Source organism: Streptomyces sp. NPDC058231 (genome assembly GCF_042882275.1).
GTDB lineage: Bacteria > Actinomycetota > Actinomycetes > Streptomycetales > Streptomycetaceae > Streptomyces.
Genome location: NZ_JBHVWN010000003.1, coordinates 1 through 55134, shown reverse-complemented (window position 1 = coordinate 55134; position 55134 = coordinate 1). Strand labels below are relative to the sequence as shown.

Sequence of the window (55134 nt, the reverse complement as noted above, 5' to 3'; positions counted from 1 at the left end):
ACGACCGCACCGCCCAGCTCGAGTGGATGTGCAGGCTCTGGCTGGCCGCGAGCTCCGTACCCGGACTGACCCCGTCGCTGCTCTCCCCGGCCCAGCTGCGCGACGTGCAGGACGCCCTGAAGGGGTACGGACAGCCCGGCTGACCGGAACGCGGTGCCCGGCGGGCCACCGGACGGCCCCGCCCACTGGCAGGGCGCACCGGGCGCCCCGACACTGGAGCAGTGCGCCCGGCAACAGCGACGGCGATAGCCGTCACCACCATCCTCGGCGTCGGTGCGGCAGCGGTCGCGGCCGGCCGGTACGCCAGCGACGCCGCCCTCAGGACGCCGTCCGGACAGCCGCTCCCCGCCGACCGCAAACTCACCGTGCACGCCACGGCGGCCGGACAGGTCACGCTGACCCGTTCCTTCGCCGCGCTCCGGCCGGGGACGTACGGGCTGGTGGGCGACGGTGTCCACGCCGTCGTCGGTCCGGTGATGGAGCAGGCTCCGCACGCCGCGGACGCCGTCGTGCGCAAGCTGGAACGCGTCGACAGCGGCAGCCTGGAACCCGGCGCCAAGGTCCGGATCACCCCCGCGCTGTACAGCGGTGATCCCCGCAGCGCCCTCGGCCTCGACCACCGGGACGTCGAGATCCCCGGTGAGCTCGGTGCCCTGCCCGCCTGGTTCCTGCCCGGCCCCCGGGACACGTGGATCATCACCGTGCACGGCCTCGGGACCACCCGCGAACACCCCATGAACGTCATGGAATTCCTGCACGGCCTGCGGCTGCCGGTGCTCGACCCGGCGTACCGGGGCGACCCAGGCGCCCCGCGCTCCCCGGACGGTCTCGCCCACCTCGGCGAGTCGGAATGGCGCGACCTGGACGCGGCCGTCCGCTTCGCCGTGCGGTACGGGGCGGAGAAGGTCGTCCTGTACGGCTGGTCCACGGGCGCCTCGATGGCCCTGCACGCGGCCGTCAACTCCGCGCTCCGTGACCGGATCTGCGGCCTCGTCCTGGACTCCCCGGTGCTCGACTGGGCCACCACCCTGCGCGCCCTGGCCACCGCCCGCGGCGTCCCGGCACCGCTGCTCCCGCTCGCCCTGCGCGCCGCCCAGGGCCAGACCGGGCTGCACGGAGCGCGGCTCCTGGACACCTCGCTCCCGCAGACCCTGCGCGTCCCGACGCTGATCTTCCACGGCCCCGACGACACCCTGGCCCCCTGGCGGCCGAGCCGGGAGCTCGCCGGCCGCCGCCCGGACCTGGTCGCTCTGCACACCGTGCCGAAGGCTCCGCATGCGGCGATGTGGAATGCCGATCCGGACCGTTACGAAGAGGCCCTGCGACGCTTCCTCACGCCCCTGATGTGACCTGATGCGCGGGATCGGCCGGTTGGTACCGGCGCCGCCCGACGCGCGTTCCCCCGCGAATTCGGGTTCCGTTTGGGCTTTCGGGCCGTCAGAGGCAAGACTGCTCCCCGTGACGTCCCGTACCCCGCGCGACTCCAGGCTGCGACTTGTCCGCCCGCGACCCCTTGCCGCTGCCCGCAAGGCCGTGACCGCCCGGCGCACCAGGCCGGCCCCTCGCCCACCCGAGGGCACCCCGCCCCGCTCGGAACTCGCCCGCCAGGCCAGGGCCGCGCTCGCCGACGCCGTACGGATCGCCCGCTGGGCCGCCGACGGCGCGAGCCCGGGCACCGCCCTCCTCGCGGCCCACGCCCTCGAGCGGGCCGCGACCGCGCTGGAACTGTCCCCGGCCCAGGTGCGCTCCGGCTGGGACCGGGCCCGCCTGGCCGGCCTCGTCGAACTGCACGGCGAGACCGCGCGCCCCGGCTGGCGGCTGCGCGCCTGGGACCGTGACGACTCCGCCGTGCTCCGCGGCTGGGTGGCGCTCTTCGACGCCTGGTCGCTCGTCCACCCGGCGCCCGAGCACATCGAGTCCGCCGCGGTCGCCGAGGCCGTCGAAGCCGTGCCCCAGGTGCTCTCCCTGCTTCAGCTCTCGGCGGGCCCGGTCACCGTGCCCGCTCTCCTCGACCTCCTCGGCCAGCGCGTCGCCGAGCTCCACGAGGAGCGCTGCGAGGTGCCGTACGGGCCGCAGACGCCCACCGAACCTGCGGAACCCGCCCCCACCGCGCACCCCGCCGCCCTGGTCGCACTCCTCCTCGACTGGGCCCTGGAAGGGCTGGCCGCCGTCGGCGCGCTCACCCTCGAAGCGGACCACGCCACGCTCACCCCGCTCGGCAACTGGGCGGTCTGGGTCAAGCTCGAACAGATCTGCGTCGCCGCCCAGAGCCCGGCCGGGAACATCGAGCAGTCCGCCGCCGACATGCTGCTCGGCTGCGCCCGGCTCACCCCGGGACCGGCCCGTGACGAGTACCGCGCCTGGCTCGCCGCCCGTCCCGTCGGCAGCGCCGTCGCCGAGCTGCTCGCCGTGGCCCGCGGCGAGGACGCACTGCTGCGGGGACTCGCCTTCGAGGCGCTCCGGGTCGTCGGCGCCCCCGCCGAGCCCGTGGTGCGCTCCGTCGTCACCGAGCCGCCGCTGCGCCCGTACGCGCTGCTCTGGCTGGCCGAGTACGACGGGACCGACCCCGAGGACGTCCAGGAGATCCTCAGCCGTGAGGAGGCCACCTGGCTCTGGGTGGACACCGCCGCGGCCGTCGCCGACCACGGTGAGACCGCCCTGCTGGTCCGCCACCTCGACTCGGCCGTCCAGGGCACGGTCCCGGCCCTGCTCGACGAGGTCCGGGCCGTCGGCCACCCGCGCACCGTCCAGGTACTGGTGGCGCTCGCGGCGGCGCACCCGGACCCGGCCCTGGCCAAGGCGGTCCGCCGGGCGGCCTTCCAGGTGCACACCGGCGGCGCGTAGGGACGGAAGGGTCGCCGGGGCAGGTCACCCGCCCCGGCGGCCCGGGTGCCCGTCCGGCGCGGACTCAGTCCGCGGATCCCGGGGCGTACGTCCCGAAGCTCCACACATTGCCCTCCCCGTCCCGCGCGATGTAGTCGCGTGCCCCGTAGTCCTGGTCCGTGGGCGGCATCAGGATCTCCACCCCGTGCTCCACGGCCCGGGCGTGGTGCGCGTCGACCTCGTCCACCACGACGTACACCCCGCTCGGCCCCGCGCCCGCCATGGCCTTGGCGAAGACGCCCTCGCGGCCCTTGGACCCCAGCATCACCCTGCCGTTGCCGCAGGAGAGTTCGGCGTGGAGCACCATGCCGTGCTCGCCCTCGTACACCGCTTCCTCGGTGAAGCCGAGCCCCTCGGTCAGCGTCCTGATCGCGGCCCTCGCGTCGTCGTACAGGATCGTCGGGTAGATCGTCGGAACTCCGGCCGGTGCGCCCGCCATGGCGCTCACCCCTCTCTCCACTGTGATCTGTGTCTCGGTTCCCCGGCCGCCGGCGACGGCCGGAGCGGCTCACCGGAAGGTGTTGCAGTCGGCCATGTCGCCGCTGCGGTAGCCGGTGGTGAACCACTGCTGGCGCTGCGCCGCCGAGCCGTGCGTCCAGGACTCGGGCGTGACCCGCCCCTGGAACCTCTCCTGGATCCGGTCGTCGCCCACCGCCGCGGCCGCGTCGAGCCCGTCCCGGATGTCGGCCGATGTCAGGGAGGTGATCAGCGGCCGCCCGGTCGACTCGTCCGGCGTGGTCGTCGCGTGGTGCGCCCAGACCCCGGCGTAGCAGTCCGCCTGCAGCTCCACCTTCACCGCGTTGCTGCCCGAACCGGTACGGCCGTCCTGCGCGCGGCTCAGCGTGCCCATCTGGTCCTGCACATGGTGGCCGTACTCGTGCGCGACGACGTACGCCTGGGCGAACGGTCCGCCGCTCGAACCGAACTTGTCCCGCAGCTCGTCGAAGAACCCCAGGTCCAGATAGACCTGCCGGTCGCCGGGGCAGTAGAACGGCCCGACCGCCGAGGTCGCCGCACCGCACGCGGTCCCGACCCGGTCGGTGAAGAGAACCGTCTTCGCGGGCCCGTACCGCGCGTCACGGCGGGCGAACTCCTGGCGCCAGTAGTCCTGCACGCTGTTGACCACCGCGACGGTCCGGCAGTCCTCCTTGGTGTTCGCGTCCTGGCCGGTCCTGCAGTTCTGCGCCACCTGCGCCGCCGACGAAGCGGTCGCCGTCGTGCCGGAGCCGCCCGACGAAAGGCCCAGCTGGTCCGGGCCGACACCGAAGAACAGCCCGAGGATCAGCGCGATGATGCCCGCGATGCCGCCGCCGATCGTGGCTCTGCCGCCCGGGATCCGGCTGCTGCGCCGGTCCTGGACCTCGGACGTGTCCAGGTCGGCGTCGTCGTCGAACTGCATGGGCCACCACTTCTCCGCTCGGGCCGCGGCTGCCTCACCGCCCTGCGCCGAGTATCGGATAATTCACACCGCTATGCCTGTTCTGGTCACTGGGTGCGGTCGGCCGGCGGCTCCGGGCGAGCGAACGGCAAGTGCCGCGGGAGCACGCGGAAAAGCAGGTGGACACCGCCAGTAGAATGACCCCTATGGCAATTCTCCTTGTGCATTAGACGGCGTCGAGACACCTCCGCCCTCGTCCCGTCCGCCGTCCACAACGCCCTGGAGTTTTTCCGTGATCACCGCTACCGGCATCGAGCTGCGCGCCGGCGCCCGCATCCTCATCGAGTCCGCGAACTTCCGCATCGCCAAGGGCGACCGCATCGGCCTCGTCGGCCGCAACGGCGCCGGCAAGACCACCCTCACCAAGTGCCTGGCGGGCGAGGGCACCCCCGCCGGCGGCACCATCACCCGTTCCGGTGAGGTCGGCTACCTCCCGCAGGACCCGCGCACCGGGGACCTCGACGTCCTCGCCCGCGACCGCATCCTCTCCGCCCGCGGTCTCGACGAGATCCTGCGCAAGATGCGGGAGAACGAGGAGCGGATGGCGAACGGCAAGGGCGCCACCCGTGAGAAGGCGATGAAGAAGTACGAGCGCCTGGAGACGGAGTTCCTGACCAAGGGCGGGTACGCGGCCGAGGCCGAGGCGGCCACCATCGCCGCCGCGCTCAGCCTGCCCGACCGGGTGCTCGGCCAGCCGCTCCATACGCTCTCCGGTGGTCAGCGCCGCCGTGTCGAGCTGGCCCGCATCCTCTTCTCGGACGCGGACACGCTGCTCCTCGACGAGCCGACGAACCACCTCGACGCCGACTCCATCGTCTGGCTGCGCGACTACCTGAAGAGCTACCGCGGCGGCTTCGTCGTGATCTCCCACGACGTCGACCTCGTCGAGACGGTCGTCAACAAGGTCTTCTACCTGGACGCCAACCGCTCGCAGATCGACATCTACAACATGGGCTGGAAGCTCTACCAGCAGCAGCGCGAGGCGGACGAGAAGCGTCGCAAGCGTGAGCGCCAGAACGCCGAGAAGAAGGCCGCGGCCCTCAACACGCAGGCCGACAAGATGCGCGCCAAGGCCACCAAGACCGTCGCCGCGCAGAACATGGCCAAGCGCGCCGAGCGGCTGCTCTCCGGCCTGGAGGCCGTCCGCGTCTCCGACAAGGTGGCCAAGCTCCGCTTCCCCGAGCCCTCCCCGTGCGGGAAGACCCCGCTGATGGCGGAGGGGCTGTCCAAGTCCTACGGCTCGCTCGAAATCTTCACCGATGTGGATCTTGCCATCGACAAGGGCTCCCGCGTCGTCATCCTGGGCCTCAACGGCGCCGGCAAGACCACCCTGCTCCGGCTCCTCGGCGGCGCCGAGAAGCCGGACACCGGCGAGGTCATCGAGGGCCACGGGCTCAAGCTCGGCTACTACGCCCAGGAGCACGAGACGCTCGACCCGGAGCGCACGGTCCTGGAGAACATGCGCTCCGCCGCCCCGGACCTCGACCTCGTCGAGGTCCGCAAGACGCTGGGCTCGTTCCTCTTCTCCGGTGACGACGTCGACAAGCCGGCCGGAGTCCTCTCCGGTGGCGAGAAGACCCGTCTCGCCCTCGCCACCCTGGTGGTCTCCTCCGCCAATGTGCTGCTCCTCGACGAGCCGACGAACAACCTCGACCCGGCCAGCCGCGAGGAGATCCTCGGCGCGCTGCGCACGTACAAGGGCGCGGTCGTCCTCGTCACGCACGACGAGGGCGCGGTCGAGGCGCTCCAGCCGGAGCGGATCATCCTGCTGCCGGACGGCGTCGAGGACCTGTGGGGCGCGGACTACCGTGACCTCGTCGCCCTGGCCTGATCCGCGGTCCGGCCCGCGGCGACGCCGAATGATCCACTCCGACTGGATCATTCGGCCCACACGTGATCCATCATCTGCGTGAGGACGTCTCATACCCCTCCGCGGCACCTGGCAGATATCTGCCAGGTGCACCCATATGGGGTCGCGCCCTGCGTGCGGCCCTGACCTGCTCGTTCGTCTCGAACTGTGGACCGCTCCGCACCGCCGCCCGGCGGAATTCAGGATTCCGATCGTGATGACGCGCGGCCGGGGTGCGAATCCGGTCGCACGGACCTTGCCGAATGGGTGGCCAGGAAGCCGCGTAGGGGTGATCATGAGAATCCAGAGCGCACTTCCCACGAGGAGGCACGGGTGGCCGAGACTCTGAAGAAGGGCAGCCGGGTGACCGGCACCGCGCGCGACAAGCTCGCGGCAGACCTGAAGAAGAAGTACGACTCCGGTGCGAGCATCCGGGCGTTGGCCGAAGAGACCGGCCGCTCCTATGGATTCGTGCACCGGATGCTCAGCGAGTCCGGAGTCACGCTGCGGGGACGCGGCGGTGCGACACGGGGCAAGAAGGCCGCCACGGCCTGACGGCCGCAGGCGGATCGGGACAGGCCGCGGTACGGGCGTGCCCCGAGGGCTCACCGGTTTCGGGTGGTGGCCACCCGGTCGATCGTGCGGTCGGCCGGGTGGTTACTGTTCAGTCACTTAGCTTGAACTGCTGACTGGATCCGAACCGGAGGCCCGCCATGACCTCGCTCGACCCTGTGCTCGACAAGGACGGCGTACGACTCACCGTCGACGACGCGGTTGCCACGGTGACCCTCACCAATCCGGCCAAGCGCAACGCTCAGTCCCCCGCTCTGTGGCGGGCGTTGACGGAGGCCGGACGGGCTCTGCCCGGCAGTGTGCGGGTCGTCGTGCTCCGCGGCGAGGGCAAGTCCTTCTCCGCGGGCCTCGACCGGCAGGCGTTCACCCCCGAAGGATTCGACGGGGAGCCGTCCTTCCTCGACCTGGCACGCGGCCCGGAGGCCGAGCTCTCCGCGACCATCGCCGAGTACCAGGAGGCGTTCACCTGGTGGCGCCGCAACGACATCGTGTCGATCGCGGCGGTCCAGGGGCATGCCATCGGCGCAGGCTTTCAGCTCGCCCTCGCCTGCGATCTGCGGATCGTCGCGGAGGACGTGCAGTTCGCCATGCGCGAGACCAGCCTCGGCCTGGTTCCCGACCTCACCGGCACGCACCCCCTGGTGAACCTGGTGGGGTATGCCCGCGCGCTCGAAATCTGCGCCACCGGCCGTTTCGTGCACGCCGACGAGGCCGAGCGCACCGGCCTCGCCAACCTCGTGGTCCCCGCCGACGAGCTCGACGCGGCGGCCCGGGAGCTGTCCGGCGCGCTTCTGGCGGCCCCGCGCGACGCCGTCATCGAGACCAAGGCGCTGCTCGGCGGCGCGGTCTCGCGTACCTACGAGGACCAGCGCGCCGCCGAACGCGCCGCCCAGGGCCGGCGCCTGCGCGACCTCGCAGGCCTCACGGACTGACGGACGCGACGGCACGGCAGCGGCGACGGACGCACGGACCGTCACCCGGTCGGCGGCCGCCCGGTCACTCCGCGTCCACCACCGCGGTGACCAGCACCGTGACCGGCGGATGTCCGGCCAGGGCCGCTGCCACCACCACGCGCACCGCCAGTGCCACATCGAGCGCCTGGTGGCTCCCGTCCGTCGCCAGTTCCACCCGCACATGGTCCGCATCCGTGTGCACCGCGTTGCCCAGCACCCGGGTCAGCGCTGCGACACCGGGAACTCCGGCCGCCGCCACCCCCGCCGTGCCCTCCGGCTCCGCCCCGCGCACCCCGCTCGCCTCAGGGGCGGGCCGGTCGGGGACCGTGTCCAGCAGCTCCGTCACCCGCAGATCCACTTCGGTGACCACCAGGCCCAGCCGCGCGGCGGCGGCCTCCAGCAGCGCCGAGCGCAGCACGGCCGCGGCGGCGGGAAGCGGCTGGTCGGCCGTCGCCGACATGGCCGCCTCGATCCGCAGCGGCCCCGGCGGCAGTGCGCTCGGCGGTGGCGGCAACGCCGGCGCCGGCGCCGCATCCGGGTCGGCCGGCACGATCCTCATCTCGCCCAGCACCGGACCCGGGCCCGATACGCAGACCCAGCGGCGCAGCACCGAGACGGCGGCCCGCTCCGAGATCCACACGCCGTCCGCCGGACCACCCAGAGGGAGCAATCGGCCCAGGCCGAGCCTCTGCCGTACCGCAGCCGTCCATCCGTCGGCCCTGTGCGGGCTGTCAGCTGTCGTCATTGCTCCAGCCTGCCGCATCCGCGGCGCGAGACGGGGCAAGCGCACTTAATGTGGGCGAGGAAGTCCAACCCCTGCCCCGAAGGGAAGAGTGGCGATGACCGACACCCCACAGCGGAACCGACCCGAGAGCCCCGACAGCGTGACGGGGGACGACGGCAGGAAAAGTCCGCTGACCAAGCGCGGCGGGGGAGATCCAGCCACCCGCGGGCGCACCACCATCGCGGACGGGGTGGTCGAGAAGATCGCCGGCATGGCGGCACGCGACGTGGTCGGCGTCCACGCGATGGGCAGCGGCCTCTCCCGCACCTTCGGTGCGGTGCGCGACCGTGTCCCCGGCGGCGGCAAGTCCGTCACCCGGGGCGTCAAGGCGGAGGTCGGCGAGTCCCAGACCGCCCTGGACCTGGAGATCGTCGTCGACTACGGAGTATCGATCGCCGATGTCGCCCGCGACGTACGGGAGAACGTCATCGCGGCGGTCGAGCGCATGACGGGCCTCGAAGTCGTCGAGGTCAACATCGCGGTCAGCGATGTGAAGCTGCCCGACGATCCCGACGACGACGGCCAGCCCGAGCCACGTCTCCAGTAGGCCTTCCAGCGGAGGCAGTTGAGGAGCACACGATGAACATGGCTGTGGTCGGCATGGTGGCCGGCATGGCACTCGGTTTCGCCGGGTACTTCGGCGGGTTCGGGGCCTTTCTGCTGGTTGCCGCATTGGGGGCGATCGGGTTCGTCGTCGGGCGCTTCGCCGACGGTGACCTGGAACCCGGCGACTTCTTCCGGAGTCGCGAGCGCGGCGACCGACGGCGGTGACGGCATTGTCGGGGATGCTCGGCCGGGTCCCCGCCGCGGAACGCGGGGAGACCCGGATCGCCGACCGGGTGGTTGCGAAGATCGCCGCACAGGCGGCCAAGGAGGCGGTCGACGAGCCGCCGGAGGACGGTGATCCGCCGCGCGCCACTGTCACGGTGCGCCGTGACACCGCCCGCGTGCGGGTCAGCCTGGATCTCGGATATCCCACCGACATCGGCCGCCAGTGCGGCGCGGTGCGTCGGCGTGTCGTCGAACGGGTAAAAGCGTTGGCGGGGATGGAAGTGCCCGAAGTGGCCGTACAGGTCGAGCGTCTGCACCCCGCGGGAGCGAGCGCCGCGGCACAGGGGAGGATCCGATGACCGAGCCCCAGGACCCGGAGAGCAGCACCCGGCGCCTGCCCACCGTCGAACACGGTGGCGCACTGGCGCTGGACCAGTCCGCCTCCGCCGCGTCCTACGATCCGGCGCCGGTGAAGGAGCACGGCGGAGGCGGCGCCGGCCGCTTCTGGTCCGCGCGCCGGATCCCCGCCGGTCTTCTCGCGCTGGTGCTCCTCGGCGGCCTCGGCCTGCTGCTGTACGACGTGGCGGCGGTACGGGCCGACCACCCGGCGATGCGATGGCGCCGCTGGCTCGCCGATGAGCTGGCGCGCCGCCCACTGGACAACGTGTGGGTGCTGGCCGGCGCGGCGGCCGCGGCGGCGATCGGCCTGTGGCTGGTCGTCCTCGCTGCCACCCCAGGGTTGCGTGACGTGCTGCCGATGCGCCGCGACCGCCCCGGGGTGAGGGCCGGGCTCGACCGGACCGCCGCAGCCCTGGCCCTGCGCGACCGGTCCGTCGAGGTGGCCGGCGTGCAGTCGGTGCGGGTCCGGATGGGGCGCGGCAAGGTCACGGTGCGCGCCGTCTCCCACTTCCGTGAACTCGACGACGTACGGGCCGACTTGGACACGGTTCTGGGAACAGGGATCGAGGAGCTCGGCCTGGCGAAGCCGCCGGGTCTGTCGGTGCACGTCCGCCGTCCGACGAGGAAGGGGTGACCGCTGTGCTCAGGACCGTCAACCGGGTACTGCTCGCACTGGCCGGGCTGGTGCTGATCTGTGGTGGTGGCGCGGTGCTCGCCGCCGGGCTCGGTCTTCGCGTACCGTCCTGGTGGCCCTTCCGCGGCAGGAACGACGTACTGCTCAGCAGCGCCGACCGGGACCGCTGGCACGGCGAGAGCTGGTGGTGGCCGACCGTGATCGTGGTCCTCGCGGTGCTGGTCGTCCTCGCCCTGTGGTGGCTGCTCAGCCAATTCCGCCGCGCCCGTCTCGCCGAAGTGCTGGTCGACAGCGGCGACGGCGAGGGGGCGCTGCTGCGCGGCCGGGCCCTGGAGGGCGTCCTCGCCGGTGAGGCGGGAGCGCTGGACGGGGTGGCCCGCGCGCAGGTGATGCTGGTGGGCCGGCGCAGCTCGCCGCAGGCGCGGATCCGGCTGCTGATGGAGCCGCACGCGGCGCCGGACGAGGCGCTCGGCCGACTCACGGACGAGGCGCTGGCCCATGCCCGGGACTCGGCGGGCCTGGCGGAGCTGCCGGCCGAGGTGCGGCTGCGGGCCGTCAAGCACCGGGCGGAACGGGTGAGCTGACGGCTCAGCAGGAGCCGCCCGGAAGGCGCGGGAGCACACCGCCCCCCGCCGGACGGCCGCCGCACACCGACCGTCCGGCGGCCGGGGAGGGCCACCGGACGCCCCGGTCACGCCCCGCCCAGAAGCCGTGCCGCTCAGAAGCCGTGCCGCGAACCGCCGTCCACCGGAACCATGATGCCGGTCAGGTACGACGCCGCAGGCGACAGCAGGAACGCCGCGGTCCGGCCGAACTCCTCCGGAGTGCCGTACCGGCGCAGCGGGATGCGTGCCTCGGCCGCCGCACGCGAGGCCTCCGCATCGCCGGACAGCGCGTCCAGCTCCCGCACCCGGTCCGTGTCGATCCGGGCGGGCAGCACGCCCACCACGCGGATGCCCCGCGGCCCGAGCTCGTCGGCCAGGGACTTGGCGAACCCGGCCAGACCGGGCCGCAGGCCGTTCGAGATGGTCAGCCCGGCGATCGGCTCGTACACCGAGCCGGAGAGCACGAGGCCGATGACCCCGCCCTCGCCGAGCACCGCGGCCGCCGTACGGGCCATCCGCACCGCACCCAGGAAGACCGACTCGAACGCCGACTGCCACTGCTCGTCCGTGTTGTCGGCGAGCATGCCGGGGGCCGGTCCGCCGACGCTGATCAGGACGCCGTCCAGCCGCCCGAATCGCTCATGGGCGGCATCCACCAGACGCTGCGCCGCGGCGGGCTCCGCGTTGTCGGCCACGAGACCGACCGCGTCCGGTCCCAGTTCGGCGGCGGCCGCCTCGACCCGCTTCTCGTCACGGCCGGTGATGATCACCTTCGCGCCGTCCGCCGCCAGCTCCCGCGCGGTGGCGTTCCCGAGCCCCCGCGTCGCGCCGGTGACGATGTACACACGGTCCTTCAGTCCAAGATCCATGGGCCCTATCCTGCCGTCTCGGCCTCCATCATGTCGTCCCCGGCCAGGGCCACGGCCGTGCTCACCAGGCCGATGTGGCTGAACGCCTGCGGGAAATTGCCCAGTTGCCGCTGTCCCGTGGTGTCGTACTCCTCGGCGAGCAGCCCCACATCGTTGCAGAGCGCGAGGAGCTGCTCGAAGAGTTCCGTGGCCTCGTCGGTGCGCCCGGTCAGGCGCAACGCGTCCGCCAGCCAGAACGAGCACGCCAGGAAGGCCCCTTCACCGCCGGGAAGCCCGTCGATCGAGACTCCCTCGGTGCTGTAGCGGCGGACCAGTCCGCCGCTGCCCAGCTCGGCCCGGACCGCGTCGACCGTGCCGACGACCCGTGGATCGTCCGGCGGCAGGAAGCCGGTCCGGGCGATCAGCAGCGTCGCGGCGTCCAGGGCCCGGGAGCCGTACGACTGCGTGAAGGTGTTCCGTACCGGGTCGTAGCCCTTCTCGCACACCTCCCGGTGCACGGCGTCCCGCATCGCCCGCCACCGGTCGGCGTCCCCGGCCAGCGACGGATCCGCCTCCAGGGTCCGCACGGCGCGGTCGGCGGCGACCCAGGCCATCACCTTCGAGTGCACGAAGTGGCGGCGCTGACCGCGGATCTCCCACAGCCCCTCGTCCGGTTCGCGCCAGGTGGACTCCAGGAAGCCGAGCAGGCTCAGCTGCAGACTCCAGGCGTGCGGCTTGTCGTCCAGGCCCGCCTCGCGTGCCAGCCGCAGCGAGTCGATGACCTCTCCGTACACATCGAGCTGCCGCTGCCGGACCGCCGCGTTGCCGATCCGGACCGGGCCGGAGTTCTCGTACCCGCGCAGCCACGGCAGCTCCGACTCGGGCAGCCGCCGTTCGCCCGCCAGGCCGTACATGATCTGGAGATCGGCCGGGTCGCCGGCGACGGCGCGCAGCAGCCAGTCCCGCCAGGCCGCGGCCTCCTCCAGGTAGCCGGCCGAGATCATCGCGTTGAGCGCCAGGGTGGAGTCGCGCAGCCAGCAGAAGCGGTAGTCCCAGTTCCGTACGCCGCCGATCTCCTCCGGGAGCGAGGTGGTGGGGGCCGCCACGATCCCGCCGGTCGGGGCGAAGGTGAGGGCCTTCAGGGTGATCAGCGAGCGGATCACGGCCTCCCGGTACGGGCCCCGGTACTTGCAGCGGGCCGACCATTCGGCCCAGTCGGCGAGGGTGTTCTTCAGCGCCTCGTGCGGGTCGACGAGATCGGGGCGCGGCGAGTGCGAGGGGTGCCAGGTCAGCACGAACGCGACCTGTTCGCCCGCGGCGACGGTGAACGACGAGCAGGTGGAGAACTGCTGGCCCCAGGTCTTGACCGGCGGCTCGCTGCGCAGCCAGGCGGAGTCCGGTCCGGCGACCGCCACCCGGTGGCCCTGCGAGCGGCGCACCCACGGCACGACGGAGCCGAAGTCGAAACGCAGCCGGATCACCGAGGTCATGTCGACGGTCCCGCTGATCCCCTCGACGATCCGCATCACATCGGGTTCCTGGTCCCGCTGCGGCATGAAGTCGATGACCTTCACCGTGCCGGTACGGGTCTCCCAGAACGTCTCCAGGACGAGGGAGTCACCCGCATAGCTGCGCCGGGTGCAGGTGTCCGCGCCCTTCGGAGCGATGCGCCAGTGGCCGTTGTCCTCGTCGCCGAGCAGCGCGGCGAAGCAGGCACCCGAATCGAACCGGGGCAGACAGAGCCAGTCGACGGAACCGTCCCTGCCGATCAGGGCGGCTGTCTGCAGATCGCCGATGAGGGCGTAGTCCTCGATGAGTGGGGTCACGTTCTGCCGTGTTCCCGAACCGCGGCCCCGCTAAGCAGCCGGTGTCCCACGGGCGGCCGCAAGCACGACGTCACCGCGCCGCCCCGCCGGCCGGTGCCGGGGGCGGCGGCCACCGGCCGGCCCGGCCGGTGGCGGATCCGGCCCGCTCAGGCCGTTGCCGGCTCGGGCTTCCCGGGCTGCTCCGACTCCTGGTCCGCGGCAGCCGCCGCCTTCGCCGCCTCCACCCGGTCGCGCTTCTCGCGCCGGGCCAGCACCACGTAGCCGACCGGGACACCGGAGGCGAACAGCCACCACTGGACCGCGTACGCCATGTGCGGACCGATCGAGCTGTCGTCCGGCGCCGCGATCAGCTCCGGTACGTCGCCGGCCGGTTCGGGGCCGGTCTGCTCGATGTAGCCGCCGAGGACCGGCCGGGAGAGGGCTCTGGCCTGCTGCGCGCTGTTGATCAGCATCACCTGGCGGTCCGGCAGGTCCGACAGGTCCTTGATGCCGCTGGTGCCCGTCGTCTCGTCGGCCTTGAGCCGGCCGGTGACGGTCACTTCGCCCTTGGGCACGGCAGGGATGTCCGGGAAGGCGCGCTGGTCGTCGGCGGTGGGAACCCATCCGCGGTTGACCAGGACCGTGCCGCCGCCCTTGAGGTCGAGCGGGATCAGCACGTGGAAGCCGATGGCGCCGTCGGTGGAGGTCCTGCGGCGCACGACGACCTCGTGCTCGGTGTCGTACGTTCCCGTGGCCGTCACCGCGCGCCAGTAGTCGGAGAGCGGCACGGTGTGGCCGGGGGAGGTGAGCGTGGCCACCGCGACCGGCTTCGCCTTGAGGTTCCGCGAGATCAGGGAGTTCTGTGCCACCCGGTGCTCATGCCGGTGGAGCTGCCAGAAGCCCAGCTCGACCATCGTGGGGATCAGGACGAGGGTGAGCAGGGCGAGGATCAGCCACTGCCGGGTCAACAGGAAGCGGTACACCCCATGACGGTACAACTGCGTCATGGGGCGCATCGCGCAGGGGGTGGGGGGAGGGGCCGTGCGACCGTGGATCAGACTTTGTCGATGATGCCCACCTTCCCCTCGGCGCGGGCGCAGTGACCACCGCAGAACCAGTGTCCGTCGACCTCGACGCCCTGGCCGATCACCTGGACGCGGCAGTGTTCACAGATGGGTGCCATGCGGTGGATGGCGCAGGAGAAGCAGTCGAAGACGTGCACCGCGCCCTGCGCGTGCACCTCGAACGACATGCCGTAGTCGTTTCCGCAAACCTCACAACGTGCCATGCGCCACAGGGTGGGACGCCGGGATGCCGGGCGGCGAGCGGTGGGCGGGCGAGTCGCCCCCGGTTCACTCCGATGACGGCGCGGACACCGGGGGAGCGGCCGGCGCCCCGGTCGTCGCCGACACCTGTGCCACGTCCCGCAGCAGATGGGTGAAGGCGTTCTCGTCCACGATCGGCGTGCCGAACGACTTCGCCTTCACCGTCTTCGACGTCGCCGCGTCCGGGTCGTTGGTCACCAGCAGGCTGGTCAGCCGGGAGACGCTGGTCGCCACATGCAGCCCGGCCTCGACCGCCCGGTCCTCCAGCAGCTCGCGGTCGATGGAGGTGTCCCCGGAGAACGCCACCCGCATGCCCTGCATGAGCGGCTTGTCCTTGTCGTACCGCCCGGGGTTCGGATACGGGCAGGCGGGCCGCTTGCGCGAAGGGCGCCAGCTGTTCTGGCTGCCGTACGAGGACTGATAGCCGACCCGCGGGGCCACCGGGGAGTCCGACCACTCGGTCAGCGGGCGGCACTCCAGCAGCGGGAGCCGCACCCCGTCGCGCGCCGCCGCGTGCAGGCTCGGCCGGAACGCCTCGGCCAGCACCCGTGCGTCGTCCAGCGCGTGGTGCGCCCGCTGCTGCACCACGCCGAAATGCGCCGCGAGCGACTCGAGCTTGTGGTTGGGCAGCGGCAGCCGCAGCTCCTTGGAGAGCGCGATGGTGCAGAGCCGCTGGGCGACCGGGGCGACGACTGCCGCACGCGCGTACTCCCGGGCCAGCATCGACCAGTCGAAGGCGGCGTTGTGCGCGACCAGGACCCGGCCCGCGAGCCGCTCGGAGAGGTCGGCGGCGACCTCCGGGAAGAGCGGGGCGCCCTCCAGGACGTCGCTGGTCAGTCCGTGGATCCAGACGGGGCCCGGGTCCCGCTCCGGGTTGACGAGGGTGTACCAGTGGTCCTCGACGTTGCCCTGGGCGTCCAACCGGTAGACGGCAGCGGACACTATCCGGTCGTCGCGGGCGAGGCCGGTGGTCTCCACGTCGACGACCGCGTACCCCTGGGGGTAGGCGGTCGGCCACGGTGCTGCGGTCTGGCGGTCGTCGAGCATGGTCACAGAGAATACGGGCCGGGACTGACAGCTCCCTATTCGGGAGCCCCGTGTTCGAACCCGTCGGGCGCCTGGGTCCGCACCGTTCCGCCGACGTCCGGCGGCCCGGCCGGCCGTGCGCGCACGCCGCCGCGAACAGCCGGGCACCGGGTCGTACGCCGTGGTGGCCACCGCCGCGGATCACCCTCACCGGGGGACCGGACCGGGGGCGTTCCGGTCCCGTTCGAGCGCCCGGAAGCCGGCCTGCGCTGCCCCCGCGAGGCCTGGCGGGCCGCGAACCTCCTTACCGTGAACCCGTGTTCGCCCCGGGGCGGCCCCACCGGTACCCGGAGGCGGGACGGAGAGTGAGACCATCCCCGGGTGACGGATTCCACGACGCATGACGAAGCGCACGGCAACGGTCTCGGCGCGCGGCTGAACTGGCTGCGCGCCGCGGTCCTCGGCGCGAACGACGGCGTCGTCTCCACCGCGGGCCTGGTCGTCGGCGTCGCCGGAGCCACCGGCGACCGCGCCACCCTGCTGACGGCCGGCCTGGCCGGACTGCTTGCAGGCTCCATGTCGATGGCGGCGGGCGAGTACGTATCGGTCTCCACCCAGCGCGACTCGGAACAGGCGGCGCTGGCCATGGAGAAACGCGAGCTCCAGGAGACCCCCGAGGCGGAACTCGCCGAACTCACAGGGCTGTTGGAGGACAAGGGGCTCAGCCACGAAGTCGCCCGCGAAGCCGCCCTCCAGCTCACCGAACGCGACGCGCTCCGCGCCCACGCCGAGGTCGAGCTCGGCATCGACCCGGACGACCTGACGAACCCGTGGCACGCGGCGGGCGCCAGCTTCCTGGCGTTCACCGCAGGTGCCCTGCTGCCGCTGCTGGCGATCGTGCTCCCGCCGCCGTCCGTGCGGCTGGTCGTCACCGTGCTCGCGGTCCTGGCGGCGCTGGCGTGCACGGGGTGGTGGAGCGCGAGGCTGGGCGACGCGGCGGTGGGCCGCGCGGTGCTGCGGAACACAGGAGGGGGAGCCGTGGCGATGGGGGTGACCTACGTGGCGGGGGCGCTGCTGGGGGCGGCCGGGGCCTGACCCGTGGCGCCGTGTTGGCGGAAGGCGCCAAAGGTTGTTGACATCGCGTCTCCCATACTTGTTGGTAACAACGTCTAGTCCGCGACCGGCCGACGGTTCTACGGTGCTCGCATGGAGCCGAACCTGCCCGATGTCGTGCTGTGGTCCATACCGGCCTTCGTCCTGCTCACCGTTGTCGAAATGGTCAGCCACCGCATCCACCCCGACGAGGACGCCGCCGGGTACGAGACCAAGGACGCCGTCACCAGCGTCACCATGGGCCTTGGCAGTCTCGTCTTCGACCTGCTGTGGAAAGTGCCCATCGTGGCCGTCTACACCGCGGTCTACGAGCTGACCCCGCTCCGCGTCCCCGTCCTGTGGTGGACGATCCTGCTGATGCTGCTCGCCCAGGACTTCTTCTACTACTGGTCCCACCGCGGCCACCACGTCATCCGGCTCCTGTGGGCCTGCCATGTGGTCCACCACTCCAGCCGCAGCTTCAACCTCACCACCGCGCTGCGCCAGCCCTGGACCTCACTGACCGTCTGGCCGTTCTACGTGCCGCTCATCGCCTGCGGGGTCCATCCGGCGGCGCTGGCCTTCTGCTCCTCGGCCAACCTCGTCTACCAGTTCTGGGTGCACACCGAACGGATCGACAAGCTGCCCCGGCCCTTCGAGTACGCACTCAACACGCCCTCCCACCACCGCGTTCACCATGCCTCCCAGGGCGGCTACCTCGACCGGAACTTCGGCGGGATCCTGATCCTGTGGGACCGGCTCTTCGGCTCCTTCACCGCCGAGACCGAGCGGCCCGTCTACGGACTCACCAAGAACATCACCACCCACAACCCGCTGCGCGTCGCGACCCATGAGTACGCCGCGATCGCCCGGGACGTACGGGCGGCGGACAGCTGGAGCGAGCGCGCCGGGCGGATCTTCCGCGGGCCGGGGTGGCAGCCGGCGGCCGAGCCATCCGCCGGTACCGTCCCGCTGCCCGAGCGCGCCGGATGAGCGCCGACGCGTCCCCGGACCGCCGGGCACGCCTCGTACGCCCCCTGCTCATCGCGTTCCTCGTCGTCTCCGCCGTCGATCTCGCCGGCGTCCTCGCCGACGCGTCCCCCGTCCACCTCGTCGCCAAGCCGCTGCTGATGCCGCTGCTCGCCGGGTACGCGGCCGCTCGCCGCGGCCCGCGGCCGCTCGTCGCCGCACTGCTTCTCGGCTGGGGCGGCGACGTGTTCCTGCTGTCGGACACCGACACCGCGTTCCTCGTCGGCATGGGCTGTTTCGCCGCGGGCCACGTCTGCTATCTGTGGCTCTTCGGACGCGCCCGGAGCTCCCTGCCGCTGGGGCTGGCGTACGCCGTCGTGCTCGCCGTCTTCCTCGTTCTGCTCCGGGGCGGACTCCCCGCGGAGCTGCGGATCCCGGTGACCGGCTACAGCCTGCTGCTCGCCGCGATGGCGTACCGGTCCAGCACCCGTGGCCGGTACGCCGGGCTCGGCGGGGCGCTCTTCCTGCTCTCCGACGCGCTCATCGCCACCGGGGTGGCCGACTGGCCGCAGCTGCCCGCCCCCGGCTTCTGGGTCATGCTCACGTATGTCCTGGCGCAGTTCCTGCTCACCGTCGGGGCGCTCGCGCCGGGTGCGCGATGGGCCGCCGTCACCTCGGGGGCGTACGGTGAGCGGAGTATCAGCATCTGAGACCAGCAAGGATCCCCGCCCATGCGCGCCACCGTCATCCACGCCCCCCACGACATTCGTGTACAGGAGGTGCCGGACCCGGCGATCCAGCAGCCCACCGATGTGGTGCTGCGGGTCCTGCGGGCCTGTATCTGCGGCAGCGACCTGTGGGCCTACCGCGGCGAGTCCGCCCGCCAGCCCGGCCAGCGGATCGGCCACGAGTTCCTCGGGATCGTCGAGGAGGCCGGCTCGGAGGTCAGCGGTTGCTCCGTCGGTGACCTCGTCGTCGCCCCGTTCGTCTGGTCGGACGGCACCTGCGCGTACTGCGCCGAGGGCCTGATGACGTCCTGCCCGCAGGGCGGCTTCTGGGGCTCGGTCGGCTCCGACGGCGGTCAGGGCGAGGCGGTGCGCGTCCCGTTCGCCGACGGCACGCTCGTCAAGCTCCCGGCCGCCGCCGCGTCCGACGACCGGCTGCTCACCGCGCTCCTCGCCCTGTCCGACGTGCTCGGCACCGGGCACCACGCCGCCGTCGGCGCGGGCGTGAAGCCCGGTACCACGGTCGCCGTCGTCGGTGACGGCGCGGTCGGCCTGTGTGGTGTCATGGCCGCCAAGCGGCTCGGCGCCGAGCGGATCATCGCGCTCGGCCGCCACCAGGTGCGCACGGACATCGCCCGTGCCTTCGGTGCCACGGACGTCGTCGCCGAACGCGGCGACGCGGCCGTCGCCGCCGTGCGGGACATGACCGGCGGCGGCGCGCACGCCGTGATCGAGGCCGTCGGCACCGAGCAGTCGATGCGTACCGCGGTCGGCATCGCCCGCGACGGCGGCTCGATCGGTTACGTCGGCGTGCCGCACGGCAGCGGCACCGGCCTGGACCTCGACGTCATGTTCGACCGGAACATCGCCCTGCGCGGTGGCGTCGCCCCCGTGCGGGCGTACATCCCGGAACTGCTCCCCGACGTCCTGGCCGGCACGATCGACCCGTCGCCCGTCTTCGACCTCACCATCGGTCTCGACGAGGTCCCCGCCGGCTACAAGGCGATGGACGAGCGCACGGCGCTGAAGGTCCTCATCAAGCCGTGACGGGTCCACCGCGGTGAAACGCCCGGGCCCGGCGGACGCGGCAGGTCCGCCGGGCCCGTCCCGCACAGCGCCGCCCGTACCGGGGCGCCGCCCGGCCGGCCGCCGCCCCGGAACTCCCGGTCAGGCAGCGACGGCACGCCACCGAGGGGCGTCCGCGCCCAGCCGGCCCGGCGGACGGGACCAGTCCGTGGGGCCGCCCGCGAACGAGACCGGCGGCAGGGCGTACCGCAGACGTCCCGTCACGCCGTCCACGGAGCCGAGGTACTTCTCGGGGTCGTACGTCTCCGAGGTGCCGGCGTCCGGCCGCCGCGGAACCCCGTTGCACAGCCAGTGAGCCGTCTGCCCGAGTGCCAGCCGCAGCAGCCGGGAACCGCCCTCGTCGTGCTGGTCGGACAGTGCCCGCAGGATCCCCGCCGCCAGCAGATGGCCGGTGCCGTGATCGAGGGCCTGCGCGGGCAGCGCGCCCGGTGCCCCGGGACCGCCCTCCAGCGCCGCGATGCCCGAGGCCACCTGCACCAGGCTGTCGAAGCCGCGCCGTTCGTGCCACGGCCCGTACCGCCCCCACGCGGACACCTGCGCGAGAACCAGGCCGGGGCGGCGTACGGCGAGCGCCTCCGGAGTCAGGCCGTACGCCTCCAGGGCGCCCGGCCGGTAACCGGTGACCAGCACGTCGGCCTCGGCGAGCAGTTCCTCGAACGTCGCCCGGCCCGCCCGGTCGCGCAGGTCCAGGGAGACCGACCGCTTGCCGAAGCCGGTGTCGTTGTGGGCGTCCTGGCTCTCCGGCAGCTGCGGTGCGTCGATCCGCAGGACGTCCGCGCCGAGCAGCGCCAGATCGCGGGTGGCGACCGGACCGGCCAGGACCCGGGTCAGGTCCAGGACCCGCAGCCCGGCGGCGGGCAGCAGCGGGGCGGCGGCGAGCGGGGCGAGGCGGCGCGGGGCCACCGGGCCGGGTCCCTCGGTCCGGTCGAGCGTCAGCAGCGGGCGTGCGGCGATCGCGGCGCCCTGCTCGTGCGCCGCCCACTCCTCGGGGGTGCGCAGCGCGACGGCCAGACCGCCCGCCGCGTACACCGTCTCCTCGGTCTCCACCGACCGGCGCCCGGCGAGGACGGCGGCCACCGCGTCCGCTCCGGCGTCGTCGGGCAGGCCGAGCGCGGTGAGCAACCGGGCCCGGTGGTGCGGGTAGTTGGCGTGGGTGCGGACCCAGCCGTCGGCCGTCCGCCAGAACCGGGACAGCGGGGCGAACGTGGCCGGTGCCCGCCCGTCGATCCGCAGATGACGCTCGCTGAGGAACGCGGTGCCCACCGCACCGTCGTCGACCCGGACCCGCGGCACGGCGCCGGAGCCGCCCCGGGTACGGCGCGCGGCGAGTTCGGCGGCGGCCAGGGCACAGACCGCGACGGTGGAACGGGCCAGTTCCAGGACGGGCAGCCGCGCGGGCAGTACCCCGGCCGGTCCGCCGCCGTCGATGCGCTCCAGAAGGGCGGGATCACCGCCGAGAGCGGCCCATGCCTGCTCCGTGCCCGAGTTCCGCGCGTGCGTCATGACCGCACTGTGGCACGGAGTGCCACCGCGAGGGAAGGGAGGGCCGGGGCGCGAGTCCCCGGCCCTCCCCGCGACGCGTGCCGCTACCGGCGGACCGCGTCCAGTGCGTCCACCACACCGGCACCGTAGAAGCCGTTGCGGTTCCTGGAGCCCTCGCAGACGGCGTCGATCTTGCCGTCGTTGTCGATGTCGTACGGCGCACCGCACGCGGTGGCGTCCGCCTCCGACGCCAGCAGCGCCTTCACCAGCGCAGCCGAGGCGTGCGGATGCGACGACTTGATCAGTGCGACGACACCCACGACATGCGGGGTGGCCATCGACGTACCCGCCTTGTAGCCGTACTTGCCGCCCGGCAGCGTCGAGAGGATCAGGCCGCTGGTGGCCGGCGGGGCGGGCGTCTGATAGGCCGTCGAGTCGCCGCCCGGCGCCGTCACGTCGATGACCCCGCGACCGTAGTTGGAGTACGAGGCCTTCAGGCCCTTGGCGCCCGTCGCGGAGACCGTCACGACACCCGGCAGCATCGCCGGGGTGTCGACGCACTTGCGCGGGTCGATCGTCCGGGTGAGCGGCTGGGGGGCGTCGTTCGGGCTGACCGTGTCCTCGATCGTGGCACCGGCCAGGTCGAAGGCGTCGTTGCCGGCCGCGGCGACGTTGACCGTCCCCCTGCTCTCCGCGTACCGGGTGGCCCGCGAGATCGCCTCGACCAGGGCGCCCTGGTCGGGGTCGTTCCTGCAGTTGAAGAGCCACGGGTCGGTGTAATAGCTGTTGTTGGTGACATCGACGCCGTGCTCGGCGGCCCAGACGAATCCGCAGACGACGGACTCGGTGTAGAAGAACCCGTTCGGGTTCGCCACCTTGATGCCCGCGACCTTCACGCCCGGCGCGACACCGGTCACACCGATGCCGTTCCTGGCGGCGGCGATGGTGCCCGCGACGTGCGTACCGTGGTCGCTCTCACCGGCCTTCGGGCGCCAGGCGCCGTCCGTCGTGTCCGGGGCGCCGCTCACGCAGTTCGCCGACGCCGCGCGGTCGAAGTTCGCGGCGAGATCCGGATGGGTGTCGTCGACCCCGGTGTCGATGACCGCGGCCGTGACCTTGCTGCTGCCCAGCGACACCTTGTGCGCCTGGTCGGCCTTGATGGCGGGCAGATCCCACTGCAGGGGCTCCATCGGGTCCTGGCCGTCCACGGCCTCCGCGGCCGCGGTCCGCGCCTGCTCGGCGGTGAGCGGCTGCTCCACCCCGATGTCCGTGGTGGCCTGCGGAACGATGGGGTTGGTGCGCGTGGCCCCCGCCGACTCGACGCCCCTCACCCGGCGTATCGACTCGGCGAACCCCGGGTTCTGCGAGTGGACGACGATGACGCCTATCTGCTCGTATGCGATCACCACCGTGCCGCCGGCCGCGGCGATCGCCGTCCGTACCTGCCTGACGGTGTCGTGGCCACCGCGGGTGTTGACGACGTACGAGAGCTCCGGGCCGTCGGCCGGGGCCGCGACGGGCGCTCCGTGGGCCGGCGCGGCGGACGCGGCACTCGCCGGCAGGAAGCCGAGCGAGGCGGTGAGGGCCAATCCGACGGGCAGCACCAGTGCGCGTGTCCGTCCGGATCTCAGATGAGCCATGGGGTCTCCACATCATCCGTGTCAGCCGGCCGGACACGGGGCGTGTCCGGCCGCGTGCATGAAGGGCGAAGCTATCGCCGATCTTCCGGCTCATCAACGAATTGACGTAATTCGTTTCGGGAGAGGGGGAGCCGAACGGGCGGATCCATGAAGTGGCACCGCGCGGTGAACCGCTTCGCCGCGCTCTCCGTGCCGTTGGCAGGGGAGGCGCACCACCGGCCGCACACCGGGGGCCTGTTGCGGAACACCCCTGCCCACCAACGAACCCGCGTCGCGAGGAGAATCCGTGGCTACCGATGCATCACTGTCCGAAGACAGTCCCGACACCGGTCCTGTCCAACCCACGACAGTACAGTTCGCCGAAGTGCAGGCGAGCGCGGAATTCGCCGAACTGCGCCGCGCCCACCGCTCGTTCGCCTTCCCGCTGACCATCGCCTTCGTGGTCTGGTACCTGCTGTACGTGCTGCTGTCGAACTACGCTGGCGGCTTCATGGGCACCAAGGTGTACAGCAACATCAATGTGGCCTTCGTGTTCGGTCTCGCCCAGTTCGCCACCACCTTCCTCATCGCCTGGCTCTACTCGCGGCACGCCGCGGCGAAGCTCGACCCCAAGGCCGAGGCCATCAAGTCCCGTATGGAGGCCGACGCATGAGCGCCGCGTACCACGCGCACCCCGTGATCCAGCTCGCCGCCTCGTCCACCTCGGAGCACCGGCCGCTGATCATCACGCTCTTCGCGTTCTTCGTCGCCGCGACCCTGGGCATCACCGTCTGGGCCGGCCGGCAGACCAGGAGCGCCTCCGACTTCTACGCCGGCGGCCGCCAGTTCACCGCCTTCCAGAACGGACTCGCGGTCTCCGGCGACTACATGTCCGCCGCCTCGTTCCTCGGTATCGCCGGCGCGATCGCCCTCTTCGGCTACGACGGCTTCCTCTACTCGATCGGCTTCCTCGTCGCCTGGCTGGTGGCCCTGCTGCTGGTCGCGGAACCGCTGCGCAACTCGGGCCGCTACACGATGGGCGACGTCCTCGCGTACCGGATGCGGCAACGTCCGGTCCGTACCGCCGCGGGCGTCTCCACCATCGTCGTCTCGATCTTCTACCTGCTGGCGCAGATGGCGGGCGCGGGTGTGCTCGTCTCGCTGCTCCTCGGCATCACCAGTGACGCCGGGAAGATCCTCATCGTCGCGCTCGTCGGCGTACTGATGATCGTGTACGTCACCGTCGGCGGCATGAAGGGCACCACCTGGGTGCAGATGGTCAAGGCCGTCCTGCTCATCGCGGGTGCTCTCCTGATGACCTTCCTGGTGCTGCTCAAGTTCGACTTCAACATCTCCGACCTGCTGGGCACCGCCGCCGAGAAGAGCGGCCACGGAGCGGCCTTCCTGGAGCCCGGTCTCAAGTACGGGGCCACCAGCACCTCGAAGCTGGACTTCCTCTCCCTCGGCATCGCCCTGGTCCTCGGCACCGCCGGACTCCCGCACATCCTGATCCGCTTCTACACCGTCCCGACCGCCAAGGCCGCCCGCAAGTCGGTTAACTGGGCCATCGGCATCATCGGCGCCTTCTACCTGATGACGATCGCGCTCGGATTCGGCGCCGCGGCGCTCATCGGGCCCGCCGAGATCATCGCGAAGAACCCGGCCGGCAACGCGGCGGCTCCGCAGCTCGCCGAGTACCTCGGCGGGGTCGGGACCACCGGCGGTGCCGTCCTGCTCGCCGTGATCTCGGCCGTCGCCTTCGCCACGATCCTCGCCGTGGTGGCGGGGCTCACCCTGGCCTCCTCGTCGTCCTTCGCCCACGACATCTACGCCAACGTCATCCGCAGGGGGAAGGCCACCGAGAAGGAGGAGATGCGGGCCGCCCGCTGGGCCACCGTCCTGATCGGCGCGGTCGCGATCCTCCTCGGCGCCTTCGCCCGTGACATGAACGTCGCCGGCCTGGTGGCGCTCGCCTTCGCGGTCGCCGCCTCCGCCAACCTCCCGACCATCCTCTACAGCCTCTTCTGGAAGCGGTTCACCACCCGCGGCGCCCTCTGGTCGATCTACGGCGGCCTGGCCTCCTCGGTGCTCCTGGTGCTGTTCTCGCCGGTCGTCTCCGGGAACGCGAAGTCGTCGATGTTCAAGGGCGTGGACTTCGCGTGGTTCCCGCTGGAGAACCCCGGCCTGATCTCCATACCGCTGGGCTTCCTGCTGGGCTGGCTCGGCTCGCTCCTCTCGAAGGAGGAGCCCGACGCCGGCAAGTACGCGGAACTGGAGGTCAAGTCCCTCACCGGCACCGGCGCCCACTGACCGGAGAACCGGACGCGGCCCTGCCGCGTACCGAGCCGTTCCGTGGCCGCGTCGTAGGACCCTACGACGCGGCCACGCCGCTCCTCGTGTCATACGGGCCACCTGGGTGTCACAGGTCTCGCGTAGTCTCGGAAGCGTCAGATCCGTGACCGGGGACAGACCGGGAGGAGGGGCCCACCATGCTCATCGACACCTACGATCGGGTCGCCACCGACCTGCGCGTCTCGTTGACCGACCGCTGCAACCTGCGGTGCACCTACTGCATGCCCGAGGAGGGCCTGCAGTGGCTGGCCAAGCCGGACCTGCTCAGCGACGACGAGATCGTCCGGCTCGTCCGCATCGCCGTCACCCGGCTCGGGATCACGGAAGTCCGCTTCACCGGCGGCGAGCCGCTGCTCCGCCCGGGCCTCGTCTCCGTCGTCGCCCGGTGCGCGGCCCTGACCCCACGCCCGAGGATGTCGCTCACCACCAACGGCATCGGGCTCAAGCGCACCGCCGCCGCACTGAAGGCGGCCGGGCTGGACCGGGTCAACGTCTCCCTGGACACCCTGCGCCCCGACGTCTTCAAGACCCTCACCCGCCGCGACCGCCACCACGACGTGCTGGCGGGTCTCGAAGCCGCCCACGACGCGGGCCTCACCCCGGTCAAGGTGAACACCGTCCTGATGCCGGGGCTCAACGAGGACGAGGCCCCCGACCTGCTCGCCTGGGCGGTGGACCACGGATACGAGCTCCGCTTCATCGAGCAGATGCCGCTCGACGCCCAGCACGGCTGGAAGCGCGACGGCATGATCACGGCGGGCGACATACTCGCCTCGCTGCGCACCCGTTTCGCCCTCACCGCGGAGGGCGAGGACGAGCGCGGATCCGCCCCCGCCGAGCGCTGGCTCGTCGACGGCGGACCTCAGCGGGTCGGCGTCATCGCATCCGTCACCCGCCCGTTCTGCCGGGCCTGTGACCGCACCCGGCTCACCGCCGACGGCCAGGTGCGGACCTGCCTGTTCGCCCGCGAGGAGACGGATCTGCGCGGTGCGCTGCGCTCCGACGCACCGGACGAGGAGATCGCCCGGATCTGGCGGCTCGCGATGTGGGGGAAGAAGGCCGGATCCGGTCTGGACGACCCGTCGTTCCTGCAGCCCGACCGCCCGATGTCGGCGATCGGCGGTTGACGGCGCAGACCGTCAGTGGCCGTCGGCCGAGGACTCCCACTCCGCCAGCGTCACGACGTCCTTGAGGAAGCCCCGCATCCCCAGGAACGAGGAGAGGTGCTCCCGGTGCTCGTCGCAGGCGAGCCAGGTCTTACGCCGCTCCGGGGTGTGCAGTTTCGGATTGTTCCAGGCCAGTACCCATACGGCTGCCGTACGGCAGCCCTTGGCGGAGCAGATCGGTGCGGTGGCGGCAGCGCTCTCGGGGGTGTTTTCCGGGGAGTTCACGCGCTCAACCCTAGGCCCGGAGAGAGCCGTGGAAAAACGACGCCGAGCAGCCACGGGGGGAGCTGCCCGGCGTCGGTCTGTCGCTCCGACGGGGGATGCGGAGCGCGTACGAAGTATGTCACGCGGACCGGGGTGCGGTGCACCTGAACTTCATGATTGATCTGAGCTTTTCCTGAGGTTCGGCGTGGCGTCCGCTCAACTGTGCTCAGGCGGATCTGTGGCACTGCGGACCCGGTCGGCGGCCGGTCCGGGTTCCGCCGGACCCGCCGCAGGGGCGGCTCCGAGCATCGGCCGGGTGGGCGGCGGGACGAACGTCGAGGGCAGCGAAGGGGTGTTCTCCCGGCCCGCGTTGGCGATGACGACGGCGACGTACGGGAGCAGCGCACCCAGGGCGAGCGCCACGATCGCCACGGGCTTCTCGATGTTCCACAGCACCGCGGCCAGGATCACCGAGAGCGTCCGTACGGACATCGAGATCACATAGCGGCGCTGCCTGCCGCGCACGTCGTCCGCGAGCCCCTGCCGCGCTCCCGTGATCCGGAAGACCTCCGCACCGCTCTGCTTCCGCAGCACGTTCCACCACCCTTCCCCGGGCTCTCCGCGAGCCGCCTCCACGGTACGCCCGGCGTCCGGCGGGTTCGAGACCGGGGGCAGGAGGTATCCGCGCATGTCCGCACACGCCGGGCGCATACGGACCTGCCCGACATGCGAGGCGTGGCTGCGTCGCCGAGACTGGGCGCACATGCGCGACAGCGCGCCGCATGAGGAGGCAACATGGGCTGGTTGTGGGCAATCATCGTGGGTCTGGTTCTCGGCCTGATCGCCAAGGCGATCCTGCCGGGGAAGCAGAACATCCCACTCTGGCTGACGACCATTTTCGGCATCATCGGCAGCGTCCTCGGCAATGCCGTCGCGACCTGGATCGGCGTCAACGACACCAGTGGCATCGACTGGACGCGCCACCTGCTGCAGCTGATCGGTGCGGTGGTCGTGGTCGGCGTCGGCGACATGATCTGGGCATCGATGCGCGGCACCAGAAAACAGAAGGCCTGATCCCGGAGGTCCGATCCCCGAGGTCGGGAACCCACTGCGGCCGGGCACGCATGTCGCGTGCCCGGCCGCAGTGCGTGTCGTCACCGGTCAGCCGGCGACGACCTCGATGGCCGCGAGGTTCTTCTTGCCCCGGCGCAGCACCAGCCAGCGCCCGTGCAGCAGCTCCTCCTGAGCCGGTGCCACCTCGCCGTCCGTGACCTTGACGTTGTTCACGTAGGCTCCGCCCTCCTTGACGGTGCGGCGGGCTCCCGATTTGCTCGGTGCCAGACCGACCTCCACCAGGAGGTCCACCAGCGGGCCGAGCTCGGTGACCTGCGCGTGCGGCACCTCGGAGAGCGCCGCGCTCAGCGTCGCCTCGTCCAGCTCCCCCAGCTCGCCCTGGCCGAACAGCGCCTTCGACGCCGCGATGACCGCCGCGCACTGATCCGCGCCGTGGACCAGCGTCGTCAGCTCCTCCGCCAGCGCCCGCTGCGCCGTTCGGGCCTGCGGGCGCTCCGCGGTGAGCTGTTCGAGCTCCTCGAGCTCGGTACGGCTCCTGAAGCTGAGGATCCGCAGGTACGAGGAGATGTCCCGGTCGTCCACGTTCAGCCAGAACTGGTAGAACGCGTACGGCGTCGTCATCTCCGGGTCCAGCCAGACGGCCCCGCTCTCGGACTTGCCGAACTTGGTCCCGTCCGCCTTCACCATCAGCGGGGTGGCCAACGCGTGCACCTCGGCACCCGGCTCCAGGCGGTGGATCAGGTCGATGCCCGCCGTGAGGTTGCCCCACTGGTCGCTGCCGCCCTGCTGCAGCGTGCAGCCGTGCCGCCGGTACAGCTCCAGGAAGTCCATCCCCTGCAGCAGCTGGTAGCTGAACTCCGTGTAGCTGATGCCTTCCTGCGACTCCAGCCGACGGGCGACGGAGTCCTTGGTGAGCATCTTGTTGACCCGGAAGTGCTTGCCGATGTCCCGCAGGAACTCGATCGCGGACAGGCCCGCGGTCCAGTCCAGGTTGTTCACCATGACCGCGGCGTTCGCGCCCTCGAAGGACAGGAACGGCTCGATCTGGGACCGCAGCCGCGTCACCCAGTTCGCGACCGTCTCCGGATCGTTCAGCGTGCGCTCCGCGGTCGGCCGCGGGTCACCGATCTGCCCGGTGGCCCCGCCCACCAGGGCGAGCGGCCGGTGCCCGGCCTGCTGCAGCCGGCGCACGGTCAGCACCTGCACCAGGTGTCCGACGTGCAGGCTCGCCGCTGTGGGGTCGAAGCCGCAATAGAACGTCACGGGACCGTCCGCGAGCGCCTTGCGCAATGCGTCCTCGTCAGTGGACTGGGCGAACAGCCCGCGCCACTTCAGCTCGTCGACGATGTCCGTCACGGTCCTGTGTCTCCTTGGTTTCTGTGTCGATCGGTAACGGTCAGTCTAGGCGGGTCATACGCCGAGACTGACCGAGCTCATGTTGAAGTCCGGGATCCGCAGCGCCGGCATCGCGGCCCGGGTGAACCAGTCGCCCCACTCGCGCGGCAGCGTCTTCTCGGTGCGGCCCGCCTCGGACGCCCGGGAGAGCAGGTCGACGGGCGACTCGTTGAACCGGAAGTTGTTCACCTCGCCGACCACCTCGCCGTCCTCCACGAGATACACCCCGTCGCGGGTCAGTCCGGTCAGCAGCAGCGTCGCCGGGTCGACCTCCCGGATGTACCAGAGGCAGGTCAGCAGCAGGGCGCGTCCGGTCGTCGCCGCCACCATCTCGTCCAGCGACCGCTCGCCGCCGCCCTCCAGCACCAGGTTGTCGATCGCCGGTGCGACCGGCAGCCCGGTCAGCCCCGCCGTGTGCCGGGTGGTGGTCAGCCGGTCGAGCCGGCCGTCCCGGACCCAGTCGGTCCTCGACAGCGGCAGCCCGTTGTCGAACACGGAACCGCCGTCCCCGGACGCGTGCGCGATCACGAACGGCGCCGACTCCAGACCCGGCGCGTGCGGGTCGCTGCTCAGCGTCAGCGGCAGCTCGGAGAGTTTCTCCCCGAGCCGGGTGCCGCCGCCCGGCTTCGAGAAGACCGTCCGGCCCTCGGCGGCGTCCCGGGCCGTCGACGACCACAGCTGGTAGATCAGCAGGTCGGCGACGGCGGTGGGCGGCAGCAGCGTCTCGTACCGCCCGGCGGGCAGCTCGATACGGCGCTCCGCCCAGCCGAGCCGCTGCGCCAGTTCGGCGTCGAGCTCGGCCGGGTCGACGTCCTTGAAGTCCCGGGTGGCGCGGCCCGCCCACGCGGAGCGCGACCGGTCGGGCGACTTGGCGTTCAGCTCCAGCGTGCCGTTCGGCTGGTCGTGACGGAGCCGCAGCCCCGTCGACGTGCCCAGGTACGTCGAGGTGAGCTGGTGGTGTGCGAAGCCGTACAGCTCACGGCCGCCCGCCCGGGCGCGGGCGAAGGCGTCGCCGAGCGCCGGGGCGAACTCCGCGAACACATCGGAGCCCGTCTCGGCGGGCGCGTCCGTGAAATCGGGCGAGGACGGCACTCCGGTGATCAGCGGCTGTGCGTCCTCCGCCGGCCCGGCCCCGCGCGCGGCGGCCTCGGCGGCCCGCACCAGCGGCTCCAGGTCCTCGGTGGTGACGGCCGACCGCGACACGACACCCGACGCGGCGCCCTCGGCGCCGTCGACCGTCGCGACGACGGTCAGGGTCCGTCCCCGGGTCACCCCGTTCGTGGTGAGCGCGTTGCCCGCCCAGCGCAGGTTGGCGGAGGACTCCTCGTCGGCGATGACCACGCAGCCGTCGGCGGTGGACAGTTCGAGCGCGCGCTCGACGATCTCGTGCGGCTTGCTGACGCGACTCATCGTCCGGCCTCCTGCGTCGTGTTGAGGATGTTCACGCCCCGGAAGAGGGCGGAGGGACAGCCGTGCGAGACGGCCGCGACCTGACCCGGCTGGGCCTTGCCGCAGTTGAAGGCGCCGCCCAGGACGTACGTCTGCGGGCCGCCGACCTGTTCCATCGAGCCCCAGAAGTCCGTCGTCGTCGCCTGGTACGCGACGTCGCGCAGCTGCCCGGCCAGCCTGCCGTTCTCGATCCGGAAGAACCGCTGTCCGGTGAACTGGAAGTTGTAGCGCTGCATGTCGATCGACCAGGACCGGTCTCCGACCACGTAGATGCCGCGCTCCACGCCGCCGATCAGGTCCTCGGTGGAGAGCCCGCCCGGATCGGGCTGCAGCGACACGTTCGCCATCCGCTGGACGGGGACATGGCCGGGCGAGTCCGCGTACGCGCACCCGTTGGACCTGCCGAGACCGGTCAGCTTCGCGATCCGCCGGTCGAGCTGGTAACCGACCAGCGTCCCGTCCTTGACCAGGTCCCAGGACTGGCCCTCGACGCCCTCGTCGTCGTACCCGATGGTCGCGAGCCCGTGCTCGGCTGTCCGGTCGCCCGTCACGTTCATCACGGGGGAGCCGTACGTCAACTTGCCCAGCTGGTCGAAGGTGGCGAACGAGGTCCCGGCGTAGGCCGCCTCGTACCCCAGCGCCCGGTCCAGCTCCGTGGCGTGCCCGATCGACTCGTGGATCGTCAGCCAGAGATTCGACGGATCGACCACCAGGTCGTACGTCCCCGCCTCGACGCTCGGCGCCCGCATCTTCTCGGCGAGCAGCCCCGGGATCCGCTCCAGCTCCGAGTCCCAGTCCCAGCCGGTGCCGGTCAGGTACTCCCAGCCGCGTCCCACCGGTGGAGCGATGGTCCGCATCGAGTCGAACTCACCCGTCGTGCCGTCCACGGCGACCGCGGTGAACTGCGGGTGCAGCCTGACCCGCTGCTGGGTCGTCACGGTGCCCGCCGTGTCCGCGTAGAACTTGTTCTCGTGCACGGTCATCAGCGACGCGTCCACGTGCGCGACGCCCTCGGCACCGAGGAGCCGGCTGCTCCACTCGGCGAGCAGCCCCGCCTTCTCCTCGTCGGGCACGGAGAACGGGTCGATCTCGTACGCCGAGACCCAGCTCCGCTCGCCGTGCACCGGCTCGTCCGCCAGCTCCACGCGCTCGTCCGAGCCCGCCGCCGCGATCACCTTCGCCGAGAGCTTCGCCATGGCGACCGCCTGCGACGCCACCTTCGCCGCGGCGTCCATGGTCAGGTCCACCCCGGACGCGAACCCCCACGCCCCACCGTGCACCACCCGCACCGCGTACCCGAGGTCGGTGGTGTCCGAGGTGCCGGAGGGCCGGGCGTCCCGCAGCCGCCAGGAGGCGCTGCGCACCCGCTCGAACCGGAAGTCGGCGTGCGTGGTCCCCAGCGCGCGGGCGCGGGCGAGCGCCGCGTCGGCGAGGGACCGTAGCGGCAGGGCGAGAAAGGACGGGTCGATGTCATGGGCCACGGACGGCCTCCCTTGCAGTGGTCGTGTCCGGGCGTGAAGTCAATCACGCGGAGGCCGGGCCGCGACGGGCACTTTTACGCCTTGTGATCGCACGGTGCCGGGCCACAGGCCCGCGCCGGGGCGGGAGGAACAGTGACACCGGCATGCGATGCGCCGGCGGGCGGGGACGGCTCCTCGGTGCGTGCGCCCGGGACGGCGGGACGTGGGCGGGCCACCGCCGACTGTAGGAACTCCACAGTGCCTCGGGGGAGCCACTGTCAGGGGCCGATTCCCCGAAGCGTGCACCGTACCGATAGGTTTTCGAGGTACCAGACCGCTATCGAAAGGGTGATCCGTTGAGCCGCTCGGTTCTCGTCACCGGAGGAAACCGGGGCATCGGCCTCGCCATCGCCCGCGCTTTCGCCGACAACGGCGACAAGGTCGCGATCACGTACCGCTCGGGCGAGCCGCCCCAGATCCTCACCGAGATGGGCGTTCTGGCCGTCCGGTGCGACATCACCGACGGCGAGCAGGTGGAGCAGGCCTACAAGGAGATCGAGGAGAAGCACGGTCCCGTCGAGGTGCTGGTCGCCAACGCCGGTATCACCAAGGACCAGTTGCTGATGCGGATGTCCGAGGAGGACTTCACGTCCGTACTCGACACCAACCTCACCGGCACCTTCCGGGTCGTCAAGCGTGCCAACCGCGGCATGCTGCGCGCCAAGAAGGGCCGCGTCGTCCTCATCTCCTCCGTCGTCGGCCTCCTCGGCTCGGCGGGGCAGGCCAACTACGCCGCCTCCAAGGCCGGTCTGGTCGGTTTCGCCCGTTCGCTGGCGCGCGAGCTCGGCTCGCGGAACATCACCTTCAACGTCGTGGCGCCCGGTTTTGTCGACACCGACATGACCCAGGTGCTCACCGAGGAGCAGCGCAAGGGCATCGTCGCCCAGGTGCCGCTCGCTCGTTACGCGCAGCCCGAGGAGATCGCCGCCGCGGTGCGGTTCCTCGCCTCCGACGACGCGTCGTACATCACTGGAGCCGTCATCCCCGTTGACGGCGGATTGGGCATGGGTCACTGATCACCATGAGCGGAATTCTCGACGGCAAGCGCATCCTCATCACCGGTGTGCTGATGGAGTCGTCCATCGCTTTCCACACCGCCAAGGTGGCCCAGGAGCAGGGCGCGGAAGTCATCCTGACCGCCTTTCCCCGGCCCACGCTGACGGAGCGCATCGCCAAGAAGCTGCCCAGGCCCGCCAAGGTCATCGAGCTGGACGTGACCAACGCCGAGCACCTGGACCGCCTCGCCGGCCTGGTCCGTGACGAGCTCGGTTCGCTGGACGGCGTCGTCCACTCCATCGGCTTCGCGCCGCAGGACGCGCTCGGCGGCAACTTCCTCAACACCCCGTTCGAGTCGGTCTCCACCGCGATGCACGTCTCGGCGTTCTCGCTGAAGTCGCTCGCCATGGCGTGCAAGCCGCTGATGAGCGAGGGTGGCTCGATCGTCGGCCTCACCTTCGACGCGCAGTTCGCCTGGCCGCAGTACGACTGGATGGGCCCGGCCAAGGCCGCGCTGGAGGCCACCTCCCGCTACCTCGCCCGCGACCTGGGCAAGGACGACATCCGCTGCAACCTGATCTCCGCCGGACCGATCGGCTCGATGGCCGCCAAGTCCATCCCGGGCTTCACGGAGCTCGCGGACGTCTGGAACACGCGTTCGCCGCTGTCCTGGAACATGGCCGACCCGGAGCCGGCCGGCCGCGGTGTCGTCGCCCTGCTCTCGGACTTCTTCCCGAAGACCACGGGCGAGATCATCCATGTCGACGGTGGCGTGCACATGATGGGCGCCTGACCTCGTAGAACGCTGTACGAAACGGCCGTGTACCACCTCCGAGCGGGTGGTGCGCGGCCGTCGTGCGTCTGCGCCCGGCCTCCCCGCTCAAGTCGAAAAGATGGTCGATCCACCGCAGAATGTGGAGGAACCGGACTTTTGGTCAGGCTGCGGGGAGGAGGTCGCTGTGCGCCCCACACGTCGCCGAACCTGGGCTCTGCTGGCGGCCTCGGTCGCCGTCGCCGCACTCGTCACCCCCGTGGGCATATCCGTGATGGGGCTGTTCGGGTCCGGGGCGTCCGGACCCGCCGCGCCCGTCCCGGACCCCGCCGGAGCCGACTGCCGTACATCGGTCCAGGGCTCCCAGGTGGTCGCGTACTGCCACAACCCGTACCCCTCGACGGACCGCGTGCAGCTGCACACCGAATGCGGCCGCTGGTGGGACATCGACGCGGACGGTGTGCCCGTGGAGGTGGCCCCGGGGCAGACGGTGCGTCTCGACGACCGCTGCTGGAAGGAAGTCGCCTCCGCCTGGGTCACCCACCACCGGGTCTGACGCCCCTCGCGCGGATCAGGTCCGGTCCAGCAGGCAGCGCAGCGCGTGCCCCGCCGCCTCGGTGGCGGCCGTCTCCGCGTCGCCTGCCCGGATCGCCTCGATCAGCCGCCCGTGGTCCATGTGGTTCTCCGGCCGCAGCTCGTGCCCGATATCGACCCGCAGGGAGTCGCGCAGCAGGTCGCCCAGGTCGGCGTAGAGGCCCGTCAGCACGTCGTTGTGCGAGGCGGCGACCACGGCCAGATGCAGCGTCGCGTCCGCGGCCACGAAGGCGTCCGCGTCCCCCGCCGCCCAGGTCTCCTCGCGGCGCGCCATGAGCGCGTCCAGCTGCTTCAGATCCCGCTCGGTGCGCCGGACGGCCGCCAGCCCGGCCGCCGACGACTCCAGTGTCGACCGGAGCTCGGCGACATGGCGCGGGTCGGCGGCCGCGAACCGGCGGTGCATCACCCCGGCCAGCTCGCTGGTGGCGACGACGTACGTCCCCGACCCCTGCCGGATGTCCAGCAGCCCGTTGTGCGCGAGCGCGCGCACCGCCTCGCGGACGGTGTTGCGGGCCACCCCCAGCTGCTCGACCAGCTCCGGTTCGGTCGGAATCCGCGAACCGACGGGCCACTCGCCCGAGGTGATCTGATTCCTCAGCTGGGCAATCACCTGGTCGGCGAGTGCCGAACGCCGCGGGGACGTCAGCGCCATGATGCTCCTTGCTCGGTTCCTCGGGCCTCCGGATTCTCGGCCCTCCGGGTTTCCCGGAGGTTTCCGAAGCGTCCCGGAGCCGCTGGGACGATTGGACAACCAATCATCCCATGATTCTATGATGAACCCCATGTCCGACGACGAGACCCAGCCCCAGCACCCGACCCGGACCCTGGACCGGCAGCCCACCACGGCGAATGCCCCCACGGACTCCGCGGCCCCGCAGACCTCCACCGGCCCCGCTCCCTGGCTGCTCCGTCTGGTTGCCGTCGGCCTCGTCCTCACCGCGCTCAACCTCCGTCCCGCCATCACCAGCCTCGGCGCCCTCCTCGAAGAGGTACGGGACGGGCTGCACATGAGCGGCGGCGTCGCCGGCGTCCTCACCTCCGTACCGCCGCTCTGCTTCGCGGTCTTCGGCGTCATGGCGCCGCGCCTGGCCCGCCGCTTCGGCCCCGGCGCGGTCGTCTGCGCCGGCATGGTCGCGATCACGGCCGGGCTGGTGATCCGGCCCCTCGTCGGAGGAACGGCCGGCTTCCTCGCAGCCAGCGCGCTCGCCCTCATGGGCATCGCCGTCAGCAACGTCCTGATGCCGGTGATCGTCAAGCGCTGGTTCCCGGACCGGGTCGGCTCGATGACCGGGCTCTACTCGATGGCACTGGCCCTCGGCACCGCGCTCGCCGCGGCCGTCACCGTGCCCATGACCGATGCGCTCGGTGGCAGTTGGAGGGCCGGCCTCGGCATCTGGGCCGTCCTCGCCCTCGCCGCGATCCTTCCCTGGATCCCGTTGGTACGGGACCGGCGCGGCGCCCGGGAACAGTCCGCCGGCGGGCAGCACCAGGACGCCCCGGCGCTGCGGATCACCCGCTCCCGCACCGCCTGGGGTCTGGCCTGCTTCTTCGGCCTCCAGGCCACCGCCGCGTACATCACCATGGGCTGGATGCCGCAGATCTTCCGCGACGCCGGGGTCTCGGCCGGCACGGCGGGTGTGCTGCTCGCGGTCACCATGGTCATGGGCGTACCGCTCGCCTTCGTCATCCCGCGGGCCGCCGCCCGGATGAGGAACCAGGGCCCGATCGTCGTCGTCCTCGGCGCCTGCGGTCTCATCGGCTACGCGGGCCTCTACCTCGCACCGGCCGGCGGGGCCTGGGCCTGGGCGCTGCTCCTGGGCATCTCCAACTGCGCCTTCCCGCTCGCCCTCACCATGATCAGCATGCGGTCCCGCACCGGCGCCGGAGTGGTCAGGCTGTCCGCGTTCGCCCAGTCCACCGGCTATCTGATCTCGATCCCCGGCCCGCTGCTGGTCGGCGTGCTCTACCAGCACAGTGGAGGCTGGGGACTGCCGATCGCCCTGATGGCGGGCCTGATGGTGCCGCAGATGGCGGCGGGGATCCTCGCCGGGCGGGCCCGGACGATCGAGGACGAATGCTGAGATGCGAGACTGGTCCCATGCCAGTGCTCGATCCGAATCCGCAGAACGGCCAGAAGAAGCTTCTCCTCGTGCTCGGGGCGATGCTCATGATCACGGTGATCATCGGCGTGATCGCCTCGATCGCCTCCCCCTGACGCCCGCTCCGCCCCCGACGCCCGTACCTGCCCCGGCCTCCGTTCCGCCGGGGACGGTGGGGCTGGCCCCACCATCCCCTAGGGGGCCAGGGTCAGGGTGAAGTGGGTGGCTCACCGGATGGGACCGGCACCTGCGAATCCGTAGGTTCCAGGTAACAGAACCGATGACCCACGGAGGCGGACATGCAGGCCCGTACGCACACCCGATCCGCCCTTCCGGCCCCGGCCGGTGCCGAGGTGCGGCTGCCGTGGTGGGCCGTCGCGCTGCCCGCCGTCGCCTTCGCCGCGCTGCTCCTGCTGATCACGGGGCCCGGGGAGGCACACGCCGCGAGCGGCGGTCCGGCGATCGGCCGGTTGCTGGAGCGAATCATGGAGCTGCTGACCTTCTGAGGGCGTTCACCCGCAGCGGGGGAGCGCTCCAACACCCTGCGCCGGGCCGCACATTTCGTGCGAAGCTGAGGTGTATGAGCGTCGATACACCTCGCAGGATCGTCCTTCTCAGGCATGCAAAGGCGGAATGGTCGCAGGACTCCGACCATGAGCGGCCGCTCGTGGAGCGTGGCCGCAAGGATGCGCCCGTGGCAGGCCGCAAACTCGTCGATTCCGGCATCGTCATCGATCTGGCACTGTGCTCGACCGCCGCCAGGACGCGCGAGACCTGGAAGCTCGCGGTGCACGAGATGCCACAGCGCCCCAGGACCGTCTACGAGGAGCGGCTGTACGATGCCTCCCTCGGCGAGCTGATCGCCCTGGTCAACGAGACCCCGGACGACGTACGGAACCTGCTGCTCATCGGCCACAATCCCGGGATGCACGCCATCGCCGACGCCCTCTGCGCATCGGCGGAGGGCGACACCCTGGCCCGGATGACCCGCGGCGGCTTCCCGACCGCCGCCTTCGCCGTCGTCGAGATCCCCGGCACCTGGAAAAGCGTGGAGCACGGAGTCGGCAAGCTGGTCGAGTACTGGACGCCGAACGACTGATCCGGCCGGCGGACGCGGATGGGTCCGGCACGGGTGTCGTGCCGGACCCATCCGCGTACACGGGGCACGAGGCCGGTCCTCGGATCAGCCGACGAGACCGTCGGCCGCCTCGACCTCCTCGCGAGTGATACCCAGCAGATAGAGCACGGTGTCCAGGAACGGCACGTTCACCGCGGTGTGCGCGGCCTCGCGGACCACCGGCTTGGCGTTGAAGGCGACCCCGAGACCCGCCGTGTTCAACATGTCCAGGTCATTCGCACCGTCACCGATCGCGACGGTCTGTGCCAGCGGCACCCCGGCCTGCTCGGCGAAGCTGCGCAGCAGTCGGGCCTTGCCCGCCCGGTCCACGACATCGCCGATGACCCGGCCGGTGAGCTTGCCGTCGACCACTTCCAGAGTGTTGGCAGAGGCGAAGTCGAGCCCCAGGCGCTCCTTCAGGTCGTCCGTGACCTGGGTGAACCCGCCGGAGACGACGCCCACTTGATAGCCGAGCCGCTTCAGCGTACGGATCAGCGTGCGCGCACCCGGGGTCAGCCGGACCTCGGCGCGCACCTTCTCCACCACCGACGCGTCGAGCCCCGCCAGCAGCGCCACCCGCGCGTGCAGCGACTGCTCGAAGTCGAGCTCACCACGCATCGCCTGCTCGGTCACCTCGGCGACCTTGTCCTCACAGCCGGCATGTGCCGCGAACAGCTCGATGACCTCGTCCTGGATGAGCGTCGAGTCGACATCCATGACGACCAGCCGCTGCGCCCGGCGGCTCAGCCCGGCGGACACCACCGCCACATCGACCCCGATCCCGGCGGACTCGGTCGCCAGCGCGGTCCGCAGCTCCTCCGTGCCGGTGCCGGACACGGCGAACTCGACTGCCGTGACCGGGTACTTCGCCAGCCGGAAGATCCGGTCGATGTTGCCGCCGGTCGACGTGATCCTGGCGGCTATGGCCGCGGTCGCCTCGGCCGTCAGCGGGTGTCCGAGCACCGTCACATGGGAACGTCCGTACCCGCGCGGCCGGTTGTCGCCCGTGCCCGAGATGATCTCGGCCTGCAGTTTCAGTGATTCGGCCCAGCTGTGCACGGTCGCCCGCAGGTCGCCCTCATGGGTGCCACCCGCGGTGGGGGCGGTGACCAGGGCGCACAGGACGATACGGCCACGGGTGACGACCTGCTCGATGTCGACGACGTCGACCGAGTAGGCGGCGAGTGTGTCGAAGAGACCGGCGGTGATACCGGGACGGTCCTTGCCGAAGATCTTGACGAGAAGAGTGGGGGTGTCGATGCCCTGACGGGACTCCGGTGCCTCGGAGAGCTCAGGGGACCGGGAGGACTGAGGGGGCTGAGATGCGCTCATGGTGTTCCCACCGTATCGGTCCCTCTCGCACCCCCGACGCCCTGTCCCGCGGACCGGACAGCGGGAAACGGTCCCCGGCCGCTCCGCCCGGCCGACGCCCCGGAGAGGGTGAGCGGACGTGCGCGGGGTGTGTCCGACGGCACCCGGTCCGGGTCCGCGCCCCGCTCCTTTCCGCGCTGCCGGACCGGACGCACCCCGGGTCCGTCCGGCGGCTCGGATCCACGTGGTCCCGGTGCGCGACAGGGTCACCCGGCCCCCGGGCGCCGACCCGGCGGCGACCCGTCCGGGCCCTCGCCGCCGCCCGTGGGCCCCGGCCCCGGTGGCGGCACGGCGGGCCGGACAGGTGGCACGATCGGGCCGGCCACCGTCGGCGCCCCATGGATCCCGTCCGACGGGTGCGGGCGCAGATACGGATTCGTCTCCTCGCGCGACGGCCGGTACGGCCGCGACGGCGTGTACGGCCCGGGAGCCCCATGGCTCCCGGGCCCTCCGGCGCCCGCACCGTCCCGGCCGGCGTCTCCGGCCGGGTCCCATCGGACCCCGGGGCCGGCCGGATCCCCCGGAACGCCCTGCGGAACCTTGGCCACGGCCCCCGCCGCCAAGGCCACCACCGCCCCCACCCCGCCCGCGACCGCACCCCACACCGCACCCAGCACCGCGGCCGTTCCCGCCCGCCCGTGCAGCTCGATCCCGGCTCCGAAGGCGTCGAAGCCCAGCACCGACAACGACGCGTTCGCGGAGACCCCCGTCAGCCGCACCAGCAGCGGCAGCGCAACCGCCGTCACGGCTCCGAGCCGCACCGCGCACCGCCCCACGAACCCGGCGGGGGAGAGACCCCGCGGCGCCGTACGGGTGGCGGCCAGCACTCCCGCGTACAGCAGCATCACCGCGGTGGCGGCCGCCAGCAGCCAGACCCGGCCGTCCAGCGCGGCCAGCCGCCCGAGCGTCACCGGCTCGTGGGCGGAGACCCGTAACAGCTCGTCCAGCGGATCCGGCAGGACCTTGGCCAGCCCGCCGGTGGCCTGCCCGTCCCACGGCACGAACAGGCCGAGCGGCACCGCGAGCCACGCCCCGTTCGGAGCCCCGAGCAGCGCGGCGCCCGCGATCCGTTTCGGATGGTCGTCGCCGACCGCCGCGTACGCCGCGGCGGCGTACCCCGCGGCCACCGCGACCAGCAGTACCGACACCATGGCGGAGACCGCGGGCCGTACGTTGCGGTGCACCCACGCCGGCACGGACGGCAACGGCGCGCGGCGTGCGGCCAGCAGCGCGATCACCAGCACGCCGAGCACCCAGCAGGCCCCGCCCGCCAGCGAGTCGGCCGTATCCACGGTGAACCCGACCTGCGCATGGGCCCGCGCCAGATCGGACAGTCGATCGGGCAACAGCCCGCCCAGATCACCCAGATCCCCGAGCCCGCCGGGCAGGCCGCCGTCCGTTCCCGCCCCCGGCACCCCGTCCAGCCCCAGTGCCCCACCGTCGATCGTCACGACATCGTGACCTGCCCATGCCAGCCCGCCGAGTGCGGAGACGAAGAGGACCGCCACCGCCCCTGCGCGGAACAGGAGTTCGGCGCCCGTGACGACCGCTCCCGCCCCGCGCAGCGACCGTACGAAGAAGAGGGAGAGCAGCAAGGCGCCGACGAGCCCCACCCCGAGCGGCGTGACCGAAAGGGCGGTGTGCGCCTGGGCCGTGTCCAGGCCGAACGCCGAGACGTCTCCCGAGGGGGAGACCGATCCGCCCGCCCCCAGCACCACCACGGCGGCCGTCATCGGCCCCAGCGCCCCGGCCGAGTCGGCGCCGAGAAGATGGAGTCCGAGAGCCGCCGTTCCCGCCATTCCGGCCAATGCCCAGCCGACCGGGACGACGGATGCCAGCACCGCCTTCCCCCAGGCGGTGCCCGCCGGTCCGCCGCCCCCGCGCGCGTACTCCGCCGTCATCAGGACCCCCCCTCAATCCGCGCCGAGTTGCCCTGAGTTGACATGGTCGCTCATGATCCGTACGCACTCATGGGCGCTTACCACTGTCCGTGTCCTTTTCGGCCGAGTCAACGGCGCGTGCCGGTCCGGCCCGATCCGGTCCCGGACCCGCCCGGCTTTCGTACAGGGGACTGCTCCTGGAATAGTTCCCCAGGATGTTCAGCATCCCTAGACTCCCTGCGACGGGGGTAATTCGGGGGACAACTAGTGGGGCGCGGAGTGCCGGAACTCGTACTGGAATTGAATGGAAGGACCTGGACGCTCGATCCGTCCAGGCCGTACACCCTCGGACGTGATCCGCAGGGTGATCTGACGATCGACGACGCCAGGGTGTCGTGGCGGCATGCCACGATCAGCTGGGCCGGCCGGAGTTGGTTCATCGAGGACCACGGTTCGACCAACGGCACCTATGTGCAGGGCCGGCGGATCCACCAGATGGAGATCGGCCCCGGCTCGGCCGTGCACCTGGGCAACGCCGACGACGGGCCGCGGCTGAGCTTCAGCGCCGCCGCCGCCGACGTGTACAGCGGGCAGGGCGCGCAGCAGGCCCCCGTCCAGCAGCCGCAGCAGGGGAACGCCGGCTGGCCGGGTCAGCAGGACCCTGCGGCGCACCAGCAGCAGGCATGGCAGCAGGCACCGCAACAGCCCCAGGTCCCGCACCAGCAGGGCCCGGTGAAGCCGCCCGCCGCGGGCGGTCCCGGTGGCGCCGCGGGGACTCCGCCGGTCTACGGTGACCGCAGCCCGACCACGTTCCACCAGCTGGACCTCGGCCGGGTGATGCGCATCGGCCGTGCGCTGGACAACGAGCTCGTCGTATCCGACCTCCAGGTCTCGCGCCACCACGCCGAGTTCCATGCGACGCCCGACGGCCGTTTCGAGATCCGCGACCTCGGTTCGCACAACGGCACGTACGTCAACGGTCAGCCGCTCAGCAAGTCCGGCTCCGCGCTCATCGGCCCGAACGACATCGTCGGTGTCGGTCACTCGACCTTCCGTCTGGTCGGCGACCGGCTGGAGGAGTTCGTCGACACCGGCGAGGTCTCCTTCTCCGCCCGCCACCTCACGGTGACGGTCGACGGCGGGAAGCAGATCCTCAAGGACGTCTCCTTCGGAGTCCCGGAGAAGTCGCTGATCGCGGTCATCGGGCCGTCCGGTTCCGGCAAGTCCACCCTGCTCAAGGCGCTCACCGGGTACCGGCCCGCCAACCAGGGCGATGTCCTCTACGACAACCGGAACCTGTACAAGCAGTTCGCCGAGCTGCGCCAGCGCATCGGTCTGGTCCCGCAGGACGACATCCTGCACAAGGAACTCACCGTCACCAAGGCGCTCAAGTACGCGGCAAAGCTCCGCTTCCCCGCGGACACCAGCGAGGCCGAGCGCCAGTCCCGGATCCACGAGGTCCTCACCGAGCTCAAGCTCGACATCCACAAGGACAAGAAGGTCACCTCGCTCTCCGGCGGCCAGCGCAAGCGCGTCTCCGTCGCCCTGGAGCTGCTGACCAAGCCGTCGCTGATCTTCCTGGACGAGCCGACCTCCGGCCTCGACCCGGGCATGGACCGCGATGTCATGCAGTTGCTGCGCGGCCTGGCCGACGACGGCCGGACGGTCCTCGTCGTCACGCACTCCGTCGCCGAGCTGGCGATCTGCGACAAGCTGCTCGTCATGGCGCCCGGCGGCTCCGTCGCCTACTTCGGTCCGCCGGAGGAAGCGCTCAACTTCTTCGGCTACACCACCTGGGCCGACGTGTTCTCCGCTTTCGAGAACTACCGCGACTACGACTGGGCCGGCCGGTGGCGCGGCTCGCAGCACTACCAGATGTACGCCGCGGACATCGACGCGGTCGCCGCACAGTCCGTACACATGCCCCCGCCGCAGCAGATGCGCCCGCCGAAGCCGCAGGGCTGGACGGCCCAGCTGTGGACGCTGGTGCGCCGGTACGTGTCGGTGATCGCGTCCGACCGGGGTTTCATGCTGCTGATGGTGGCGCTGCCCGCGGTGCTCGGCGTCGTCAGCGTGGTCATCCCGGCCGACTTCGGGCTCGCACCACCGAAGCCGCCGTCCAAGTTCAACGGGGACGCCGGAACGATCATGCTCATCCTCGCGGTCGGCATGTGCTTCTCCGGTGCGGCGAACTCCGTACGGGAACTGATCAAGGAACGCGTCATCTACGAACGGGAACGGGCCACCGGTCTGTCCCGTTCCGCCTACCTGATGTCCAAGGTGTTCGTGCTCGGCGTGATCACGGCCATCCAGGGCGTCATCATCTGCGGCATCGGCTTCGCCACGCGTGACCTGCCCGAAGAGGGCCTGATCATGCCGCCGGCCGTCGAGCTCTGTGTGACCATCACCGCGCTCGGCTTCACCTCGATGATGTTCGGTCTGGTGATCTCCTCGCTGGTGAAGACCGCGGAGAAGACCATGCCGCTGCTGGTCATGTTCGCGATCGTCCAGGTCGTCTTCACCGGCATCCTCTTCCAGGTGTACGGATCGCCCGGCCTGGAGCAGTTCGCCTGGCTGATGCCGTCCCGCTGGGCCATCGCGGCCGCGGGCTCGACGCTCGACCTCGCGCACCTGATGCCGCCGTGGGACCAGGAGAACCCGACCGACCTGGACCCGCTCTGGGAGCACACGGCCGGCCAGTGGGGGATGAACATCGCGATACTGCTGTTCATCGGCCTCGTCTGCGGCTTCGCGGTCGCCCGGCTGCTGCGCCGGCACGAGCCGGAGGTCATGCGCAAGTAGCCCCGGCCACCGCGCACACCGAACGCCGAAGGGCGGCACCCGGTCCGGGTGCCGCCCTTCGGCGTGTGCGCGCTGCGGTGCCGCGTCGATCAGTACGCGCTGTTGACGTTGTCGATCGAGCCGTACCGGTCGGCGGCGTAGTTGGCCGCGGCGGTGATGTTGGCGACCGGGTCGTAGATGTTCATCGAGGTACCGGAGACGTGGTACGCGTTGAACGTCGGCTGGATGACCTGCAGCAGACCGCAGGACGGGGTGCCGTTCTGGGCGTTGACGTCCCAGCCGTTCACCGCGCGGGGGTTGCCGGTGGACTCCCGCATGATGTTGCGGTGCAGGCCGTCGTACGAGCCCGGGATGCCGTGGGCCTTCATGATGTCCAGGGCCTGGGTGATCCAGCCGTTCAGGTTGTCGGCGTAGACCGGGGTACGGGCGACGGAGCGGCTGGCGGCCTGCGGGGCCCGCTTCACGGCCTGGGCCTTGGCCTTCGCGGCAGCCCGGGCCTTCGCCTTGGCCTGAGCCTTCGCCTTCGCGGCGGCCTTGGTCTTCGCGGCGGCGCGGGCCTTCGCCTTGGCGGCGGCGGCGTGCTTGGCCTTGACCGCGTCGGCGGCCTTCACGAGGTTCTGCGCGGTGGCGCTCTGCTCGATGATGCTGGCCTGGATCACCTTGGCCTGCGGGGCGGCGGAGGCGAAGACCACGGGCGCGGCGGAGAGTGCCTGCGGCTCGGGCGTGGTCTTGGTCTCGGCCTGGGCCGGGACGAGGGAGAGCGAGAGAGCGGCGGCGGCAACGGCGGACACGCCCGCTGCGGAGAGCTTCTGGGTCTTGTTCAGGCGGCGAAGACGGCCGGTGATGCTGGACGCGGACATACAGACGTACCTCTTCGAATCGCGGGAGTCCTCACGGAGGACGAAGACGGAAGCGACGATTCGCATCTCCGTCGGGGACAACAGCAATTCTTAGCGTCCGCAAAATGGTGTGGCAAAGGTGTGACGTACGAAGCCGGGTAGTGGATCAGGACCGCGCTCGAACGTGGCGGCCCGCGCTCATGACCACCCATATCGCACTTGGGCGTCCACTACCCGACTTCGTAAGTGACGTGGGTCCTATGCGCGGCCTCACATCGGCCGCGTAACAACTTGACCAAGCGTTGCTTCAGCAATTCGGAGTGTTAGGTTCCGATCAGGGGAGCGACAGGTGCACGTCCCTGGACTCGCGCCGGAGGCGTTGGTGGCGCAGCGCTTCCGGATATCCGCGCGGCGGCGCCGCCCGTTCCGCGACGGTCTCCGGCATCGGCGGACGCGAGGCCTCGGGCCCGTGCGGCCCGGCGGGCAGCCCGTCCACCAGTCGCACCCCGGGCCGCGCTGTCCTCTCCCGACCCGTCCAGCCCGTGGTGGTCGCCCGCGCCGTACCGTCCGCGCCCACCGCCGGCCCGACGGCCCGTACCGCCGTCGTACCGAATGCGATGGCCCTGCCACCCGTTCCTCCGTCGCTCACCTTCCTGCTAACCGACGCGCTCGCCCGGATATGCCGCCCGCGCCGAGTCGATCAGCCGGGCCGTCGCGGGCGGCACCTCCGCCCGCCGCTCTTCCTCCGGATCGGGCCGGACCGCGTGCACCGGGCACACGAGCCCGGCCGGATCCGGACGAAGGGGGCCCTGGACCTAGGACCGGAGGACCGGTGACCGGCGGTCCGGAGGCCGATCCGGAGCCCGCGCCCCGCCGGTACCTTGAGGTCATGAGTCACAGCCCACCGTCGGGCCTCGCAGCGGTCAGCGCCGCGCTGCTCGCCATGAGCAGGCACCTCGAAGTGCGCGACGTCCTGAAGACGATCGTCGCCTCGGCCCGCGAACTGCTGGACGCCGAGTACGCGGCACTCGGCGTCCCCGACGATCACGGCGGCTTCGCCCAGTTCGTCGTCGACGGAGTCAGTGACGAGCAGTGGAAGGCCATCGGCCCGCTGCCCCGGCAGCACGGCATCCTGGCCGCGATGCTCCACGAGGCGAAGCCGGAGCGGCTCGCCGACGTCCGCGAGGACCCCCGCTTCGAGGGGTGGCCCGCCGCCCACCCGGACATGTCCGACTTCCTCGGCCTGCCCATCAGGGACGGCGACGAGATCATCGGGGCGCTCTTCCTCGCCAACAAGCGCTGCCCCAAACCGCAGGGCGGCTGCGGCTTCACCGCACAGGACGAGGAACTGCTGTCGATCCTGGCCCAGCACGCGGCGATCGCCCTGACCAACGCCCGGCTGTACGAGCGGAGCCGCGAGCTCACCATCGCCGAGGAGCGCTCCCGGCTCGCCCACGAGCTGCATGACGCGGTCAGCCAGAAGCTGTTCTCCCTGCGGCTCACGGCCCAGGCCGCCGCGGCCCTGGTCGACCGCGATCCGGCCCGGGCCAAGGGCGAACTCCAGCAGGTCGCCGCGCTGGCGGCGGAGGCGGTGGACGAGCTGCGCGCCGCCGTCGTCGAACTGCGCCCCGCGGCGCTCGACGAGGACGGACTCATCGCGACGCTCCGCACCCAGATCCAGGTGCTGGACCGCGCCCACACCGCCCGGGTCACCTTCGAGAGCCTCTCCGTCCGGGCCCTGCCCGCCGCCCAGGAGGAGGCGCTGCTCCGGGTCTCCCAGGAGGCCCTGCACAACGCCTTGCGCCACTCGGGGGCCGGTCGGGTCGACGTGACGCTCACCCGCCACGGCGGTGCCACGGTGCTGCGGATCACGGACGACGGCAGCGGATTCGAACCCGCGGCCACCCGGCAGGCGGGGCGCCATCTGGGCCTGGTCTCGATGCGGGACCGTGCGAGCGGCGTCGGCGGCACGCTGACCGTTGAATCGGCGCCCGGCAAGGGCACCACGATCGAGATGGAGGTCCCCGGTGGCTGACAAGATCATCAGGGTGCTGCTGGTCGACGACCACCAGGTGGTCCGCCGCGGTCTGCGCACGTTCCTGGAGATCCAGGACGACATAGAGGTCGTCGGCGAGGCGGCCGACGGTGCGGAGGGCGTGGCCCGGGCCGAGGAGCTCCGCCCCGATGTGGTGCTGATGGACATCAAGATGCCGGGCACGGACGGCATCGAGGCGCTCCGTAGACTCCGGGAACTGGCGAACCCCGCCAAGGTACTGATCGTCACGAGCTTCACCGAGCAGCGCACGGTGGTTCCCGCCCTGCGCGCGGGTGCCTCCGGCTACGTGTACAAGGACGTCGACCCGGACGCGCTGGCCGGCGCCATCCGCTCGGTCCACGCGGGCCATGTCCTGCTCCAGCCGGAGGTCGCCGAGGCGCTCCTCGCGCAGGAGGACACGGGCGGCGGTACGGGCAGGGGGAACACGCTCACCGAGCGGGAGCGGGAAGTCCTCGGCCTGATCGCCGACGGCCGCTCCAACCGCGAGATCGCACGGGCCCTCGTTCTCTCCGAGAAGACCGTCAAGACGCATGTTTCGAACATTCTGATGAAGCTGGATCTGGCGGACCGTACCCAGGCGGCGCTCTGGGCCGTGCGACATGGGGCGGCCGGCTGACCGAGGGCCGAGCGGAGCGGTTCCCTCCGGAATGAGATTCATACTGTCGGGTGTATGTCACCCGTACGGCGCATCCTGGCGGGTGTGCTGACGTTCTCCATGGCGTGCTGCGGCGGCCGGCCGCAGCGACGCGAGGAGGATCCTGAAGTGAAGACCCTGAAGAAGGCCGCTGCCGTCACCATGATCGCCGGTGGGATCATCGCCGCCGGAGCGGGCGCGGCCTCCGCCGACTGCCACGGCGCCACCGGTCACGGCTCGGCCGGCCACGGCACCCACGGCGCGGTCGCGCACGGTGCGGCGACCCACTCCCCGGGCGTGGTCAGCGGCAACGTCATCCAGGTCCCGGTCCACGTCCCGGTGAACGTGGTCGGTAACACGATCAACGTGATCGGTCTGCTCAACCCGGCCTTCGGCAACGCCGGCGTGAACGGCTGACCGACCCCGGTCCTTCGATGCCGGACGGAGCCCGCGAGGGGACCCGTCCGGCATCGGCCGTGCCGGGCCCCGATCCGGCCCCGCCGGACCCCCCGCAGAGGCAGCCGTCACGCCGCCGGGGGCACGCGAGCCCGGCCCGGCGGTCCGGACGGGAGGCCTAACCCCGTTCCCGTTCCTCCACATACGCGTTGTACGCCGCCACCTGCGCGCGCCGGGCCACCCGCTCCACCGGTCGCAGCGCCTCCCCCCGCGCCGCGATCTCCGACGCGCTCACCGCTCCGCCGTGCCCGTTCTCGTACGCCACCGAGATGAGCAGCCCCACCCGCTGCGCCAGCTCCAACACCCGTACCGCCCGCGGCGGATACCCCGGGGCGAGCACCTCCCGCCCCCGCTCGGCCCGCGCCCGGTACGCATCCACCGCCGCCTCCGCCACCGGCCCGGAACCGGCCACATCCAGCCGCGACAGCACCGCCGTCGCGTCCCGCAACGCCTCCGCCAGCTCCCGCTCCGCCTCACTCAGCGACGGCACGTCGGCCGGCGGCGCATCCCGTACCGGAAGGCAGTGCCACACCACTTCGACGTGCAGATCGCCGGCCGTCCCCGCCTCCCGCACCTCGGGCACCAGCCCGTACGCCGCACCGGAGGCGACCACCGCCTCCTCCGCCTCCAGGGCCCGCGCGTTGAACTCCGGCGGACCGCACAGCCCCAGCGGATGCCCGGGAACAGGCAGTGCGACCCGGAAACCGGTCACCCCCAATCCCCGCAGCCGTCCCAGCGCGAGCGTGAGGCCGACCGGCCTCGCCTCACCCGGCAGACCCTCGACGCGGTGCACCGCGTCCTCCCCGACAATCGCGAGCGCGGCCTCGTCCGGTGACACGAGTCCGGCCAGAAGCGCGTTTCCCCATGAGGCCAGCAGCCCCGAGCGTGGTTCCGAAAGCATGGCGACAGCCTAGGGAACCGGACCTCGGAGGCTGGAGCACTCCTGGGGTGGCGTAGGTTTTCCCTGGGAGCTGTGCCCAGAGGCACGCGACGATCTCGACACTGCATGGGGAGACAACGCGCTCATGAGCGATGTACTGGAGCTGGTGGACGTATCCGTGGTCCGCGACGGACGCGCTCTGGTGGACGACGTCTCCTGGTCGGTCAAGGAGGGGGAGCGCTGGGTCATCCTGGGCCCGAACGGCGCCGGCAAGACCACCCTCCTCAACATCGCCTCCAGCTACCTCTTCCCGACCAAGGGCGGCGCCACGATCCTCGGCGAACAGCTCGGCGGCGTCGGCACCGACGTCTTCGACCTGCGTCCGCGCATCGGAATCGCGGGCGTCGCCATGGCCGAAAAGCTGCCCAAGCGGCAGACCGTCCTGCAGACGGTGCTCACCGCCGCGTACGGCATGACCGCCACCTGGCACGAGAACTACGACGCCGTCGACGAGGACCGCGCCCGCGCCTTCCTCGACCGGCTCGGCATGACCGAGTACCTCGACCGCAAGTTCGGCACCCTCTCCGAGGGCGAGCGCAAGCGCACCCTGATCGCCCGCGCGATGATGACCGACCCCGAGCTGCTGCTCCTCGACGAGCCGGCCGCCGGCCTCGACCTCGGCGGCCGCGAGGACCTGGTGCGCAGACTCGGCCGGCTCGCCCGCGACCCGCTGGCACCCTCCATGATCATGGTCACGCACCACGTCGAGGAGATCGCGCCGGGCTTCACCCACGTCCTCATGATCCGCCAGGGCAGGGTTCTCGCCGCGGGCCCCATGGAGACCGAGCTCAGCTCCCGCAACCTCTCCCTCTGCTTCGGCCTGCCGCTCATCGTCGAGCGCACCGGTGACCGGTACACCGCTCACGGCCTGCCGCTGTCCTGACCGACTCGCGTCCCCGAACACCCCGTGTCCCGGATGTCCTGATCGCAACCCTGTCGGCGAGGGGACTCGCGGTCCTACCATGACCGGGTGGACATCGACGCGTGGGTGTGGTGGCTGATCGGCGCGGCCGGGCTGGGTATCCCGCTCGTCCTGACCGCGATGCCCGAGTTCGGGATGTTCGCCGTGGGAGCGGTCGTCGCGGCGGTCGTCGCGGCGGTCGGCGGCGGCATCGTGATCCAGGTCCTGGCCTTCGTGGTGGTCTCCGTCGCACTCATCGCGGTGGTCCGGCCGATCGCCACCAGACACCGCGCCGACCGGCCGAGGCTCGCCACCGGAATCGATGCGCTGAAGGGCCGTCAGGCCCTCGTCCTGGAACGGGTCGACGGCAGCGGCGGCCGGATCAAGCTGGCCGGAGAGATCTGGTCGGCCCGCGCGTACGAGGGCGACCAGAGCTTCGAACCCGGCCAGCAGGTCGATGTCGTGGACATCGACGGCGCTACGGCCGTTGTCATGTGACCGAACCGCTCACACGGCGGACCGCGGTCTGCCAGACTCGATGTCGATCATCATGAGATCCGGACCTCATGAGATCCGATCCCGATCATCGCGATCCGTCGGCAACCGAAGGGCACGAGGAACACGATGCAACCGATCATCATCGTCCTGATCATTCTGGTGGTGCTCGTCTTCATCGCCCTGATCAAGACGATCCAGGTCATCCCGCAGGCCAGCGCCGCCATCGTGGAGCGCTTCGGCCGCTACACCCGCACGCTCAACGCAGGCCTGAACATCGTCGTTCCGTTCATCGACACCATCCGGAACCGGATCGACCTCCGTGAACAGGTCGTCCCGTTCCCGCCCCAGCCGGTGATCACCCAGGACAACCTGGTCGTCAACATCGACACCGTCATCTACTACCAGGTGACGGACGCACGGGCCGCGACGTACGAGGTCGCCAGCTACATCCAGGCGATCGAGCAGCTGACCGTCACCACCCTCCGCAACATCATCGGCGGCATGGACCTGGAGCGGACCCTGACCTCCCGCGAGGAGATCAACGCGGCCCTCCGCGGGGTCCTCGACGAGGCCACCGGCAAGTGGGGCATCCGCGTCAACCGCGTCGAGCTCAAGGCGATCGAACCGCCGACCTCCATCCAGGACTCGATGGAGAAGCAGATGCGCGCCGACCGGGACAAGCGTGCCGCCATCCTCCAGGCCGAAGGAACCCGGCAGTCCGCGATCCTCACCGCCGAGGGCGAGAAGCAGTCCGCGATCCTGCGCGCCGAAGGTGAGGCCAAGGCCGCGGCCCTGCGCGCCGAGGGTGAAGCCCAGGCCATCCGCACGGTCTTCGAGTCCATCCACGCAGGGGACCCGGACCAGAAGCTCCTCTCGTACCAGTACCTCCAGATGCTCCCGAAGATCGCCGAGGGCGACGCGAACAAGCTCTGGATCGTGCCCAGCGAGATCGGCGACGCCCTCAAGGGCCTCAGCGGCGCCTTCGGCAACCTCGGCTCCGGCGTCCCCGGCTTCAACACCGGCAACAAGGAACGCCGCGAGGAACCCCCCGTCGACTGACGCGTACACACCATCGTGCATGATCAGTGCACCAGGCGCCGATCATGCACGGGGTATCCGCAATGTCCATCTGGGAAATGCTCGCCGTCTTCGCCGCAGGCGTCAGCGCAGGCACGATCAACACGATCGTCGGCTCGGGAACACTGATCACGTTTCCGGTGCTGCTCGCCACCGGTCTGCCCCCGGTCACCGCCACCGTCTCCAACGCGCTCGGCCTGATCCCCGGTTCCATCAGCGGAGCCATCGGCTACCGCAAGGAACTCGCCGGGCAGCGCGGTCGCATCCTCAAGCTGAGCGTCGGCGCCCTCATCGGCGGCCTCACCGGCGCCACCCTCCTGCTGGCTCTGCCCGCCACGGCGTTCGAGACGATCGTCCCCGTCCTGGTCGCCCTGGCGCTCCTCCTGGTCATCCTGCAACCTCGCATCAGCAAAGCCGTCCAGCGCCGGCGGGAACGGACCGGAACCGTCCCCCGTCCCGACGGCGGGCCGCTCCTCTTCACCGGGCTGATGCTCGCCAGCGTCTACGGCGGCTACTTCACCGCCGCGCAGGGGATCATCTACATCTCGCTGATGGGCATGCTGCTCGACGACACCATGCAGCGCCTCAACGCGACCAAGAACGTCCTGGCAGCCGTCGTCAACAGCGTCGCGGCGCTCTTCTTCCTCTTCGTCGCGGAATTCGACTGGACGGCCGTCGCACTGATCGCGGTCGGTTCCACCCTCGGCGGCCAGATCGGCGCGAAGGTCGGCCGACGCCTCAGCCCCACCGTGCTGCGCTGCTGCATCGTCGTGGTCGGCACGGTCGCGATCGTCCAGCTGCTCCTCCGCTGAAACGCGGGAGCCCGCCTCCTCACGAAGACGGGCTTCCGATACGACGGTCTGCGTACGCCGGCTACGCCGGCTACGCCGCACTCCGGTCGAGCCACTCCGGCAGCACCGACCGCTCACCGGCCCCAAGCGCCAGCAGCATCGCCTCCGCCGGCGACGGCACGAACGGCTGCCGCAGCAGCGGCATCCCCGCCTGCTCCGGCGTCCGGGCCGCCTTGCGGTGGTTGTCCTCGGCGCACGAGGCGACCGTGTTGATCCAGGTGTCCTGGCCACCCTGGGCACGCGGCACCACGTGGTCGACGGTAGTCGCCCGCCTTCCGCAGTACGCGCACCGGTGCTGGTCCCGTATCAGTACGCCCCTTCTGGACCACGGCGCCTGTCTTCGGAACGGCACCCGTACGTACCGGCAGAGCCTGATCACCCGGGGCACCGGAATGTCCACGGCGGCACCACGCATGCGCAGATCCGGATGCGACTGCTCGACAACGGCCTTGTCCTGCAGGATCAGCACCACCGCACGGTTCAGTGTCACCGTCGACAGCGGTTCGAAGCTCGCGTTGAGAACCAGCGTGTCCCGCATCTCGCCCACCTCCCGTGTGCCGCCCGCCCCCTGGCAGGCCCGGATCAACTCTGGCCGGGCAGGCCGTGATGGACAACGCAATAAAAAATGCCCTGCCCTGATCTCTCCAAGACCAGGGCAGGGCAAACAGCAGGGGAACTCTCGGCTCCCCGGGTACTACGCGGGGCCGGTGTACTCACCGATCAGCTGAGCACGGCCGAGCGTGTGGAAACGCAGGTTGAAGCCGACCACGGCCGGCGACGCATCGCTGTCCGGTCCCAGCTTCTCGCTGTCCACCGCGTACACGGTGAAGACATAGCGGTGGTTCTCCCCGGCCGGCGGCGCGGCACCCCCGAACTCCTTCGACCCGTAGTCGTTACGGACCTGCACGGCACCCGGGGGCAGCCCGTCGAACTTCCCGCTGCCCGCACCGGCCGGCAGCTCCGTGACGGACGCCGGGATGTCGAACACGCTCCAGTGCCAGAACCCGCTGCCCGTGGGGGCGTCCGGATCGAAGCAGGTCACTGCGAAACTCTTGGTCCCTGCCGGGAAACCTTCCCACCGCAGCTGCGGCGAAGTGTTCCCGGCCGCGAACACCTGGGCGTCGGACAGCACGGCCCCGGCAGCGAGATCGTCGCTCACCACGGTGAACGACGGCACCTCGGGATGGAAGTCATGCGGCAGCGGCGCCCTCTTCGGCTCGGTCACGTCAGCACCTCTCCTGGTCGGCTCTGGAGTCTCGACACCGACCCTAGAGCCAGTTGCGCTGACCGCCGACCTGGGCCAGCCACTGATTGAGGTAAGCCGCCCAGTCGGTCCCCTGGAAGTCGTTCAGACCGACCTTGAACGCCCGGTACGAATCGCTGCCCTCACTGAAGAGCCCCGGCTTCTTGTCCATCTCCAGCACGACATCCATCTCACGGTCGTCCGCGACGAACGTCAGCTCGACCTGGTTCAGCCCCCGGTACTGCTGCGGCGGGAAGAACTCGATCTCCTGGTAGAAGGGCAGCCGCTGACGCGAGCCACGGATGTGACCGCGCTCCATGTCCGCGCTGCGGAAATCGAAGCCCAGCTGTCCGAACGCGTCGAGGATCGCCTGCTGCGCCGGCAGCGGGTGCACATTGATCGGGTCGAGGTCGCCCGAGTCCAGCGCCCGCGCGATCTCCAGTTCGGTCGTCACACCGATGTTCATGCCGTGCAGGTGCTGGCCCGCGAACATCGTGATCGGCGTCTCCCACGGGATCTCGAGCCCGAACGGGACGACGTGTACGGCGCTGGGCTGCACCTCGAACGCGCCACCGAGCCGCAGCTTGGTGAACTCGACGTCCTGCTTCGTCTCCTGGTCCTGGCCCTCGACCTCGACGCGCGCCTGCAGCCCGACCGACAGGCCCTCGATCTGCTGCGCCACGGACCCGCCCTGGATCCGTACCTCACCCTGGACGACCCCACCCGGCACGACGTTGACCTCGGTCAGCTCCGTCTCCACCGAGGCACCACCGGCACCCATGCTCGCGAGCAGCCGCTTGAAGCCCATGTTTACTCCTCCTTGGTCCTGACCCCTACATACGCGCCACGACCGTAGTCGGTTCCCGGTAACCTCGGTCGCCATGATCGAGGGTCCGGACCGTACGCCGCTGACGCGGGATTTCTTCGACCGCCCCGTGCTGGTGGTGGCCCCGGACCTCCTGGGCCGGACACTGGTGCGCCACACCCCCGACGGGCCCATCGAGCTCCGCCTGACGGAGGTGGAGGCGTACGCCGGTGAGATCGACCCCGGCTCGCACGCCTTCCGCGGCCGGACCCCGCGCAACAGCGTGATGTACGGACCACCCGGCCACGCCTACGTCTACTTCACGTACGGCATGTGGCACTGCCTCAACCTGGTGTGCGGCCCGGAAGGCAGGGCGAGCGGGGTGCTGCTGAGAGCCGGCGAGATCCAGGTGGGCGCCGAGCTCAGCCGCAAACGACGAATCTCGGCCCGCAATGACCGAGAACTGGCCAAAGGGCCGGCCCGCTTGGCCACGGCCCTCGATGTCGACCGTGCCCTGAACGGCACGGACGCCATCGCCCATCCGGGTGCCTCCTTGTCCGTACTGCGCGGCACTCCACCACCCCGTGACCAGCTACGCAGCGGTCCCCGGACCGGGGTGGGGGGCGACGGAGCCGGGCACCCGTGGCGATTCTGGATCGACGAGGACCCCACTGTGAGTCCCTACCGGGCCCACGCGCCGCGTCGCCGCGTAACTTGACTCGCCCCCGCCGGACACCTAACGTAGTCCGAGCCGCTTGAACGGGTACTGGCATCGGAACGGTCCATCGGACCGGCTCTGAAGCACCCGGAAGCGACCAACCACTACCTTCGACTCACCCTGACGGGTGCGAATTCGGCATGCCGTAATTCGAACTCATCGGCTCGATTATGAGCTGCCGAGGAAATCGACTAGCGTGGTGGAACAGCCGAAAGGCGAAGGCCAGTCCAAAGGCCACCGGAATCATAATTCGGACCGGGAACGGAACGAATAAGGAGTCTGGTAACGTTGGAATCGCTGGAAAGGGAATCGCGAAAGCGAGGAGCTGGAAGGCGCAGTAAAAATTCTCCTGCTCCGCAGGGGGCCGCTTCGACCGGGAATCGGACACGAAAGAGTCTGATAGAGTCGGAAACGCAAGACCGAAGGGAAAGCCCGGAGGAAAGCCCGAGAGGGTGAGTA

The 55134-nt window shown here is 71.2% G+C and carries 60 protein-coding genes (1 of these 60 only partly in view); 35 read left to right on the top strand and 25 right to left on the bottom strand.

Annotation, left to right across the window (positions count from 1 at the left end; translation table 11 throughout):
• The 3 genes from ACFVXE_RS03080 to ACFVXE_RS03070 all read left to right on the top strand — a co-directional run.
• Positions 1–143: the end of a class II aldolase/adducin family protein gene (locus ACFVXE_RS03080; RefSeq protein ID WP_389668607.1), read on the top strand. It extends 571 nt beyond the left edge of the window; 143 of the gene's 714 nt are visible here — the last part of the coding sequence; the start codon falls outside the window, past its left edge; it ends in the stop codon at positions 141–143.
• Positions 144–221: 78 nt separating this feature from the next.
• The gene (locus tag ACFVXE_RS03075) at positions 222–1349 is read left to right on the top strand and encodes an alpha/beta hydrolase (RefSeq protein WP_389668605.1); all 1128 of its coding nucleotides are present in this window, start codon (positions 222–224) and stop codon (positions 1347–1349) included.
• A 184-nt stretch (positions 1350–1533) separates the two neighbouring features.
• Positions 1534–2844: a hypothetical protein gene (locus ACFVXE_RS03070; protein ID WP_389668900.1), complete on the top strand. Its 1311-nt coding sequence runs from the start codon at positions 1534–1536 to the stop codon at positions 2842–2844.
• A 64-nt stretch (positions 2845–2908) separates the two neighbouring features.
• Here ACFVXE_RS03070 and ACFVXE_RS03065 read toward each other — a convergent pair whose 3' ends face one another.
• Positions 2909–3322 carry a VOC family protein gene (locus tag ACFVXE_RS03065; RefSeq protein WP_389668898.1) on the bottom strand — a complete coding sequence of 138 codons (414 nt, stop codon included), beginning with the start codon at positions 3320–3322 and terminating at the stop codon, positions 2909–2911.
• A 69-nt stretch (positions 3323–3391) separates the two neighbouring features.
• Positions 3392–4282 carry a neutral zinc metallopeptidase gene (locus tag ACFVXE_RS03060; RefSeq protein ID WP_389668603.1) on the bottom strand — a complete coding sequence of 297 codons (891 nt, stop codon included), beginning with the start codon at positions 4280–4282 and terminating at the stop codon, positions 3392–3394.
• Positions 4283–4553: 271 nt separating this feature from the next.
• Here ACFVXE_RS03060 and ACFVXE_RS03055 point away from each other — a divergent pair, with 271 nt between their 5' ends.
• The 3 genes from ACFVXE_RS03055 to ACFVXE_RS03045 all read left to right on the top strand — a co-directional run bounded on the left by ACFVXE_RS03055 (position 4554) and on the right by ACFVXE_RS03045 (position 7675).
• The gene (locus ACFVXE_RS03055; RefSeq protein WP_389668601.1) at positions 4554–6152 is read left to right on the top strand and encodes an ABC-F family ATP-binding cassette domain-containing protein; all 1599 of its coding nucleotides are present in this window, start codon (positions 4554–4556) and stop codon (positions 6150–6152) included.
• Positions 6153–6503: 351 nt separating this feature from the next.
• Complete coding sequence (locus ACFVXE_RS03050; protein ID WP_037691626.1) at positions 6504–6725, top strand: helix-turn-helix domain-containing protein; 222 nt, start codon at positions 6504–6506, stop codon at positions 6723–6725.
• A gap of 158 nt (positions 6726–6883) precedes the next feature.
• Positions 6884–7675 (top strand): enoyl-CoA hydratase/isomerase family protein, encoded by a 792-nt coding sequence (locus ACFVXE_RS03045; RefSeq protein ID WP_389668599.1) that lies wholly within the window; start codon positions 6884–6886, stop codon positions 7673–7675.
• 64 nt (positions 7676–7739) lie between these two features.
• Here the strand turns inward: ACFVXE_RS03045 and ACFVXE_RS03040 are convergent, their stop codons facing one another.
• A complete protein-coding gene (locus ACFVXE_RS03040; protein WP_389668597.1) occupies positions 7740–8441 on the bottom strand; it encodes a hypothetical protein in 702 nt (233 codons plus the stop codon).
• 94 nt (positions 8442–8535) lie between these two features.
• On the opposite strand from ACFVXE_RS03040, the gene ACFVXE_RS03035 reads away from it, so the two are divergent.
• From ACFVXE_RS03035 to amaP, 5 genes are read left to right on the top strand one after another with little or no spacing between them, the layout of a single operon-like run.
• Positions 8536–9027: an Asp23/Gls24 family envelope stress response protein gene (locus tag ACFVXE_RS03035; RefSeq protein WP_389668595.1), complete on the top strand. Its 492-nt coding sequence runs from the start codon at positions 8536–8538 to the stop codon at positions 9025–9027.
• A 32-nt stretch (positions 9028–9059) separates the two neighbouring features.
• The gene (locus ACFVXE_RS03030) at positions 9060–9251 is read left to right on the top strand and encodes a hypothetical protein (protein WP_389668593.1); all 192 of its coding nucleotides are present in this window, start codon (positions 9060–9062) and stop codon (positions 9249–9251) included.
• Positions 9252–9265: 14 nt separating this feature from the next.
• A complete protein-coding gene (locus ACFVXE_RS03025) occupies positions 9266–9610 on the top strand; it encodes a hypothetical protein (protein ID WP_389668896.1) in 345 nt (114 codons plus the stop codon).
• The gene (locus tag ACFVXE_RS03020; RefSeq protein ID WP_389668592.1) at positions 9607–10284 is read left to right on the top strand and encodes a DUF6286 domain-containing protein; all 678 of its coding nucleotides are present in this window, start codon (positions 9607–9609) and stop codon (positions 10282–10284) included. Before ACFVXE_RS03025 ends, ACFVXE_RS03020 begins: the two co-directional genes overlap by 4 nt.
• A complete protein-coding gene (gene amaP / locus ACFVXE_RS03015; RefSeq protein WP_389668591.1) occupies positions 10281–10868 on the top strand; it encodes an alkaline shock response membrane anchor protein AmaP in 588 nt (195 codons plus the stop codon). Before ACFVXE_RS03020 ends, amaP begins: the two co-directional genes overlap by 4 nt.
• Before the next feature lie 134 nt (positions 10869–11002).
• On the opposite strand, the gene ACFVXE_RS03010 is transcribed toward amaP, so the two are convergent.
• The 5 genes from ACFVXE_RS03010 to ACFVXE_RS02990 form a co-directional block, all read right to left on the bottom strand.
• Complete coding sequence (locus ACFVXE_RS03010; protein ID WP_389668589.1) at positions 11003–11758, bottom strand: SDR family oxidoreductase; 756 nt, start codon at positions 11756–11758, stop codon at positions 11003–11005.
• 5 nt (positions 11759–11763) lie between these two features.
• Complete coding sequence (locus ACFVXE_RS03005) at positions 11764–13563, bottom strand: glycoside hydrolase family 15 protein (protein WP_389668588.1); 1800 nt, start codon at positions 13561–13563, stop codon at positions 11764–11766.
• Positions 13564–13709: 146 nt separating this feature from the next.
• Positions 13710–14525, bottom strand: coding sequence for an SURF1 family protein (locus tag ACFVXE_RS03000; protein ID WP_389668894.1), 816 nt, complete (start codon positions 14523–14525; stop codon positions 13710–13712).
• Positions 14526–14596: 71 nt separating this feature from the next.
• Entirely contained in the window at positions 14597–14830 is a 234-nt protein-coding gene (locus ACFVXE_RS02995) for a hypothetical protein (protein WP_078852816.1), read from the bottom strand.
• Between the two features lie 64 nt (positions 14831–14894).
• The gene (locus ACFVXE_RS02990; protein ID WP_389668586.1) at positions 14895–15920 is read right to left on the bottom strand and encodes a DEDDh family exonuclease; all 1026 of its coding nucleotides are present in this window, start codon (positions 15918–15920) and stop codon (positions 14895–14897) included.
• A 354-nt stretch (positions 15921–16274) separates the two neighbouring features.
• Here ACFVXE_RS02990 and ACFVXE_RS02985 point away from each other — a divergent pair, with 354 nt between their 5' ends.
• The 4 genes from ACFVXE_RS02985 (at position 16275) to ACFVXE_RS02970 (ending at position 19726) form a co-directional block, all read left to right on the top strand.
• Positions 16275–16988: a VIT family protein gene (locus tag ACFVXE_RS02985; RefSeq protein ID WP_389668584.1), complete on the top strand. Its 714-nt coding sequence runs from the start codon at positions 16275–16277 to the stop codon at positions 16986–16988.
• A gap of 111 nt (positions 16989–17099) precedes the next feature.
• Positions 17100–17978, top strand: coding sequence for a sterol desaturase family protein (locus ACFVXE_RS02980; protein ID WP_389668582.1), 879 nt, complete (start codon positions 17100–17102; stop codon positions 17976–17978).
• On the top strand, positions 17975–18664 hold the full coding sequence (locus tag ACFVXE_RS02975; protein WP_389668581.1) for a lysoplasmalogenase: 690 nt from the start codon (positions 17975–17977) through the stop codon (positions 18662–18664). The genes ACFVXE_RS02980 and ACFVXE_RS02975 overlap by 4 nt, the downstream gene beginning before the upstream one ends.
• Before the next feature lie 21 nt (positions 18665–18685).
• Entirely contained in the window at positions 18686–19726 is a 1041-nt protein-coding gene (locus tag ACFVXE_RS02970) for a zinc-dependent alcohol dehydrogenase family protein (protein ID WP_389668579.1), read from the top strand.
• A 120-nt stretch (positions 19727–19846) separates the two neighbouring features.
• Here the strand turns inward: ACFVXE_RS02970 and ACFVXE_RS02965 are convergent, their stop codons facing one another.
• Together ACFVXE_RS02965 and ACFVXE_RS02960 are read right to left on the bottom strand one after the other, a co-directional pair.
• Positions 19847–21268, bottom strand: coding sequence for a CoA transferase (locus tag ACFVXE_RS02965; RefSeq protein WP_389668578.1), 1422 nt, complete (start codon positions 21266–21268; stop codon positions 19847–19849).
• A gap of 83 nt (positions 21269–21351) precedes the next feature.
• A complete protein-coding gene (locus ACFVXE_RS02960) occupies positions 21352–22887 on the bottom strand; it encodes a S8 family serine peptidase (protein WP_389668576.1) in 1536 nt (511 codons plus the stop codon).
• 286 nt (positions 22888–23173) lie between these two features.
• Between ACFVXE_RS02960 and ACFVXE_RS02955 the strand changes: the two genes are divergently transcribed.
• The 3 genes from ACFVXE_RS02955 to moaA all read left to right on the top strand — a co-directional run bounded on the left by ACFVXE_RS02955 (position 23174) and on the right by moaA (position 26345).
• Positions 23174–23539: a DUF485 domain-containing protein gene (locus ACFVXE_RS02955; RefSeq protein WP_389668574.1), complete on the top strand. Its 366-nt coding sequence runs from the start codon at positions 23174–23176 to the stop codon at positions 23537–23539.
• Positions 23536–25176: a cation acetate symporter gene (locus ACFVXE_RS02950; protein ID WP_389668572.1), complete on the top strand. Its 1641-nt coding sequence runs from the start codon at positions 23536–23538 to the stop codon at positions 25174–25176. The genes ACFVXE_RS02955 and ACFVXE_RS02950 overlap by 4 nt, the downstream gene beginning before the upstream one ends.
• 179 nt (positions 25177–25355) lie before the next feature.
• On the top strand, positions 25356–26345 hold the full coding sequence (moaA, locus tag ACFVXE_RS02945; protein WP_389668570.1) for a GTP 3',8-cyclase MoaA: 990 nt from the start codon (positions 25356–25358) through the stop codon (positions 26343–26345).
• A 12-nt stretch (positions 26346–26357) separates the two neighbouring features.
• Here the strand turns inward: moaA and ACFVXE_RS02940 are convergent, their stop codons facing one another.
• Together ACFVXE_RS02940 and ACFVXE_RS02935 are read right to left on the bottom strand one after the other, a co-directional pair.
• Positions 26358–26609: a hypothetical protein gene (locus ACFVXE_RS02940; RefSeq protein WP_389668568.1), complete on the bottom strand. Its 252-nt coding sequence runs from the start codon at positions 26607–26609 to the stop codon at positions 26358–26360.
• A gap of 195 nt (positions 26610–26804) precedes the next feature.
• Positions 26805–27179 (bottom strand): DUF3099 domain-containing protein, encoded by a 375-nt coding sequence (locus ACFVXE_RS02935; protein WP_389668892.1) that lies wholly within the window; start codon positions 27177–27179, stop codon positions 26805–26807.
• 204 nt (positions 27180–27383) lie between these two features.
• Between ACFVXE_RS02935 and ACFVXE_RS02930 the strand changes: the two genes are divergently transcribed.
• Complete coding sequence (locus tag ACFVXE_RS02930; RefSeq protein WP_389668566.1) at positions 27384–27662, top strand: GlsB/YeaQ/YmgE family stress response membrane protein; 279 nt, start codon at positions 27384–27386, stop codon at positions 27660–27662.
• An 87-nt stretch (positions 27663–27749) separates the two neighbouring features.
• Here the strand turns inward: ACFVXE_RS02930 and tyrS are convergent, their stop codons facing one another.
• From tyrS to ACFVXE_RS02915, 3 genes are read right to left on the bottom strand one after another with little or no spacing between them, the layout of a single operon-like run.
• The gene (gene tyrS / locus ACFVXE_RS02925) at positions 27750–29018 is read right to left on the bottom strand and encodes a tyrosine--tRNA ligase (RefSeq protein WP_389668564.1); all 1269 of its coding nucleotides are present in this window, start codon (positions 29016–29018) and stop codon (positions 27750–27752) included.
• A gap of 54 nt (positions 29019–29072) precedes the next feature.
• Positions 29073–30467 carry a metallopeptidase TldD-related protein gene (locus ACFVXE_RS02920; RefSeq protein WP_389668562.1) on the bottom strand — a complete coding sequence of 465 codons (1395 nt, stop codon included), beginning with the start codon at positions 30465–30467 and terminating at the stop codon, positions 29073–29075.
• Positions 30464–31987 carry a TldD/PmbA family protein gene (locus ACFVXE_RS02915; protein WP_389668560.1) on the bottom strand — a complete coding sequence of 508 codons (1524 nt, stop codon included), beginning with the start codon at positions 31985–31987 and terminating at the stop codon, positions 30464–30466. The genes ACFVXE_RS02920 and ACFVXE_RS02915 overlap by 4 nt, the downstream gene beginning before the upstream one ends.
• 335 nt (positions 31988–32322) lie before the next feature.
• Here ACFVXE_RS02915 and fabG point away from each other — a divergent pair, with 335 nt between their 5' ends.
• From fabG to ACFVXE_RS02900, 3 genes are all read left to right on the top strand, one after another.
• Positions 32323–33042: a 3-oxoacyl-[acyl-carrier-protein] reductase gene (gene fabG, locus ACFVXE_RS02910; RefSeq protein ID WP_389668558.1), complete on the top strand. Its 720-nt coding sequence runs from the start codon at positions 32323–32325 to the stop codon at positions 33040–33042.
• Between the two features lie 5 nt (positions 33043–33047).
• Positions 33048–33815 (top strand): enoyl-ACP reductase FabI, encoded by a 768-nt coding sequence (gene fabI / locus ACFVXE_RS02905; RefSeq protein WP_389668556.1) that lies wholly within the window; start codon positions 33048–33050, stop codon positions 33813–33815.
• A 166-nt stretch (positions 33816–33981) separates the two neighbouring features.
• Positions 33982–34350 carry a hypothetical protein gene (locus tag ACFVXE_RS02900; RefSeq protein WP_389668554.1) on the top strand — a complete coding sequence of 123 codons (369 nt, stop codon included), beginning with the start codon at positions 33982–33984 and terminating at the stop codon, positions 34348–34350.
• A 15-nt stretch (positions 34351–34365) separates the two neighbouring features.
• Here the strand turns inward: ACFVXE_RS02900 and ACFVXE_RS02895 are convergent, their stop codons facing one another.
• Positions 34366–35040 (bottom strand): FadR/GntR family transcriptional regulator, encoded by a 675-nt coding sequence (locus ACFVXE_RS02895; RefSeq protein ID WP_389668553.1) that lies wholly within the window; start codon positions 35038–35040, stop codon positions 34366–34368.
• Positions 35041–35170: 130 nt separating this feature from the next.
• Between ACFVXE_RS02895 and ACFVXE_RS02890 the strand changes: the two genes are divergently transcribed.
• From ACFVXE_RS02890 to ACFVXE_RS02875, 4 genes are all read left to right on the top strand, one after another.
• Positions 35171–36469 (top strand): CynX/NimT family MFS transporter, encoded by a 1299-nt coding sequence (locus ACFVXE_RS02890; RefSeq protein ID WP_389668551.1) that lies wholly within the window; start codon positions 35171–35173, stop codon positions 36467–36469.
• Between the two features lie 17 nt (positions 36470–36486).
• On the top strand, positions 36487–36603 hold the full coding sequence (locus ACFVXE_RS02885) for an SGM_5486 family transporter-associated protein (RefSeq protein WP_389668549.1): 117 nt from the start codon (positions 36487–36489) through the stop codon (positions 36601–36603).
• Positions 36604–36786: 183 nt separating this feature from the next.
• The gene (locus ACFVXE_RS02880; protein ID WP_389668547.1) at positions 36787–36993 is read left to right on the top strand and encodes a hypothetical protein; all 207 of its coding nucleotides are present in this window, start codon (positions 36787–36789) and stop codon (positions 36991–36993) included.
• A 74-nt stretch (positions 36994–37067) separates the two neighbouring features.
• Complete coding sequence (locus ACFVXE_RS02875) at positions 37068–37586, top strand: SixA phosphatase family protein (protein ID WP_389668545.1); 519 nt, start codon at positions 37068–37070, stop codon at positions 37584–37586.
• Positions 37587–37670: 84 nt separating this feature from the next.
• On the opposite strand, the gene serB is transcribed toward ACFVXE_RS02875, so the two are convergent.
• Positions 37671–38936 (bottom strand): phosphoserine phosphatase SerB, encoded by a 1266-nt coding sequence (serB, locus tag ACFVXE_RS02870; RefSeq protein WP_389668544.1) that lies wholly within the window; start codon positions 38934–38936, stop codon positions 37671–37673.
• Positions 38937–39181: 245 nt separating this feature from the next.
• On the bottom strand, positions 39182–40876 hold the full coding sequence (locus ACFVXE_RS02865) for a streptophobe family protein (RefSeq protein ID WP_389668542.1): 1695 nt from the start codon (positions 40874–40876) through the stop codon (positions 39182–39184).
• Between the two features lie 246 nt (positions 40877–41122).
• On the opposite strand from ACFVXE_RS02865, the gene ACFVXE_RS02860 reads away from it, so the two are divergent.
• On the top strand, positions 41123–43657 hold the full coding sequence (locus ACFVXE_RS02860) for an FHA domain-containing protein (RefSeq protein WP_389668540.1): 2535 nt from the start codon (positions 41123–41125) through the stop codon (positions 43655–43657).
• Positions 43658–43746: 89 nt separating this feature from the next.
• On the opposite strand, the gene ACFVXE_RS02855 is transcribed toward ACFVXE_RS02860, so the two are convergent.
• Both ACFVXE_RS02855 and ACFVXE_RS02850 read right to left on the bottom strand, forming a co-directional pair.
• Positions 43747–44517, bottom strand: coding sequence for a transglycosylase SLT domain-containing protein (locus ACFVXE_RS02855; protein WP_389668539.1), 771 nt, complete (start codon positions 44515–44517; stop codon positions 43747–43749).
• A 313-nt stretch (positions 44518–44830) separates the two neighbouring features.
• A complete protein-coding gene (locus ACFVXE_RS02850; protein ID WP_389668537.1) occupies positions 44831–45145 on the bottom strand; it encodes a hypothetical protein in 315 nt (104 codons plus the stop codon).
• Between the two features lie 240 nt (positions 45146–45385).
• Here ACFVXE_RS02850 and ACFVXE_RS02845 point away from each other — a divergent pair, with 240 nt between their 5' ends.
• The 3 genes from ACFVXE_RS02845 (at position 45386) to ACFVXE_RS02835 (ending at position 47603) form a co-directional block, all read left to right on the top strand.
• Positions 45386–46531: a GAF domain-containing sensor histidine kinase gene (locus tag ACFVXE_RS02845; RefSeq protein ID WP_389668535.1), complete on the top strand. Its 1146-nt coding sequence runs from the start codon at positions 45386–45388 to the stop codon at positions 46529–46531.
• Positions 46524–47168, top strand: coding sequence for a response regulator (locus ACFVXE_RS02840; protein ID WP_389668533.1), 645 nt, complete (start codon positions 46524–46526; stop codon positions 47166–47168). Before ACFVXE_RS02845 ends, ACFVXE_RS02840 begins: the two co-directional genes overlap by 8 nt.
• Positions 47169–47315: 147 nt before the next feature.
• Positions 47316–47603, top strand: coding sequence for a chaplin (locus ACFVXE_RS02835; protein WP_389668890.1), 288 nt, complete (start codon positions 47316–47318; stop codon positions 47601–47603).
• 157 nt (positions 47604–47760) lie between these two features.
• On the opposite strand, the gene ACFVXE_RS02830 is transcribed toward ACFVXE_RS02835, so the two are convergent.
• Positions 47761–48543, bottom strand: coding sequence for a hypothetical protein (locus ACFVXE_RS02830; protein ID WP_389668531.1), 783 nt, complete (start codon positions 48541–48543; stop codon positions 47761–47763).
• 124 nt (positions 48544–48667) lie between these two features.
• Between ACFVXE_RS02830 and ACFVXE_RS02825 the strand changes: the two genes are divergently transcribed.
• The 4 genes from ACFVXE_RS02825 (at position 48668) to ACFVXE_RS02810 (ending at position 51870) form a co-directional block, all read left to right on the top strand.
• On the top strand, positions 48668–49465 hold the full coding sequence (locus ACFVXE_RS02825; protein ID WP_389668529.1) for an ABC transporter ATP-binding protein: 798 nt from the start codon (positions 48668–48670) through the stop codon (positions 49463–49465).
• A gap of 87 nt (positions 49466–49552) precedes the next feature.
• Complete coding sequence (locus ACFVXE_RS02820; RefSeq protein WP_389668528.1) at positions 49553–49981, top strand: NfeD family protein; 429 nt, start codon at positions 49553–49555, stop codon at positions 49979–49981.
• A 126-nt stretch (positions 49982–50107) separates the two neighbouring features.
• Positions 50108–51040, top strand: coding sequence for an SPFH domain-containing protein (locus ACFVXE_RS02815; RefSeq protein WP_389668526.1), 933 nt, complete (start codon positions 50108–50110; stop codon positions 51038–51040).
• 62 nt (positions 51041–51102) lie between these two features.
• A complete protein-coding gene (locus ACFVXE_RS02810) occupies positions 51103–51870 on the top strand; it encodes a sulfite exporter TauE/SafE family protein (protein ID WP_389668524.1) in 768 nt (255 codons plus the stop codon).
• Between the two features lie 70 nt (positions 51871–51940).
• Here the strand turns inward: ACFVXE_RS02810 and ACFVXE_RS02805 are convergent, their stop codons facing one another.
• From ACFVXE_RS02805 to ACFVXE_RS02795, 3 genes are all read right to left on the bottom strand, one after another.
• The gene (locus tag ACFVXE_RS02805; protein WP_389668522.1) at positions 51941–52447 is read right to left on the bottom strand and encodes an HNH endonuclease; all 507 of its coding nucleotides are present in this window, start codon (positions 52445–52447) and stop codon (positions 51941–51943) included.
• A gap of 156 nt (positions 52448–52603) precedes the next feature.
• The gene (locus tag ACFVXE_RS02800) at positions 52604–53134 is read right to left on the bottom strand and encodes a YbhB/YbcL family Raf kinase inhibitor-like protein (protein ID WP_389668520.1); all 531 of its coding nucleotides are present in this window, start codon (positions 53132–53134) and stop codon (positions 52604–52606) included.
• Between the two features lie 43 nt (positions 53135–53177).
• Entirely contained in the window at positions 53178–53960 is a 783-nt protein-coding gene (locus ACFVXE_RS02795) for a sporulation protein (RefSeq protein ID WP_389668519.1), read from the bottom strand.
• 73 nt (positions 53961–54033) lie between these two features.
• Between ACFVXE_RS02795 and ACFVXE_RS02790 the strand changes: the two genes are divergently transcribed.
• Entirely contained in the window at positions 54034–54675 is a 642-nt protein-coding gene (locus ACFVXE_RS02790) for a DNA-3-methyladenine glycosylase (protein ID WP_389668517.1), read from the top strand.
• A gap of 115 nt (positions 54676–54790) precedes the next feature.
• Here ACFVXE_RS02790 and ACFVXE_RS02785 read toward each other — a convergent pair.
• The coding region (locus ACFVXE_RS02785; protein WP_389668515.1) for a hypothetical protein at positions 54791–55134 on the bottom strand (344 nt) is incomplete at its 5' end.

Coding starts and splice junctions, on each gene's coding strand:
- ACFVXE_RS03065 (WP_389668898.1), bottom strand. CDS start 3,322: ATGGCGGGCGCACCGGCCGGAGTTCCGACGATCTACCCGACGATCCTG.
- ACFVXE_RS03060 (WP_389668603.1), bottom strand. CDS start 4,282: ATGCAGTTCGACGACGACGCCGACCTGGACACGTCCGAGGTCCAGGAC.
- ACFVXE_RS03045 (WP_389668599.1), top strand. CDS start 6,884: ATGACCTCGCTCGACCCTGTGCTCGACAAGGACGGCGTACGACTCACC.
- ACFVXE_RS03040 (WP_389668597.1), bottom strand. CDS start 8,441: ATGACGACAGCTGACAGCCCGCACAGGGCCGACGGATGGACGGCTGCG.
- ACFVXE_RS03035 (WP_389668595.1), top strand. CDS start 8,536: ATGACCGACACCCCACAGCGGAACCGACCCGAGAGCCCCGACAGCGTG.
- ACFVXE_RS03030 (WP_389668593.1), top strand. CDS start 9,060: ATGAACATGGCTGTGGTCGGCATGGTGGCCGGCATGGCACTCGGTTTC.
- ACFVXE_RS03025 (WP_389668896.1), top strand. CDS start 9,266: ATGCTCGGCCGGGTCCCCGCCGCGGAACGCGGGGAGACCCGGATCGCC.
- ACFVXE_RS03020 (WP_389668592.1), top strand. CDS start 9,607: ATGACCGAGCCCCAGGACCCGGAGAGCAGCACCCGGCGCCTGCCCACC.
- ACFVXE_RS03010 (WP_389668589.1), bottom strand. CDS start 11,758: ATGGATCTTGGACTGAAGGACCGTGTGTACATCGTCACCGGCGCGACG.
- ACFVXE_RS02995 (WP_078852816.1), bottom strand. CDS start 14,830: ATGGCACGTTGTGAGGTTTGCGGAAACGACTACGGCATGTCGTTCGAG.
- ACFVXE_RS02980 (WP_389668582.1), top strand. CDS start 17,100: ATGGAGCCGAACCTGCCCGATGTCGTGCTGTGGTCCATACCGGCCTTC.
- ACFVXE_RS02975 (WP_389668581.1), top strand. CDS start 17,975: ATGAGCGCCGACGCGTCCCCGGACCGCCGGGCACGCCTCGTACGCCCC.
- ACFVXE_RS02970 (WP_389668579.1), top strand. CDS start 18,686: ATGCGCGCCACCGTCATCCACGCCCCCCACGACATTCGTGTACAGGAG.
- ACFVXE_RS02965 (WP_389668578.1), bottom strand. CDS start 21,268: ATGACGCACGCGCGGAACTCGGGCACGGAGCAGGCATGGGCCGCTCTC.
- ACFVXE_RS02960 (WP_389668576.1), bottom strand. CDS start 22,887: ATGGCTCATCTGAGATCCGGACGGACACGCGCACTGGTGCTGCCCGTC.
- ACFVXE_RS02950 (WP_389668572.1), top strand. CDS start 23,536: ATGAGCGCCGCGTACCACGCGCACCCCGTGATCCAGCTCGCCGCCTCG.
- moaA (WP_389668570.1), top strand. CDS start 25,356: ATGCTCATCGACACCTACGATCGGGTCGCCACCGACCTGCGCGTCTCG.
- ACFVXE_RS02930 (WP_389668566.1), top strand. CDS start 27,384: ATGGGCTGGTTGTGGGCAATCATCGTGGGTCTGGTTCTCGGCCTGATC.
- ACFVXE_RS02920 (WP_389668562.1), bottom strand. CDS start 30,467: ATGAGTCGCGTCAGCAAGCCGCACGAGATCGTCGAGCGCGCGCTCGAA.
- fabI (WP_389668556.1), top strand. CDS start 33,048: ATGAGCGGAATTCTCGACGGCAAGCGCATCCTCATCACCGGTGTGCTG.
- ACFVXE_RS02895 (WP_389668553.1), bottom strand. CDS start 35,040: ATGGCGCTGACGTCCCCGCGGCGTTCGGCACTCGCCGACCAGGTGATT.
- ACFVXE_RS02890 (WP_389668551.1), top strand. CDS start 35,171: ATGTCCGACGACGAGACCCAGCCCCAGCACCCGACCCGGACCCTGGAC.
- ACFVXE_RS02885 (WP_389668549.1), top strand. CDS start 36,487: ATGCCAGTGCTCGATCCGAATCCGCAGAACGGCCAGAAGAAGCTTCTC.
- ACFVXE_RS02880 (WP_389668547.1), top strand. CDS start 36,787: ATGCAGGCCCGTACGCACACCCGATCCGCCCTTCCGGCCCCGGCCGGT.
- ACFVXE_RS02875 (WP_389668545.1), top strand. CDS start 37,068: ATGAGCGTCGATACACCTCGCAGGATCGTCCTTCTCAGGCATGCAAAG.
- serB (WP_389668544.1), bottom strand. CDS start 38,936: ATGAGCGCATCTCAGCCCCCTCAGTCCTCCCGGTCCCCTGAGCTCTCC.
- ACFVXE_RS02865 (WP_389668542.1), bottom strand. CDS start 40,876: ATGACGGCGGAGTACGCGCGCGGGGGCGGCGGACCGGCGGGCACCGCC.
- ACFVXE_RS02855 (WP_389668539.1), bottom strand. CDS start 44,517: ATGTCCGCGTCCAGCATCACCGGCCGTCTTCGCCGCCTGAACAAGACC.
- ACFVXE_RS02845 (WP_389668535.1), top strand. CDS start 45,386: ATGAGTCACAGCCCACCGTCGGGCCTCGCAGCGGTCAGCGCCGCGCTG.
- ACFVXE_RS02830 (WP_389668531.1), bottom strand. CDS start 48,543: ATGCTTTCGGAACCACGCTCGGGGCTGCTGGCCTCATGGGGAAACGCG.
- ACFVXE_RS02825 (WP_389668529.1), top strand. CDS start 48,668: ATGAGCGATGTACTGGAGCTGGTGGACGTATCCGTGGTCCGCGACGGA.
- ACFVXE_RS02815 (WP_389668526.1), top strand. CDS start 50,108: ATGCAACCGATCATCATCGTCCTGATCATTCTGGTGGTGCTCGTCTTC.
- ACFVXE_RS02810 (WP_389668524.1), top strand. CDS start 51,103: ATGTCCATCTGGGAAATGCTCGCCGTCTTCGCCGCAGGCGTCAGCGCA.
- ACFVXE_RS02805 (WP_389668522.1), bottom strand. CDS start 52,447: ATGCGGGACACGCTGGTTCTCAACGCGAGCTTCGAACCGCTGTCGACG.
- ACFVXE_RS02795 (WP_389668519.1), bottom strand. CDS start 53,960: ATGGGCTTCAAGCGGCTGCTCGCGAGCATGGGTGCCGGTGGTGCCTCG.
- ACFVXE_RS02790 (WP_389668517.1), top strand. CDS start 54,034: ATGATCGAGGGTCCGGACCGTACGCCGCTGACGCGGGATTTCTTCGAC.